The organism is Nocardiopsis sp. NPDC007018, from assembly GCF_040635075.1.
Classification (GTDB): domain Bacteria; phylum Actinomycetota; class Actinomycetes; order Streptosporangiales; family Streptosporangiaceae; genus Nocardiopsis.
In genome coordinates this window covers 1-54,828 of sequence record NZ_JBEYHA010000027.1, presented here as the reverse complement: position 1 = coordinate 54,828, position 54,828 = coordinate 1, and the positions used below count along the sequence as shown (strand labels likewise).

Sequence of the window (54,828 nt, the reverse complement as noted above, 5' to 3'; positions counted from 1 at the left end):
GGTGGGGCGCAGCATCGACGAACAGTACCCGCGTGAGCGCCCCGAACCCGGTGAGCCGCTGCTGCGGGTGCGCGGCCTGACCCGCCACGGCCGGTTCCGGGACGTGGACCTCGACGTACACGCGGGCGAGGTCGTCGGCCTCGCCGGGCTGGTGGGCGCGGGCCGCACCGAGGTGGCGCGTGCGGTGTTCGGCGCCGACCCCTACGACGCGGGCGAGGTCGAGGTGGTCGGCGTGCCCCTGCCCGGCGGCGACGTCAGCGCGGCCATGCGGGCCGGGCTGGGCCTGGTCCCCGAGGACCGCAAGGGCCAGGGCCTGGTCCTGGACGCCTCCGTGGAGGAGAACCTGGGCCTGGTCACCCTCGGCCCCACCAGCCGGGCCGGGTTCGTGGACCGTTCCGGGCAGCGGACCTCCGCCCGCCGAATCGCCGGCGAGCTGGGGGTGCGCATGTCCGGCATCGACCAGCACGTGCGCACCCTCTCCGGCGGCAACCAGCAGAAGGTCGTCATCGGCAAGTGGCTGCTGGCCGACTCCCGGGTGCTCATCCTCGACGAGCCCACGCGCGGTGTGGACGCGGGCGCCAAGGTCGAGATCTACCGCCTGGTCAACGAACTGACCGCCTCCGGTCACGCGGTGCTGATGATCTCCAGCGACCTGCCCGAGGTGCTGGGGATGAGTGACCGCGTGCTCGTCATGGCCCAGGGCCGCATCACCGGGGAACTGGCCGCCGAGGACGCCACGCAGGACGCCGTGATGTCCCTGGCGCTGGCCGCCGCCCCCCGAACCGACACGGAACAGAACGGAGTGGAGGGCCCCCATGGCCACTGACACTGAGAAGAGCGGCGGCGCCTGGCCCGCCGTGCGGCGTTTCCTGCTGGAGAACGGCGCGCTGACCGCCCTGGCCCTCCTGGTCGTGGTCATGTCACTGCTGTCCGGCGACTTCCTCACCGCACAGAACCTGCTGAACGTGGGTGTGCAGGCGGCCGTGATCGCGGTCCTGGCCTTCGGTGTGACCTTCGTGATCATCGCGGGCGGGATCGACCTGTCCGTGGGTTCGGTCGCGGCGCTGTCGGCGACGGTGCTGGCGTTCCTGGCCACGGTCGAGGGGGTGCCGGTCTGGCTGGCGCTGCCGCTGGCCGCCGCCACCGGCGCGGCCTGCGGTCTGGTCAACGGCGCGCTGGTGGCCTACGGCAAGCTCCCGCCGTTCATCGCCACGCTGGCCATGCTGTCGGTGGGGCGCGGGCTGTCGCTGGTGATCTCCGAGGGCAGCCCGATCGCGCTGCCGGACTCCGTGGCCGCCCTGGGCGGCTCGATCGGCGGATGGCTTCCGGTTCCGGTACTGATCATGGTCGTGATGGGCCTGATCACCGCCGTCATCCTGCGCCGGACCTTCACCGGGCGCGCGATGTACGCGATCGGCGGCAATGAGGAGGCGGCGCGGCTGTCGGGTATCCGGGTCCAGCGTCAAAAGCTCGGCATCTACGCACTGTCCGGCCTGTTCGCGGCCGTCGCGGGTGTCATCCTGGCCTCACGGCTGGCCTCCGCGCAGCCGCAGGCCGCGCAGGGGTACGAGCTGGACGCCATCGCGGCGGTCGTGATCGGTGGGGCCAGCCTGGCCGGTGGTGTGGGTACCGCCTTCGGCACGCTGATCGGCGCGCTCATCCTCGCTGTGCTGCGCAACGGGCTCAACCTGCTGTCGGTGTCCGCGTTCTGGCAGCAGGTCGTGATCGGTGTGGTGATCGCCCTCGCCGTCCTGTTCGACACCCTGCGCCGCCGTTCCGGGGGTGCGGGCGGTGGTGACACCGGGCCGGGAGCCGCCGTCAGCCGGGGTCGGCGCGGAGTCCAGCTCGTCATCGCGGCGGCCGCCACCGCCGTCGTGGTGGGGGCGCTGTCGTTCCTGCTGCCGAACTCCTCCTCGGACGGGCCGCGCGTGGGCATGTCGGTGTCCACGCTCAACAACCCGTTCTTCATCCAGATGAGGGACGGTGCCCAGGCCGAGGCCGACGAGGCCGGGGTGAACCTGGTGGTCACCGACGCCCAGGACGACGCCTCCCAGCAGGCCGACCAGGTCCAGAACTTCATCAGCACCGGTGTGGACGCGATGGTGATCAACCCGGTGGACTCCGACGCCGCCGGTCCCCCGGTGGTGGGTGCCAACAACGCCGAGATCCCGGTGGTCGCGGCCGACCGCGGGGTGACCGACGCCGAGGTGGCGACCCTGGTGGCCTCCGACAACGTCGAGGGCGGGCATCTGGCGGCGCGGGCGATGGCCGAGGCGCTGGGTGAGGAGGGCCGGATCGTGATTCTCCAGGGAACCCCGGGGACGTCGGCCAGCCGTGAGCGCGGGGCCGGTTTCGAGGAGGGCATCGCGGAGTTCCCGGACATCGAGGTGGTGACCAAGCAGAACGCCGACTTCGACCGCTCCAAGGGTCTCGACGTGATGACCAACCTGTCGCAGGCCCACGGTCACCTCGACGGCGTCTTCGCGGAGAACGACGAGATGGCCCTGGGTGCGGCGGCCGCGCTGTCCTCCCGTGGTGAGGAGACCGTGGTGATCGGCTTCGACGGCACCCCCGAGGGGTTGGAGGCGGTGGCCGACGGCGTGCTGCACGCGTCGATCGCCCAGCAGCCCGCCGAGCTGGGGCGGGTGGCGGTGCGCAACGCCATCGCCGCCGCGAACGGTGAGGCCCTGGAGGAGACCGTGATGGTGCCCGTGGAGGTCGTCACGGAGGAGAACGTCGAGGACTTCTCCTGACGAGGTGCGCATGACCGCGTGAAAGTGGGAGGGAGGGCCCGGGGTGGAGACGCCCCGGGCCCTCCGGCCTGCCGGGCGTCGCGATCAGCGGCAAGTGTTCGTACCGAGCACGACGCGGACCCACTCGGAACCAGAGGCCCAGAAGTCCCAGGACCGCACCCCGGGGCTCGGGGCTCGGGGCCCGGGGTGCGGGACCCCGATGAATCGCACCCCAGGTCCCAGCCGTCCCACCACGGGGGCGCCTGATCAGACACCCGTGCGATGGGACCGCTGGTTCAGGGGCCTGGCTCCCTCTCGATGGCCAGGGCGATCCTCTGGCGAAGATCCTCGGATCTGGGGCCGGTCAGGTCCGCGAGGGCTTCCAGCGCCTCGTGCCAGTGCTCGTGTGCGGCCTCTGGTTCACCGCTCCCGGACCGCACGGTGGCGAGGCGGTCCAGGCACACCGCCAGCTCCCAGTGGGCGTTGTGCCGCCGGTAGCCGCTCGCCGCCTGCCGATAGAACCCCGCCGCCTCTCCCGCTCGTCCGACCGCCTGATGGACCTGACCCGCGCCCTCGAAGGAGGCGGACTCGCGTACGTGATCACCGATCGAGCGGTACAGAACGGCCGCCTCATGGAAGCTCGCCAGGGCGTCGTCCGGACGGTTGAGCACCGCGTGCACCTGACCGAGTTCCAGGAGCGCGAACCCCTCCCGGGCCGGGTTCTCCAGTTCCCGGGCGGCGTCGAGAGCGTCCTGGACGTAGGACAGCGCGCGTTCGGTCGAGCCGAGTTCACGCCATGCCGCGCCCAGACAGGCCAGACCGGCGAACTCGCTCATCCTGTTCCCGGTCTCACGGTGGATCGTGACGGCTTCCTCGGCAAGGGCCACGGACTCATGGAGGTCTCCCGAGTCGAGTAGCGCGTCGGCGAGGTTGCCGAGTGCGATCCCCTCCCAGCGCCGTTCGCCCAGACGCCGGGCGATGTCGAGTGAGCGTTCGAAATCCTCGCGCGCTTCGTCGAGCCGGTGCTCGCGCAGATGCGCCAGTCCCAGCGCGTTGAACGACATGGCCTCCCCCAGCTCGTCGCCCAGGTCCCGGCGCAACCGCAGTGCGTTCCGGTGGTGGGCCTTGCCCTCCCTCATGCGGTGGGACTGCACGTATGCCATCCCCAGACTCTCCAGAAGGTCCGCTTCCGCCGCGTGCTCCCGCTCGCTCCGGGCGGCACCCAGTCCTATAAGGGTCGTGGTGATCCAGGCACTCATGGGAGTTCGGTACACGTAGACGTGTCTCAACACGACCGGCAGGCGCCAGGCGAGGGCGTCCATCCCGGCAGCGGCGGCGGCCTCGGTCATGGCGACCAGGTTCCCGCCCTCGGCCTCGAACCACCGAACCGCGTCCGTGTTGTCGGTGAACTCGGGAACGCCCCCTGATGGGTTCTCGCCCGGATACGAGCGCGGGTCGAGGTGCCGCAGAGGCGAGTCCACCACCCTGGCGGCGGCGTCGGCGGTGCGGAGATACCAGGTCACCAGACGGCCCAGGGCCTCCCGCCGTCGCTCGGGCGACTCCTCACGGCGTGCCTGGTCCAGTGCGTAGGAGCGCAGGAGGTCGTGGAAGCGGTACCGGTCCGGACCGATCTGTTCCACCAGGTGCGCGCCCACGAGCATGTCCAGGACGCGCCGTGCGCGCCGGACCGGCAGGTTGCCGAGGGCGGCCGCGGAGCCCGCGTCGAAGTCATGACCGGGATGCAGCCCGAGCAGCCGGAACAGACGTGCGGTCTCCTCCGGCAGCGCCCGATACGACCAGGCGAAGACGGTGCGGACCGCGTCGGCCTCCTCCTCGTCGTCGGTGGCGAGCGTGTCCCAGAGAGCGGACTCGTCGCGCAGGTCCTGGATCAGCTCCGCCAACGGCATGTGGGGGCGTCCGGCCGCGCGCTCGGCGGCGATGCGCAGGGCCAGGGGCAGCTGCCCGCACAGACGCGCCAGCTCGGCGACCTCCTGCGGCTCGTCCTTCGGCCGGTGGCGCTCAGTGACGTGTTCGAGGAGTTCCACCGCCTCGGCCGGGGCCAGTGTCCGCACGGTCAGACGTCGGGCGCTGTCCCTGGCGACCAGCCCGGACAGCCGGTCCCTGCTGGTGACCAGCACGACGCACGCCGAGGAGCCCGGCAGCAGCGGGCGTACCTGCGCCGCCGTCGCCGCGTTGTCGAGGAGCACCAGCACGCGGCGTTCGGCCAGGAGGGAGCGGTAGAGGGCGGAGCGGCTGTCCACGTCCGCGGGTACGGCGTCGGCGGGCACACCGAACGCGCGGACGAAGCGCTCCAGCGCCTGGTCGGGTTCGACCGGCGGGCCGGGACCGTATCCCCGCAGGTCCACGTAGAGCTGGCCGTCGGGAAAGCGCTCGCGCACCCGATGCGCCCAGTGCAGGGCGAGCGCGGTCTTGCCGACCCCGGCCGTGCCGGTGACGACGTGGATCGGTGCCTCCGGTCCGTTCCCGGAGTTCTCGGTGCTCAGGTGGCTGCTGAGCACCTCCAGTTCCCCCGCCCGGTTGACGAACCCGTACACGTCACCGGGGAGCTGTCTGGGCACGGGGTTCGGGGGTGCCGCCGGGCCCCGGCCGTGGAAGTGCACCCCGCCCCGGACGTCCCGTGCCTGCACCGCGCGTCCCGCGACCGGGCCCATCCGCGCGCTGTCCCTGTTCTGGGGCGGCTCGTCGTGCTCCTCACCGGACTGGTCGGGGCCGAGGTCAGTCACGGCGGAGCGCCGCCCCCTCGACCTCACGCGGGAAGTACCGTGTGAGGTCTTCACCCATCTCGTGCAGGGCGGTGACCTCGGCACGACAACGTGTGGTGAGCGCGTGGTCGGTGAACCGTACGCCGCCCTGGAGCACGCCCTGGTCGTCGTACAGGATCTTGTAGGTCACCTCGTCTCCGAGGCCGACGATCTCGGGTACCTGGGCCTGGTGTTCCCACTTCGCGAGTGGTTCCGGGGTGATGATCCGGATGTCCTCGCCGCACTGGGCCCGAAGGTGCAGGGAGTGCAGCTCCCACAGCAGGTACGTGGTGAAAGGTTTCTCCACGACCCGGACGCGACGCAGTGCGCATCCCGCGCGGGCGAGTTCGTCGAATTCCGCTCGGAGCGAGGAACGCTTTTTCTCGATCAGTTCGAGCGACTCGTCGTGGCGCCCCTCGCGGAACGCCAGCCAGCTGGCGCTTTCCGGCTGATGGAAATCCTGCTGCCGTTCGAGCTTCCAGATGTCGGTGTTCCTGAGCGACGACACACGCCCGTCGAAGTCGTCGAGATAGGGCGTGAGCTCCAGCCGATCACCGGAAAGGGAGTCGATGGTGTCAAGCATCAGGGATGTCCGCTTTCGCTGAGATCAGGGTGCTGCGGGGGATGATGACCAGACGCTCGTCCTGCGCCACGGTGGCGCCTGCTGGCAGACGCTCCGCGTAGGCCTCGGTCAGATCGCGCCCGATCACGGCGATGTCGCCGTTGTCCAGCTCCCAGATGTCGGGGCAACCAGTGGCCTTGTCGGTGTTGCCCAGTTCGGCCGGGGACCGGCCCAGCCTCTGTGCCAGCTCGGCTGTCGGGTCCGCTTCCCAGGGACGTGTCATGGTGGCCTTCCCACGCGCTCCTGGAATCGGGGGGTGAGCGCGTGCGAGAAGAATACCATGAGGACCCTTCTGAGCCAGGGTTGTCTTTCGTTTCCAGTGACTATTAAGACCTGACCCGGGAAGAGCACGGCAATGCGGGCCTGAATGATGATGCTATGTCAGTGAAGTATGCGGAAGTGGCATTTGTTGCCCGTGTTATGCGTAGGTAAGCACCGGGCGTGAGTGGCCATTTGTCTGGATACTTTCGGCGGCGCCAAGATTCCCACTCCGAGGAAATCGAGCGCAGGAGTCCTTGGTGGCCATCGGCGGCTCCACCAGCCCGGCGATCCGGGCCGTGAGCCTCCACCACCAGCGCACCGAAGCGAGGAAGGCGTCCCCGTGGACACGATCGAGCATGAGGCCAAGGTCCTGGACATCGACCTCGACGCCCCGGCCCCGGCTCATCCTGGACAAGGGCGGCGCGGACCTCGGGGAGGTGCTTCAGCGTGGGAATGTGTACGATGCCGAACCCGGTGACGCCTCCCGGTCGGTGCGCATGCGGGACGGCCGCTACGGCATCAATCTGTCGGCAGTCACCGGGTCGTGTCATGACGAGGAGTGAGCCCGGGCCGTGCTGGCTCGTTCTGTCGGGTCGGTCAGCACGGCTCGGGTCTCAGCCGAGGAGGTAGGTCACGGCGGGAACGGTCGCGTCACTAAGAGCGAGCGGAGCCGAGGAAGGCGGACCACTCGTCGGCCGGGAAAGGGAAGTGACCCTTGGCCGGGTTCTTCGAATCCCGAACAGCGGCCCCACAGGGCAGGTCAGCCACCTCGACGCACTCAGCACGATTGCCGCTGTAGCTGCTCTTGCGGAAGTCGGGGACGTGCGCGACCTCGACACAGTTCTGGCCCTGCCCGCTGTAGCTGCTCTTGCGCCACATCATCTGACTCCTCTAGCTCTCGCACCCGATGGCCGTGACAGGGGTTCACGGCCAGACAGTGAGGCTCGTCGGTATCAGCGACGAGCGGAGCCGAGGAAGGCGGACCACTCATCGGCTGGGAAGGGGAAGTGACCCTTGGCCGGGTTCTTCGAATCCCTGACAACAGCACCGCACGGCAGGCCAGCCACCTCAACACAGTTCTGGCCGTGCCCGCTGTGACTGCTCTTCCGGAAGTCCGTAGGGACGTGCGCGACCTCGACACAGTTCGGAGCCTGCCCGCTGTAGCTGCTCTTGTAGAAAACCAGCTCGTTGTCCATCAGTCGCTCTCTAGGGACATGAGCGCGTCGGCCATGAACCGGGCGCTCTGGGTGGTACTCAGTGCCGTGCCCTGGATATCGCCAAACGTCGCACTGTAGCGAGCAACATCCTTGGGCTGCTCGAAGAATACTGAATCAGTCACGGTATCCACGTGAACGATAGGTGGGGCCAGGTGCTCCGGGAACTCCAGGATGCTGAACGGTGCGACCAGGGCTGCATGTGAGCCTGCGGTGAACGGCAGTACCTGTACGTCCACGTTGGGCATCTTCGCCATGTCGAGAAGGTGCCCCAGCTGCTGGGACATGATCGACGCGTCACCCACCATCCGCCGCAGAGCTGCCTCATCCATGACGACTCGAAAGTGGACCGGGTTGATACGAGACAGGATCTCACGCCGAGTCATTCGAGCGTCTACACGGTGGGCAATGTCCTTCGCATCGGTGTAGCGCCCACCCTGGAACAGGGCTTCGGCGTACTCCGGTGTCTGAAGCAACCCAGGGATGACCAACCCCTCGAAGCTACGGATGGCCGAAGCCTCCGCCTCGAAATCCGGTAGAGCCTGCTCCCCAAAGACCTCCCGATACTTTGACCACCAGCCCCTCTCCTTGGCATCGCGTGCCAGAGCGTGCATAGCTAGTCGCTTTGAGGGGTCGCTGATCTCGTAGAGATCCATGAGCTTATCCAAGTCACCAGTGGTGATGCGACGCGTCTCCGTGGTCTCGATCTTGCTGATCTTGGATGCGGTCCACCCCAAGGCCTTGCCCGCCTGGGCAACCGTCAGCTTGGAGCGTTCGCGACCCTGCTTGAGCTCGGATACAAGCAGACGGAGCCTGAGGGTGGGGCTGTAAGGGATGCGCATGGGGCGAGCCTAGCGGAAAAACTCGACATTTTCCCGAATCGCTTGACTCTCGACAATGTCGAGTTGCATGATGGCTGTGTAGCCAGTGATCGGGGTCTCACAGACAGTCCACAGGATCTCTGGCACTCAGGCTACGTCGTGCCCCTTTCCCTCCGCAGGGAAAACGTGAAGGTCATCGGCCTTGCGGGCACTCCCTCGACCCACATGCAGCTTCCCCTGCGTCAGGAGTCCGTTCGTCATGCCCGTACTCGCCCCCGTACCCCCGATGGCCCAGGTGACCATCGCCCTCCACGAACTCGTGCCCCACTCCTACCGGCACTACTTCAACGGCCGCCCGGACCGCCCCTACTACCGGACCCGCCGCTACGACTTCGGCGCCTCCCCGCTCTTCCTCCCACTGGTGAGGGCCTTCCTGAACACCTGCGCCGCCGAACAGAACCCCGACTACCGCTACCTCTTCACCCTCATCGGCTCCGAACTCGCGGCAAACGCCCTCAAACACTCCCGCTCCGGCCTGCCCGGACGCTCCTACCGGCTCCTGTGCGAACGCCACCGCGACGGACTCCGCGTCATCTGCCGCGACGACGGAGTGGCCACCGACCGCAGGATCGACTACAGGGAACGCCACCACCTCACCACCGACCCCGGCGGCCTGGACCCCACCAGCGACTCCGGACGCGGACTGGCCATGATCGACGCCCTGGCCACCGACTGGGGCGACAACGGCCGCCCAGGCCACCGCGAAGTCTGGGGCTTCCTCGCCTACGACCTCCACGGCAGCGCCTGGCCCCACCTGACCCACTAGACCCACGAACGCAGGCACGAAAAAGGGCCCAGGAAAGCGTTGCAGCGCTTCCCGGGCCCCCACACAACCCCGAATTCCACACTGCGACATGTAAGAAAGCAGGATCAGTGACGCATCCTATCCCCGCACCCCGACAGTCCGACGCTCCGCTCCACCGCACCCTCCATGACCGGACCGGCCTGCGCCTCCTGCGCACACCGCTCCTGCCGTGACCGCCGCGCCGAACGCCTGCCCCGCCTGGGCGACCACCTGGCCGAGTACCGCACCGAGCACGACCTCGCCGCCACCCTCCAGGCCCGCAACCCCCACCTGATCATCTGGTACGGCGAGCGCACCGGCTCCTACTGGATCGCCTCCCCCACCGGCCTCACCGAAGTCCCCGACGCCCCCACCCTCACCCGGCTCCTGCCGCCCCTCGTCGAACTCTGGTAGCCGCGTCGGTCGAGCACGGTGGTGGCCGTCCACCCCGGGCGGCCACCGTGCCTCATGCCTCGGCTCCGAACTGCTGCCTGACCCGCGAAGGCCCGGGGAACTCCTCCGGGACGGCGTCCATGTGGATCTCGTTGACGCGACGCCCCAGCCACTTGTTGGAGTTGCGCCGTACCCCTTGGCGGCGGAAGCCCGCGCGCTCGTAGGCGGTAGCCGCCCCCACATTGGGTTCCAAGACAGTCAGGTAGACACACTCCAACCCGGTGACGTGAAAGGCGTAGTCCAGCACCAGAAGGGTTGCTTCGGTCCCTACTCCTCTCCCCCGAGCCTCGGGAGCTCCAATGGCCACGGTGTACTCAGCGACATCCAGACCGAGGTCGAGTAGGAGCATCGCCGTTCCCACGGGGACCGGTTCAGGACCGTCCACTGCGTAGATGGTGAACTTGATCTGCCGTTCGGAGGAGGACTCGTAAGCACTGGTGTAGATATCCCGCGTGGTCGCGAGCTGCTGGGGAGTCTGGCGGTTGTACCCGACGATGGTGGGAATGCGCTGCTCCCAGCGCCAGTAGTCCTCCACCAGGTCGGATCGGATAGGTCCGATACCCGCCCTATCACCACGCAGCCAGAGTTCAGAGTCGTTCATGGGCGTTCCTCTTCTGCTCTCAGGCATGGGCCGGAAGGGACAGCAGCGCTTGGAAACGCCGAGTGGAGAGGGGTTCATCACAAGATTCCCATCGCTCATACGTAGCCAAGCGTGAAACTCGACAGGATAGGCGGAGACTCCGTGGCACCAGATGGCAAGCTGTCCGAGCAGAGCCAGTACGAGCATCGTGGCCACTGACTCTTCCAGGCACGCGACCCTCATAGGCAGAATCAACCCGATCCATCGCACCGCGCCGTGAGCCCTCTCAGCACTGGGTCAGGGCGCGGAGGCGACCAGGTGGGACTCCTCGTCCAGCCAGACCCGTTGGTGATCGGCCGACACCGTGAGACCGAACCGGGAGTGCTCGGGGCGGCCCTGCGCCAGCCACCACCGGTAGGCGGCCTCCAGTTCGGTGAACAACTCACGCGGACCGTGCTGGCGGACCTCGTAGCCCGGCCCCCGCTGGCCGGGGTCGATGTGCCAGGACGCCCATGAACCGGTGTCCGGATCGACCAGGTGGACCGTGAACTGTCGCCCGTCAGTCTCCGCGAACTCGACCCGGTTCAGCACGGTAGGCATGTGCAGCCCGATGGCGAAGCTCGCGCCGAAGTCGCTGATCGGCTCGTACGGGTGCAGGTCCGTACGGGTGGTCTCGAAGCCCTGCTCCTCGGGGTGGACGTAGGTCTCGACCACTCTTCCTCGGCACGCGCTGGTCACGCACCCACATGAACGCCACATCGCCCCCGAACCGCCCCCGCGCGGTGCCGTCCGGGCCGACCCGGAGTTCGGCCAACACCCCGTTGTGGAACGCGTTCCCCCAGGGGGTGAGGATGCGCCCGTCCGGCCGCGTCTGGGCGACCCAGTGGTAGGGCACCCGCTGGACGGCGGCGGTGCTGATCACCCGGTCGTAGGGGGCGCGCGCGGGCCAGCCCTGCATCCCGTCGCCGGTGACCACCAGGGGCGTGAACCCGGCTGACATCAGCCGAACCCGGGCGGTCTCGGCCAGCTCGGCGTCCACTTCGACGCTGGTCACCTCGTCGTCTCCGAGCAGGTGCGAGAGGAGGGCCGCGTTGTATCCGGTGCCGGTTCCGACCTCCAGCACGCGCATGCCGGGGAAGACGTCCAGGCGGCGGAGCATGTCCGCGACAATCGACGGTTGCGAGGCGGAGCTGGTGGGGTACCCGGAGCCGCCCTCGGCTCCGTCGTCCCTCTGGGTGACGATCGGGACGTCGGCGTAGGCCAGTTCGAGCCACCGAGCCTCGTGTCGGCCGCGGTCCACGTTCACCCCGTCCGGGTCGGTGATCCGGTCCGGGAGGAAATGGTGCCGCTCGACCCCCTCGAACGCGGTACGCCAACGCGGGGACAGGTCGCCCGCCTGCACGAGGCGGGCGACCAGCTTTTCATGTGGGGGAAGCACTACTTGTCGTCCCTCTCGTGCTTACCGCCGCCGGAGCCCCCGTCGTTGGGGGTGGGCGGCGGGATCGGCCGATCGGGCTTGTGCCCGTCGGAGGTGGAGTTGTCGTCGTGCTTGCCGTACACGGCAATACCGGGAACCCGCATGGGCTGCTCCTTGAGGGGAGTCCACGATGGCGCTTCTGCCAACTATTCCATTTGTAGTGGAATTATCCGCGTGCGGCAAGGGGGTGACTCAGGGAAGTATTCCTTCCATGATGGAATCACCTCGACCCCCTGGAGGACCCATGAAGTTGACCCATCGCCGGTGAGTGCCCCGACGAGATCACGTGTCCGACCGTGTACGAGACGGACCGTGGCACCATCGTCGTGCAGGGCTACGTCATCGATCCCGACGACTTGAAGCAGATTTCGCTCCCTGATGGAGAGTCAGCCGTGGAGATCCCCCTCTCACTGCTCCAGAAGGTTGCTCATGCTCACACTCGATGAACTGGTCCGCTTCTTCGACGAGAGGATGACCGCCTCGGCCTTCCGGCTGGAGACACTGCCGGAGTACTCCGTGGGCTCCGACGGAAACGACTTCGACCGGCACAAGGCAGGTGCGCCCGATCCGGACTGGGAGAGGAAGAACCCCTGGTTGGAGAAACTACGGGCGGAGAAGAAGGCAGGGTTCAGGAGATACCGGGTGCGGGTGCTCAGAACCCCACTCAACGACTACCTGCGATTCGCTTGCGAGTGGGGCTACGCGCTCAACTCCAAGGCTGGCGAGGAGATCAACGTCCTGGATCTGACCGAGCGCGAACTGCCTGCCGAAGTCGTTGACCACGACTTCTGGCTGCTGGACGACAGGTACCCCATCCGCATGCACTACAGCGAGAGCGGCGAGTTCGTGGGAGGAGAGCTCATGGATAACCTGGGGCATTACATGAAAGCCAGGGACGCGGCTCTCGCCGCCGCTGAACCGTTCGAGCAGTGGTGGGCACGCCATCCCGAGGAATGGAGAGCAAACCGGACTGTATGACAGGTCCCCAGAGAGCTTCGACCGACCGTGGGCCACAAGCCCGCGATCGGCTCGCCCGTGCCCTGAGGGAGGCTCGCGCACGCGCTGGTCTCAGCGGTGTTCGAGCTGGTCAGTCCGCTGGCATGTCGCAGTCCAAGATCTCCAAGATCGAACGTTCGCTCCTGTTGCCCTCCGTGAACGACGTGGCCGAGCTGTGCCGGGTCTACGAGATCCCTGAGCCCGAACGCGCTGAGCTGCTGGCTCTAGCCGAATCCCTGCGTGAGGAGGCCTCGGCACGGGTGATCATGGCCCGTGGTGTTTCCGGGTTCCAGCGCAAGATGACCAAGCTGGCAGCATCGACTTCAGTGGCCCGTACCTTCCACCCCGTGGTGGTCCCTGGAGTCCTCCAGACCCGCGAATACACGAGGTGCATCTTTGAAGACCCACGGAAAAAGGTCTCCCCGGAGGAAGCGGAAGCCTCCATCGAGGCTCGTCAGGAGCGCCGTCAGGGGATGTTCCATGGGACTACGCAGCACCGCTTGATCGTGCCGGAAGGTGCGCTCCGGTGGCAGGCGGGCTCTCCTGAGCTGATGGCCGAGCAGGTCGAGGACATCGCCCGCGTCACCGCCGAGGCGCCCAACGCGGTGGTGGGCGTCATCCCCTGGACACGGCCCGCGCACGTCTTTCCTGGGCACGGCTTCAACATCTACGACGAGGACGCCGTGATGGTCGGGACCGAGACCGCGACTGCGACCCTCACCGGAGCCGCCGACATCGCGACCTACGTCGAACTCTTCGGTGAGCTGGAGAAGCTGGCCTGTTTCGGGGACGAGGCCATCGACCACCTGGAACGCATCGCGCAGGAGTACCGCCAGCTCGCCCGCAAGTGAGGTCCCTGGATCATGTGGCGGTTCGTTCGCCACCCCTGGACTCGGGATCGTACTCGCGGTGAGGAATCGCGTAGTGCCAGGCGATGTCACGCCACTGGCAGTGCTGGGCGACAGTCGCCGGATCGTCGATGACCTCGTACGCGTGAGGGACGTCGTCCTCGTCGAAGTGCAGGACGCAGACCCATCGGCTGTCGAAGAGCCAGAAGTCACGCCGGGGCAGTTGTTCGACCGCCGGGTGATGCCGGGGAAGCCAGCGGATGTCCTCTCCGGCCTCCTCGTTGAACTGGGTCGCGGCATGCTCCCAACGGATGTAGTCACTCAGTGGTTCGCTGACCACACGGACCCGTTGCCAGGACTTCCCCGCCTCGCGGGCCGCACGGACATTGCGGTGCCAGCTGGAGGCTCTGGCGTGCTTCTCTTCAAGCGAGGTGTCACCGGTGCGCAACCAGTACTCGAACTCGTCCTGTTCGCTGGAGACGTTGTACCGGTCCCGGGTCTCCAGCTTCCAGGTGGTGTGTTCGAAGTCGAGGAACTGCTGCGCGAATTCCTCTCTGGTCAGGTTCACATCAACCCTTTCGACGATTCGGAGACTCAGGGCACGAGCGCTCGACGACCATTGGAACGTGTCGCAGACATATCCATCAAGGGTTGGCGTCCCTGATCCGTTTGGCGACGTCGGCAAGCCAGGAGTCGTCGGCGCGGTGGTGGTCGTGGGACGACAGATACCCCTGGTACCTGTCGAAGTAGCCGTCGATGGGGGAGGCCACCTCACGCCAGTCCTCCCCCGCGTTGCCCACGGTCCCGTGCATCGGGAAGAGCTTCGCGTGCGCGTGGTCGACTCCGTAGCCCTCGTACATGATCCCGGTGCGCGCCACGTCGGGGAAGGCCGCGTCCAGGCGCCGGGCCACCTCACGGGCCGCTATGTGCAGGGCCGTGTACTCCTGCGGCTCCAGGTCCACCACGTAGCTGGTGCGGTGGGCCTTGGGGATGACCACGGAGAACCCTTCGGTGTTGGGGAAGATCGACAGGAACGCCAGGTGGGTCTCGTCCTCCCAGATCCGGTGTGCGGGCGCCTCACCCGCCACGATCTTGCAGAAAACACACTCAGGGACAGATGGCGTCGAGTTCACCGTGCTCCTTGGGATTGAGGTGTGGCAGGCGGAGGCTCCAGGCCTACCCGCTAAGGACCCGCCGTGTACGTCCGGGCCCGGGGCGCCCGGACGCGCCGGAGCGTGCGGACGCGCCGGAGCGTGCGACACGAGCGTAGACGCGACACGTACGGCGCAGGGGCGGATTGCTCGACATCGCTGGCGATTGCTCGCACCTGTGACCAAAAGGCCTGGCCGGTGTTCGCAACCCTGGAAAGACTGGACTTCTTCGGCGGCCGGAGTCGGGCGAATCCGGGGAGCATCCAAGAACTCCGATGAGCCCACGTCACACCGACACCCGCGTTCACGGCACACGGGTCCACCGTGTCGGGCCGGGCGAGAGCGCGTCACGTGAGCAGGTGAACGCGGGCACGACCGACGGGAGCAGCCGAACAGGGCGGGGCCTCGACGCGCCTTGACGCGCGTCGGTCTACGCCTGCCCCCGTCGCCTCAGGTGCCGAGTCAGCCGGTCGGGTGGGGGACGGCCGGGACGCGCAGAGGGCCGTTGATGAAGAAGGACGGAATCCGGTCCGGCTCCCGGCCGTCCTCGGTGAGGGCGAGGTCGGGCAGGGCCCCGAACAGCTCCTCCAGCGCCACCCGGGCCTCCATGCGGCCCAGGTGCGCGCCCACGCAGTAGTGCGCCCCGTGGCCGAAGGCCAGGTGTTCCTTGGTCTCCCGGTCCGGGTCGAAGGCATCCGGACGCTCCGGGTGCAGGTCCGGGTCCCGGCCGGGGGCTCCGAAGGCGACCAGGATGGGCTCCCCCTTGCGGATCAGGACTTCGCCGAGGTCGATGTCCTCCACCGCGTAGCGCAGCGGTACGTACTTGGCGGGCGGGTCGAGGCGCAACGACTCCTCCACCACCTCCTCGGCCGCCAGCGATCCCTCGGTCAGACGGTCCCGGTACTCGGGGTTCGTGAGCAGTGAGTGCACCGCGTTGGCGATGAGGTTGACCGTCGTCTCGTACCCCGCGCCGATCATGAGCAGGAGCGTGCCGATGAGGTCCGCGTGGGGCAGCGGCTCACCGTCGCTCGGAAGGAGCAGGTCGCCGGTGAGGTCCTCGGCGGGGTGGGCGCGCTTGTGCTCCGCGAGCAGCTCCAGGCAGGTCAGCAGCTCCATCTGCTGGGCCAGGACCACCTCCGGCTCGACCGTCGTGTCGACCACCGCGTCCATCGCAGTGCCGAGCCGCTCCCGCAGGTCCTCGGGGACTCCGAAGAGTTCGCAGATCACCCCCATGGTGAGCGGGCGGGCCAGGGCCGCGCGCAGGTCGACCTCCTGCCCCGGGTCGGCCGCCGCGATGTCGGCGACCAGCGAGCGGGCCCGCTCGCGGACGGTGTCCTCCATCCGGCGGATGCGCCCGGGTGTGAAGGCGGGGGTGACCTTGCGGCGCAACCGGCGGTGTTCCTCCCCGTACCGGTTGAGGAAGCTCTCCAGGAACACCAGGGCGGCCAGGGGCCAGTCGTGTCCGACCCGGTCGTGGTCGGGCCAGTGCGCCCGGAAGTCCCGGGAGACCCTCGGGTCGCTCAGCAGGTCGCGGATGAGGTCGTGGCGGGTGATCGCCCAGGCGACCAGGTTGCCTGGCAGCTCCACACGAACGGCGGGTTCGCGCTGACGCAGTTCGGCGACCTCCTCGTGGAAGGCCGTGCCGTCGGGGCGCAGTCGGTACGGACAGCCGGAGCCGGTGGGGGGTGTGATGGCGACCTCCTGAGGGCAAGGGGCGGCCCGGCCGCCGGGCGCGGCCGGTCTCACACCTTGGTTCTACGTCGCCGGGGTCGCCCTGGCAATGGTCGCCGGTTCCCAGGCCCGCTCGACGACGCGCACCAGCCCCCGGTCGGTGATCTTCACGCTCGGGGACACCGCCAGGGTGAGGGTGGACAGGCTCATGAACGCGTTGCGGTTGTCCCAGCCCCAGGCCGCCAGCTCCGCGCGGAGCCGGCGGGAGGCCTCGGCCACCTCGTCGGCGGGCCGCTCCGACATCACCCCGCCGATGGGCAGGGACAGCCCGGCGCCGGTGCCGTCCTCGCGGACCAGCCTCATTCCGCCTCCCCAGGCCACCACGTCGGCGGCGGCGGCGAGCAGCGCCTCCTCGGTGGTGGCGACGACGGTGAGGTTGTGGCTGTCGTGGGCGTAGGTGGTGGCGAAGGCCCCGGCGCCGAGGTCGTGGCCGACGACCGGCGCGAAGGTCACCCCTCCCCTGCCGGTGTGGCGCTCGAAGACCGCCACCACGGCGGTGCGCCCCTGCCAGTCCACCTCCCCGTCGCGGACCGGGAGCACCACCTCGTCGGGTTCGGTGTAGGTGTCCACGCCGTTGACCCGCATGGCGCGGAAGGCGTGGTCGCCGTCGGGCAGGTCCACCCGCCAGCGCGCGGTACCGGCCTCGGGCGCGCCGATCCGCACCGTGTCGCCGAACGGGTGCTCGGGGGCGGCGCCGGGGCCCTCGACGGGGGCGCCGTCACGGCCGACCACGCCACCGCCCGCGATGGTCACGACGGGGGTGAGTTCGGTGAGGGAGCGCAGCAGCACCAGGTCGGCGCGCTTGCCGGGGGTGACGGTCCCCCGGTCGTCCAGGCCGAGCCTGCGGGCGGGCTGGAGCGTGAGCGCGCGGAGCACCGCGAGCGGCGGCAGACCGCGTTCCAGCGCCACCGAACCCACCCGGTCCAGGTGGCCGGTGGTCACGATGGCGTCCACGACGATGTCGTCGGTGACCAGGCAGAAGTCGGGCAGGTGGGGCAGGTCGAGGAGCGCCTGGACGACCTCGGGGGTCAGGCACTTCTCCTGGAGCATGAGGAGCATGCCCAGGCTGGCCTTCTCCACGGCGACCTCGGCGGTGTTCTTGCAGTGGTCGGAGTCGATCCCTGCCCACAGGTACTCGCCGAGTTCGGCCCCGGACAGGTTGGGGCAGTGCCCGTCCAGGCGCACGCCCCGGCGCCGGGCGGCGTCGATGATGGCGTGCATGCGCGGGTCGCCGTCGACCACCGCCCGGTAGTCCATGACCTCACCGAGGGTGGTGACGCCCTCCCACTCCAGCATCTGGGCGATGTCGGTGTCGTCGAGCCGCGCTCCCGCCGTCTCGAACCCGTCCAGCGCGGGCACGCAGGAGGGCACCGCCCAGCGCATGGACTGCGCGGTGTCCCGGCCCTGCTCGATCATCCAGGCCTGCCCGTCGCGACCGGCGACGTTGACGATCTCGTGGGCGTCCGCGAGCACGGTCGTGGTGCCGCGCGCGAGCGTGACACGGGCGAACTCGGCCGGCGCGAGCAGGGAGCTCTCGATGTGCATGTGGGCGTCCACGTAGCCGGGGGCGATCACGAGCCCGGTGGCGTCCAGGGTGCGCTCGGCCCGCACCGGGGTCCCCGGCGGCAGCACGGCGCGCACGCGGTCGCCGGTCACGGCGACGTCGGCCCGCCACACCTGGCCGGTGTGCACGGAGACGACCTCCCCGCCGTGGATGAGCAGGTCGGCGCTGAGCTGGGCGTGGGGCATCGGTGTCGGGTTCCCTTCGGGTGGGCGGGTGCGGGGCCTGGTTCAGGGGGCGGGGCCTGGTTCAGGGGGCGGGGTGCGCGTGGCGGGCGATGCCCTCGGTGAGGAGGGCGGAGAACGCGTCGGCGTCGACGGTACGGCCCACGCGTACGTGGCGCGTGCGGTCGGGGGTGCGCAGGTCCGCGACGAGGGCGCCCCGGGTGAGGTCGCCGGAGCACTCCACGGAGGCGCTTCCCTCCTCCCAGCCGATCAGGTCCGGGTGGCTGACGGCGGCCACGGCCAGGGCGTCGTGCACGGGGACGGCGGGCACGCCGAACCGGTCCAGGTAGCGCTGGGCGTAGGCGCGCAGGAGCTCACCGGCGGTCCCGGCGGTGCCGGGCAGGGTGGCCAGGTACTCGGCCTCGGTGAGCGGGTACAGCGCGGCGCGGGTGACGTCCAGTCCGACGATCCGCACCGGCAGACCGGACTCCAGCACGTAGCGTGCGGCCTCGGGGTCGGCGTGGAAGTTGAACTCCGCCGCCGGGGTGACGTTGCCCTGGGCGAAGGCGGCCCCGCCCATGACGACGATCTCCCGGAACGCGGGCCCGGCGTCGGGGTGGCGGGCGAGCATGGCGGCGACGTTGGACAGCGGTCCGATCGCCACCAGGGTGAGTTCGCCCGGGGACTCCAGGGCTCGTTCGGCCAGCCAGTCCACGGCGTGGCCGGGGGTCAGGGGCCGGGGCGGGGAGCCCGGGACGAGTCCGCCGAGGCCCCCGGCGCCGTGCATGGGCTCGTCGCGCAGCCGTGTGGTGCGCGCGATCGGCCCGGCGAGCCCGGGGACCAACGGGAGGTCGGCGGGCGCTCCGGCCAGGTCCAGCACGTGGGCGGCGTTGCGGTTCACGTCGGTGAGCGAGACGTTGCCCGCCACGGTGGTCACCCCGCGCACCTCCAGCAGGGGCGAGGCCAGGGCGAGCAGCAGGGCGACGGCGTCGTCGACGCCGGGGTCGCAGTCGATGACGACGGGTGTGGGCACGGTTCCTCCGTCGGGGTTCACTTGGCGACCTCCTCGGTGAAGCGGTCCAGCCAGGCCGAGCGCTCGTCGGCGAGGAGCGCGAGGTCGCCCTGGTGGTAGCCGTTGGCGACGGGGTCGGTGGCGGCCTCGCGGGAGACCTCTTCCATGAGTGCCGTGGGCCGGGCGCCGAGCGCGACGGGCTTGTCGTACAGCGCCTCGGCCATGCCCTCCTGGATCTCGGGGCGCAGCAGGAAGTCGGTGAAGGCGAGCGCCCCGGCCGGGTTGGGCGCGCCCGCCACCACCTGGACGGTGTTGGCCGTCATCACCCTTCCCTCGTCGGGCACGGCGAAGCCGACGGGCTGGTCGGCCTCCACCGAGCCCATGGCGAAGTTGTCGAGTCCGGGCGCCATGGCGATCTCGCCGCGTTCGAGCAGGCTGGTGAGCTCGGTGGAGCCGGTGTAGAACTGGAGCGCGTCGGGGCCGATCTCCGCCAGCGCCTCGAACCCGGCGTCGGCGTCGGTGGGGCCGGACCCGAAGTGCTCCCCTGCGGCGAGGACGAACATGGGGCCGGCCGACACGGAGATGTCGGGCAGCGCGTAGCCGCCCCCGGGCTGTTCCCAGAGGTCGTCCCAGGACTCGGGCGCCTCGTCCACCAGGTCGGTCCGGTACATCAGGCCGAGGAGCTGGAAGGTGTAGGCGGGGCCGTAGCCGTCGGGGTCCACGGCCCAGGGCTGGATGGCGTCGAGGTTGGGCACGTCGTCGGCGCTGACGGGGGCGAACAGCCCCATGTCCCGGCCGATGCGCGCGTAGTAGTCGGAGATCAGCACGACGTCGGTGTCGGGCTGCTCGGCGTTGATCCGCAGCTTGGTGAGCCGCCCGGCGTTGTTGCCGGTGTCCAGGACCACCCGGATGCCGGTCTCGGCCTCGAAGGGTTCGGCGACCACGCGGGTGAACTCCTCGGTGGCGAACGAGAAGGTGCTCACCACCAGGGTGTCGGGGTCGTCCTCGCGCACGGGCGCGCAGGACGCGGTGACGAAGGTCAGTGCCAGGGCGCCAGCGAGAACGGCGGTGACCCGGCCGGGCGCGGGGAGCCTCATCCGGTCGTCACCTCGTCGGCGGGCAGCTCCACCAGGTGGCGGTGGGGCAGGGCGATGCGGACGGGGTCGCCGGGGCGCAGGTCGTCGCCGGGGTGCAGGACCCGCAGCACCGATCCCGGCCCCTCGCCCCCGTTGATGGCCGTCTCGACCAGGCAGTTACTGCCCTGGAAGGTGACCGCGGCGACGGTGCCGTCGAGACCGGCCTCCCCGGCGTCCTCGCGGGCGTCGCCGGAGAGCAGCCGCACGTGTTCGGGCCGGACGGTGACCGGCCCGTGCCCGGGGACCTCCGGGAAGTTGTCGTAGCCGAGGAACTCGGCCACGAAGCGGTTGGCGGGACGGGGGAAGACGTCCCGGGGCGATCCCTGCTGTTCCAGGCGCCCGTTGTTGAGGATCACCATCGTGTCGGACAGCTCCAGCGCCTCGTCCTGGTCGTGGGTGACCAGGACTGCGGTCAGCCCGGTCTCGCGCTGGACCCGTAGGAGCTCGCGCCGCATCTGCACCCGGAGCTGGGCGTCGAGGTTGGACAGCGGCTCGTCCAGGAGCAGGACCGAGGGACGGATGGCCACGGCGCGGGCCAGGGCCACGCGCTGCTGCTGGCCGCCGGACAGCTCGGCGGGCTTGCGGTCGGCCAGGTGGGCGAGGCCGACCAGGTCGAGCGCCTCCTCCGCGCGCCGCCTCGTCTCGGCGGAGGCCACCTTGCGGGTGCGCAGGCCGTAGCCGACGTTGTCGCGCAGGGTCATGTGCGGGAAGAGCGCGTACGACTGGAAGACCATGCCGATGTTGCGCTTCTCCGGCGGGGTGCGGGTGGCGTCCACGCCCTCCAGGAGGATGCGCCCGGAGGTGGGCTGGAGGAACCCGGCGATCATCCGCAGGGTGGTGGTCTTGCCGCAGCCGCTGGGCCCGAGCAGGGTGGTGAACTCCCCCGGGCGCACGGTCAGGTCCAGGTCGGCGACGGCGGTGGTGCCGCCCTTTCCGCCCCGCGCCCCGAAGAGGTGGCTGACGCGGTCGAGTTCGACGACGGGTGTCATCTGGGTGTCTCCTTCTTCCCGGAGGGCGGGCTTCCCGGTCATCGGCCGAAGACCTTCGTGAAACCGACCAGGCGTTCGGTGGTGAACGCGACCACGACGCTGAGCGCCAGGAGCAGCACGCTGACCGCCGCGACCACCGGGTCGAACGAGGACTGGACGTAGTTGAGCATCTCCACCGGCAGGGTGGCCACGCCCGGGCCGGTGAGCAGGAGGGACAGCGGAACGTTGTTGAGGGAGGTGATGAAGGCGAGGATGGTGGCCGAGAGAATGCCCGGCGCCATCACCGGCAGGGTGACCGTGAGGAAGGTGCGGACCGGACCCGCGCCCAGTCCGCGTGCGGCCTCCTCCAGGCGCGCGTCGGCCAGCGCCAGTGACGCCCCGACCACCCGCACGGTGTACGGGAGCAGCAGGACAGTGTGGCCGATGATCAGCGCGCCGAGCGCTGTCACCCGCATACCGACCATGACCTGCTGGAACAGGGCCAGGCCCAGGACCAGCTCGGGGACCACGATCGGCGCGAAGAACAGGTTCTCCATGATCCGGCGCCCGCGCGGGTTGCCCCGGTGCAGCGCCAGGGTCGCGGGGACGCCCAGGGCCAGCGCGGTCACGGTCGAGAACGCCGCGACGATCACGCTGGTGCCGAAGGAGTCGACGAAGGGGCCGTACTCCAGCGCGGCGGAGAACCAGCGCAGGGAGAGGCCCTCCGGCGGAAAGGCGAGGGTGCTTCCGGCGGTGAAGGCGACCCCGACCAGGATCACCACGGGGCCGAGCATCAGCACGAAGGCGGCCGCCGCGAGCAGGGAGAGGAACGGGCGTCTCAGGATCATGAGGTGGTGCTCCCGATCTTGCCGAGCCGACCGGACAGCGCGCCGACCACCAGCACCAGGGCGGTCATCACCAGGGCGATGGCGCTGGCGGAGGGCCAGTCGAGACTGACGTTGACCCGGCTGTAGAGCAGGGTGGACAGGAGCCGCTCGCGGGGTCCGCCGAGCAGCTGGGGTGTGGTGAAGGCGGTGACCGCGCCCGCGAAGACCAGCGTGCAGCCGACCAGGGCGCCGGGCAGGGCCAGGGGGAAGACCACGTCGCGGAACGCGCGGCCGGGTGAGGCGCCCAGGCCGCGGGCCGCCTCCTCCAGACGGTGGTCCTGCTGGGAGAGGCTGGAGTAGGCGGACAGGATCATCAGGGGCAGGAACAACTGGACGAGGCCGAGCACGATCGCGGTCTCGGTGTAGAGCAGCTGGACCCGGCCCAGGCCCAGGGCCTCGCTGACCCTGCTGATCAGACCGTTGCCGCCGAGCACCACGATCCAGCCGTAGGTGCGTACGACGGTGTTGAGCAGGAGCGGGAAGATCGCCAGGGCCAGGAGCCGTCCGGGCCAGGGGCCGGGGGCGCGCGAGATGAGGTAGGCCACCGGGAAGCCCATGAGCAGGCACAGGGCGGTGGTCAGGACCGCGACGCGGACGGTGCGGGCGATCACCGGAAGCAGGTAGGGGTCGGTGATCAGGCTCCCGGTCTCGCGGGCGACGGTGGCGGGGTCGCCGTCCGGCGGCCAGGCCAGGGTGGCCACGACGGGGTAGCAGAAGGCGAAGAGCATCACGGCCAGCCCGGGGACGAGCAGGATCGTGACGGGGGGACGCGGAAGGAGACGGCGGCGCGAAGCGACTCGGGCGGCCTCTGCGGTGGGTGACGGGCGGGGCAATTCCACTCCCGGTCGCTGGCGGCGGGTGTTTCGGAGTTTGTTGCAGTGCCTCATCTGCGAAGACCTCTGCAAGCGCTTCTGCAAGCGCTTGCAACAACGTAACCTTTCCGTGGGCGTCGAGCCAACCCCCCGGCCACGAGTGTGACCGGGGGCACCGTGACCTGCGAGGAGTCGGAATGGCGAGCTTGGATGACGTGGCCAGGGAGGCGGGGGTGTCCGCCTCCACCGTGTCGCGGGCGCTGTCGCGGCCGTCCATGGTCGCCGAGTCCACCCTGGTGCGGGTCCGCGCCGCCGTCGAACGGCTCGGGTTCCGCGCCAACCCGGCCGCCCGGGCGCTGACCACCGGACGCAGCGGCTTCTTCGCCGTCCTCGTACCCGACCTGGACAACCCCTTCTACTCCACCACCGCCACCGCCGCGCAGGACCAGGCGGGCCGCAGCGGCAGACGGGTACTCATCGCGGTCACCGGCGGCGACCCCGACCGCGAGGCGGAGGCGCTGGGCGAGCTGGAGGGCCAGGTCGACGGGTTCGCCGTCCAGTCCCCGGTGAGCTCGGCCGCGGCGCTCAAGGAGGTGCACGCCCGCAAGCCGGTGGTGGCCATCAACCGCCGGGTGCCCGGGCTGACCTCGTTCACGGTCGACACCCCCGGAGGTCTGGGCCAGGTGTACGACCGCCTGGTGGAGCTGGGCCACCGCGACGTCGCCTACCTGGCCGGGCCGCCCAGTTCGTGGATGGACCGGCACCGCCGGGCGGAGCTGGTCGAGCACGCCGCGCGGTCGGGCCTGCGGGTGCGGGTCCACGGCCCGGTGCGTCCCGCGTTCGCGGAGGGGGCCGCCGCCGCGCGGGAGATCGCCGACTCCGGGTGCACGGCGGTGCTCGTCTACAACAGCCTGCTCCTGCTGGGCGTGATGTTCGAGTTCGGGCGTCTGGGCGTGCGGGTGCCCGAGGACATCAGCGTCGCCGCGGCCGACGACATCGCCCTGGTCGACCTGCCGGGGCCGCCGATCACGGCCGTGCGCACCCCCGCCGACGAACTGGGGCGCGCGGCGGTCCTGGCTCTGACCACGCTGGTGGACGGCGAGGGGGGCGACCGGCCGCGCGGGCGACGCCTGCCCACCACCGTCCGGATCACGGACTCGCTGGCGCCGCCGCGCACCGCGTGACCGTCCGGGGGATTCCGACCTGACCCAAAAGGCGGGCCCACACCGGCGTTCCTCCTCGTGCATTTGGGGAGGAGTCCTGACATGGGCCCACCGGATCAGCGCCGTGTCCGCACGAGCACGCCGAACCCGCTTGCCCTTCGCAGGTCCGTGACGCACTCTGATGGACACCGCCGGACCGCTCCGGGAGGCCCCACCACGGCCCCTGAACAGCACGGACCCCCTTCACCAGGGGTGGACTCACCCGGGACCCTGACTCCCGTCCGGCTCCGTCTCCCGCACTCCCTTCCCGAGGTATCCCATGAAGACGAGCAGGTTGCCCGCCTCCCCGGCGGCCCCGACGACGGCGTTCGCCCTCCTCGGCCCCCGAGACGGCTCCGTCACCTGCTGAGAAACGCCCCGGCTCCCGCCTCGCGCCAGGCCGGGAGCCGGGGTCGGGCGGCGGCGGTAGGGTTGCCCCTGCCGCGCACCCGTGTGGGGTGCGCGGGGGTCGGCGAACACGCCGGGGACTGTACGCGACCCTGTCGTCTCCCCCGCCCGAGAGGAAGTGTCGTGCCGAGGCCGCTGCTCGCCGACGAGATCGCCCGGACCCTCCTGGACCGCATCGTCGACGGTGACCTGCCCTCCGGGGGCCGGATGCCCTCCGAGAACGAGCTGGGCCAGGAGTTCGACGTCAGCCGCCTGACCGTGCGCGAGGCCATCCGCACGCTCCAGGCGCAGAACGTGGTCGAGGTGGTGCGGGGGCGCGGCACCCTGGTGCGCCCGGTGGAGGAGTGGACCGGGCTGGAGGCGGTACTGCGCGCCACGGTGCGCGGCGGTGACGACCTGACCGCCTCGCTCCAGCTCATCCAGGTGCGGCGGATGATCGAGACCGGGGCCGCCGCTCTGGCCGCCGAGCACCGGAGCGAGTCCCACCTGGCCGCGCTGGAGAAGGCCCTGGAGGGCATGCGCGAGGCGCACGCGCGCGGTGACCTGGCGGGGTTCGTGGAGCACGACATCCACTTCCACGACGTGATCCTGTCGGCGACCGGCAACGTGTTCGTGGCGGTGATGTTCGAGCCGCTGTCGAGGGTGATGCGGGAGAAGCGCACGCAGACCTCGTCGGTACCGGCCATCCAGACGCACGCGATCGACGAGCACTCCCGTGTGCTGGAGGCGATCCGTTCCGGCGATCCGGAGCGGGCGCGCCTGGCCATGGAGAGCCACATGACGCAGACCGCCCGTGATCTGCGCCAGCACGTCTTCGGCCTGCCCGACTAAGCCCCCGAGCCCTTCCGGCTCCCGCTTGCGGTCCCCTTCGGCCCGGGCGCGATGACACCGCGCTCGGGCCGATCCATGCTCCGACCTGGTAATCCCTGTGACGTGACTGTTGACGGCCACGCGATTTAACATAAGATGTCTGATGTCTTACAAGGGAGTTTTCATGGTCGATCCCCACGAAGTCCTCACCGTGGCCGGGGCACCGAGCCCCGTCTCCGCGTCCGCCGTGGCGCATGAGGCCAGCGCAGCCGGTTCGCTCGTCGTCGTCCTCGACGACGACCCGACCGGCACCCAGTCCGTGCACGGTCTGCCCGTGCTCACCCGCTGGTCCGTCGACGACCTGCGGTGGGCGTTCACGCAGGACACGCTCGCCGTCTACGTCCTCACCAACACCCGGAGCCTGGACCCGGACGAGGCCGCGGCCCGCAACGCCGAGGTGGTACGCAACGCCCGCGCCGCCGCCGGGGACCGTCCCCTGGTCTTCGCCAGCCGCGGGGACTCCACCCTGCGCGGACACTTCCCGCTCGAACCCCGGGTCATCGACGCCACCCTCCAGGAGTTGGGCGCCCCCGGCGTCGACGGCGTCGTCATCGTCCCCGCCTTCCCCGACGCCGGGCGCGTCACCATCGGCGGCGTCCACTACACGCGATCGGGCACGGAGTACACGCCGGTCGCGGAGACCGAGTTCGCCCGCGACGCCACCTTCGGCTACCGCAGCTCCGACCTGCGCGCCTGGGTGGAGGAGAAGACCGGCGGCGAGATCCCCGCCGACCGGGTCGCCCTCATCGACCTGCCCCTCCTGCGCGGCGGCGACACCGACGCCGTGACCGAGCGCCTGCTGGGACTGCGCGGCGCCGCGCCGGTCGTGGTCGACGCCGAGACCGAGGAGGACCTGCGGGTCCTCTCCCTGGCCCTCATCGCCGCCGAACGCCGGGGACGCTCGTTCGTCTACCGGGTCGGCCCGCCCTTCGTGCGCGCTCGCATCGGCATGGCGGCCCGCACGCCCCTGGGCACGGACGAGATCGGCACCGGCACCGACGCCCCCGGCGGACTCGTGGTGGTCGGCTCCCACGTCGCGCTCACCACCCACCAGCTCGCGGCGCTCGTCGACACCCACCCCCGGGCCCGCGTGATCGAACTCGACGTCGACGACGTCCTCGACCCCGCCGCCCGCGAGGCGGCGCTGGCCCGTACCGTCGACGCCGTCGTCGAGGGCCTGGCCGACCACGACGTCGTCCTGCACACCTCGCGCCTGCTTCGCCAGAGCGACGACCCGGCCGCCAGCCTGGCCATCGCCCGAGAGGTCTCCGCCGCCCTCGTACGCTGCGTGTCCGACACCCTCGCCCGCCGGGCTCCGCGCTTCGTCGTGGCCAAGGGCGGGATCACCTCCAGCGACGTGGCCTCGCTGGGACTGGGCATTCACCGCGCCCTCGTGCGCGGCCCGATGCTGCCCGGCCTGGTCTCCCTGTGGGAGCCCGTCGGCGGCCCGGCCGCCGGTATCCCCTACGTCGTCTTCGCGGGCAACGTCGGCGCCGACGACTCGCTGGCCGAGGTCGTCGACCGCCTCAGCACCCTGACCACCAGCTCCACCGCGGACGGCGCCCCCGTCACCGGTGCCCCGAACACAGGAGTCCACCCATGACCACCAGCCCCGTCACGAGCGTCGCCGTCATCGGCCTCGGCGCCATGGGCCTGCCGATGGCCACCCGCCTGGCCGGGACCATGACGGTCCACGGCTGCGACATCGCCGCCGCCCGCCGCGACCTGGCCGCCGAAGCCGGGGTGGTGACCTTCGAGCGCGCCGTCGACGCGGTCGCCGGAGTCGGCGCCGTGGTGCTGGTGGTACGCGACGGCGGCCAGCTGCGCGACGTGCTCTTCGGAGAACACGGCATCGTCGAGGCCCTCGAACCCGGCACCGTCCTGCTCCTGACCAGTACGGTCGGGGTGGAGACGGTCACCGCGACCGCCGAGGAGCTCGCCCCGCGCGGCCTCCTCCTGGTGGACGCCCCGCTCAGCGGCGGCCCCGTCCGTGCCGGGGAGGGCGACCTGCTGATCGTGGTCGGTGCCACCCCCGAGGCGCGGGAGGCCGCCGACCCGGTGCTGCGGCGGCTGGCCTCCACCCTGAGCGTGATCGGCGACCGCCCCGGCGACGGCCAGGCGTTCAAGACCGTCAACCAACTGCTGTGCGGGGTGCACATCGCGGCCGCCGCCGAGGCCCTGGCCCTGGCCCGGTCGCTCGGCCTGGACCCCGAGACCACCCTGGAGACCCTGGGCGCGGGCGCCGCCGGCTCGTTCATGCTGGGCAACCGGGGCCCGCGCATGCTCCAGGCCTACGAGGAGGAGGGCGCCGAGGTGCTCAGCCGACTCGACATCTTCGTGAAGGACATGGGCATCGTGACCTCCGCGAGCCGCTCCGTCGGGCTGGCGACCCCGCTGGCGGCCACCGCCGAGCAGCTGTACCTGCTGGGGCTGGGGCAGGGGCTGGGCTCCGCCGACGACTCCGCCGTGATCCGCGTCGTGGCACCCGAACCCACAGGCAAGGAGTAGGGTCGATGAGCGCCCTCACCCTTCTGGGCATCGCGGCGGGCGGTATCGCCCTCCTGCTGGTGCTGATCATCCGCTTCAAGGTCCACGCGTTCGTGGCCCTGCTCCTGGTGAGCATCCTCGTCGGCCTGGCCTCCGGCATGCCGCTGGTCACCGTCCCGGCCACCGCCGACGCTCCCGAACAGCTCGGCGTCATCGCCTCCATCACCGCCGGGGTGGGCGGCACCCTGGGATCGGTCGCCGTGCTGGTCGCCCTGGGCGCGATGCTCGGCCGCATGATCGAGGTGTCCGGTGGTGCCGAGAGCCTGGCCGGGCGCTTCACCGGCTGGCTCGGCCCCAGGCGGGTCGCCGCGGCGCTCACCGGCGCCGCGCTGGTGCTCGCCATCCCCGTCTTCTTCGACGTCGGCTTCATCATCCTGGTGCCGATCATCTACGGGTTCTCGCGGGCGGCCGGGGTCGACCCGGTCAAGTTCGGCCTGCCGGTCGCCGGAATCATGCTGGCGGTGCACGTGTCCGTGCCGCCCCACCCGGGCATCGTCGGAGGAGCCGCGCTGCTCGAGGGCGACGTCGGCTGGATTCTCATCCTGGGTCTGATCGTGTGCGCGCCGCTGGCCTTCGTCGCCCACTACGTGTCCAAGCGCCTCAACCGGCGCGACATCCCGATGCTGCCCGCCACCCGCGCGCAGTTCGAGGCCTTCGGGTCCGCGGACGGAGCCTCCGGCCCGACGGGCACCGGCGGCACCGGAACGCTGAGCCGGACCGAGACCCCGCCCAGCGTGTGGACGGTGCTCGGGCTCATCCTCACACCGCTGGCGTTCATCATGGTCGGCACGACCTCGGCGACGGTCCTGCCCGAGGACCACCCGCTGCTCCCCGTGCTGTCGTTCGTCGGCTCCCCGGTCTTCGCACTGCTCGTCGCCCTGGTCCTCGCCTACTTCCTGCTGGGGGTGCGGCGCGGGTGGTCCACCGCCCACATCGGCGAGGTCATGGAGGCCGCCCTGCCGCCGGTCGCCGTGGTCGTGCTGGTCACCGGGGCGGGCGGGGCGTTCGCCCGCGTGCTCACCGAGAGCGGCGTGGGCGAGGCGCTCGCCGACACCCTCGCCGGGACCGGACTGCCGATCCTGCTCCTCGGGTTCGTGCTCTCCCTGGCGCTGCGCGCCTCCCAGGGGTCGGCGACCGTCGCGATCCTCACTTCGTCGGGCCTGCTCGCCGACATGGTGCTGGGCGGGGACTACTCCCCGGCCCAGGTCGCGCTCGTCGCGCTGGCCATCGCCTTCGGTGCGCTCGGGCTCTCCCACGTCAACGACTCCGGGTTCTGGGTGGTGACCCGCTACCTGGGGTTGTCGGTGGCCGACGGGCTGCGCACGTGGACCGTGCTGACCACGGTGCTGGGCGTGTCGGGGTTCCTGATCGTCAGCCTGTTGTGGCTGGTCCTCAGCTGACCCTGGCGACACACCCCGGACGGGGCGGACCCGGTCCGCCCCGTCCTTCTACTGTGTTCCCATGCGCATCGATCTTTCCGGCACCACCGCACTGGTCACCGGTTCGACCCAGGGGATCGGGATGGCCGTCGCGGCCGTGCTCGCGGACGCGGGCGCCCGGGTCGCGGTGAACGGACGCCGCCCGGAGCGGGTGGCGGAGGCGATCGACACCCTGACCGGTCGGGCCCCGGACCGGGACCTGGTCCCCGCCCCCGGCGACGTCACCACCGAGCAGGGCGCGGACGCGGTGCTCTCCGCCGTTCCCGAGGTGGACGTCCTGGTCAACAGCCTGGGGGTGTTCGGAAGTGCCCCGGCGCCGGAGATCAGCGACGAGGAGTGGCGGCGCTACTTCGAGACCAACGTGCTCTCCGCCGTACGGCTGATCCGCGCCACCCTGCCGGGGATGACGGAGCGCGGCTGGGGACGTGTGCTCAGCATCGCCAGCGACTCGGCGCTCGCGATCCCCGCGGAGATGATCCACTACGGGGCCTCGAAGACCGCGCTGCTCGCCGTCACCCGGGGCTTCGCCAAGCAGGCGGCGGGTACCGGGGTGACCGTCAACTCGGTGATCGCCGGGCCCACCCACACCCGCGGGGTGGAGGACTTCGTGTACGAGCTGGTCGACCGTGACCTGCCCTGGGATGAGGCCCAGCGCGAGTTCATGGTCCGGCACCGTCCGATGTCGCTGCTCCAGCGGTTGATCGAGCCCGAGGAGATCGCCAACATGGTGGCCTACCTGAGCTCCCCGCTGGCCTCCGCCACGACCGGCGCCGCCGTCCGGGTGGACGGCGGCTACGTCGACTCGATCGTGCCCTGAGCGGGCCGGGTCCGCCCGCCCCCGCTCACTCCCCGGTGAAGACGGGGGCGGTGCGGTCGAGGGAGGCGGCGACCCCCGCCCGGTGGTCCTTGGTACCGAGCAGCAGGGTCTGTTCGATGATCTCCCGTTCCAGGGCGGAGGGCAGTTCGGCGAACAGGCCCGCGCGGACGGTGGCCTTCATGGAGCGCACCGCCAGCGGCGCGGACCCCGCGATGTCGCGGGCCAGCCGCAGTGCCTCCTCCCGGAGCCGCTCCTCGTCCACGAGGTGGTCGGCCAGACCGATCTCGTGGGCCTCGGTGCCGGTGACCCGGCGGGCGGTGTACAGCATGTCGGCGGCCCTCTGCCCACCCACGATCCGCGGCAGGGACGCGCTCAGTCCGAACCCCTGGTGGAGTCCGAGCAGACCGAAGTTGGCGTGGAAGCGCGAGGAGGGCGCGGCCACCCGGAAGTCGGCGGAGCAGGCCAGGCCGAGCCCACCGCCCACGGCCGCTCCCTGGACCGCGGCGACCACGGGGACCGGCAGCGAGTACAGGCGCAGCCCCTGTCCGTAGATGGCGCTGAGCGTACGGACCGGGTCGTCACCGACTCCACCGGAGGCGAAGTCCACCCCGGCGCAGAAGTTCCTGCCCTCGGAGCACAGCACCAGCGCCCGGCAGCCCTCCGCGGCCAGCCGCTCGGCGGTGTCCGCGAGCTCCGTGAGGACGTCGAGGTCGAAGTGGTTGTTCGGTGGGCGGTGGATCTCCAGGACACCGACGTGACCGTCGATGCGTACGGACAACTCCTCGCTCATGGAGTGCCTTCCAGGTAGTGCGGGCCCCGGACACGGGACGTTGCCGGGGCGACCGGCGACGAGGGTATCGGGCCGCCCCCGGTCGGCGCCCACCGGGCGCGCGTTGCTCACGACCGGAGGGCGTCGCGGTGGTTAGCGTGACGACATGAGCAACGAGATCGACCCGACCACGCCGCCCAGCGGCACCGGATGCCAGGAGTGCCTCGACCGGAACGGGTGGTGGGTGCACCTGCGCCGCTGCGCCGCCTGCGGGCACGTGGGCTGCTGTGACAGCTCACCCTCCCAGCACGGCAGCCGCCACTTCGAGGCCACCGGCCACCCGATCATGCAGAGCTTCGAGCCCGGCGAGGAGTGGTTCTACGACTTCCGCACCCAGGAGGTCGGTTCCGGGCCGGAGTTGGCGCCGCCGACCTCGCACCCGCTGGACCAGCCGGTGCCCGCACCCGCCGACCGGGTGCCGAAGGACTGGCAGAGGCTGGTCAACTAGTTCGGGCCGCCGCCGGTCCCCCGGGCCCGGCGGCGTTCGAGGATCACCAGCGTGGCGGCTCCCCAGCGCAGGTTCTCCCGCTCGTGCGACCGGCCGCGCTGGAGGGTCAGGTAGGGGCCGACCCGGTCGGCCTCGCGCAGGTAGCGCTCCTCGTCGCGCCCGTCGAGCATGCGGGCCGCGATGCGGTCGTAGCGTTCGAGCTTGGCGCGGCTGAGTTCCATACGCTCCTCGAGGGCGCCGATCACCGCGTCCACGTCGGTCTCGTCCACGGCCTGGAGCCGGACCAGCAGGTCGTCGCGGATCGCGGTGGGCCGGACGGGCCGTCGGTTGAGGGAGCGCAACGCCTCGCGTCCCGCGTCGGTGACGGTGAACAGGCGCTTGTCCGGGCGACGCTCCTGCCGCACGACCCGCGCGCTGAGCAGGCCCTCGCCCTCCAGGCGGTCGAGTTCCCGGTAGAGCTGCTGCGGGGTCGCCGACCAGAAGTTCGCGACCCCGGCGTCGAACCGTTTGGCCAGGTCGTAGCCGGAGGCCTCGCCCTCCAGCAGCGCGGCCAGAACCGCCTCTCCCAGTGCCATTCCGACAAATTATCACCCCGACCCCCAAAACGGAGTGGAGGCGACCGCGCCCCGACCCCACCCGAGATGCGCTCCGGAGTATTCCCCCCTTCGCGGACATCCGAATCTCCCCCTACGGGCGCCCCAGAGACCTCACAAAAGCGGACCTATCGCCTTTTTCGCCGGGAAATCGCACCACTGCGGGGTGAGGGCTGGAACGCGCCGACACCCCTCCCTACTGTGAGGACACCTCCAACCCTCGCCACCGTTGGGAGCGTGACCCTTGACCAGCGCACACGACATCCCCGACCTGCTCTCCCCCGAGTTCGCCCGCGACCCCTACCCCGCCTACGCCCTGCTGCGCGCACACGACCCCCTGCACTGGCACGCCCCCACCTCCAGCTACGTCCTCTCCCGGTACGAGGACGTGCGCCGGGTCTTCCAGGACCGCGAGGGCGCCTTCTCCACCGACAACTACGGCTGGCAACTCGAACCCGTGCACGGGCGGACCATCCTCCAGCTGGACGGCCGCGAGCACGCGACCCGCCGCGCCCTGGTCGCGCCCGCCTTCCGAGGCCGCGAGCTCCAGGAACGCTTCATGCCGGTGATCGAACACAACAGCGCGGCCCTCGTCGACGCCTTCCGGGACCGGGGACGGGTCGACCTGGTCTCGGAGTACGCGACCCGGTTCCCGATCAACGTCATCGTGGACATGCTCGGCCTGGACCAGGCGCACCACGACCGCTTCCACGACTGGTACACCGCCATCATCGCCTTCCTGGGCAACCTCTCCCAGGACCCGGAGGTCGCCGAGGCCGGGCTGCGCACAAGGGAGGAGTTCGCCGCCTACCTGCTCCCGATCATCGCCGCACGCCGGGAGCGGCCCGGAGACGACCTGCTGTCCCGGCTGTGCCAGGCCGAGGTCGACGGGACCCGGATGACCGACGAGGAGGTCAAGGCGTTCTGTAGCCTCCTGCTGGCAGCGGGCGGGGAGACCACGGACAAGGCCCTGGCCAGCCTCTTCGCCAACCTCGTCACCCACCCGGAACAGCTGGCCGCGGTCCGCGCCGACCGCTCCCTGATCCCCCGCGCCTTCGTGGAGTCGCTACGGCTCACCCCGCCCGTGCAGATGATCATGCGCCAGGCCAGCCGCGACGTGGAGGTCGGCGGCGCCACGGTGCCCGCCGGGTCCACCGTCACCTGCCTGATCGGCGCGGCCAACCGCGACCCCGACCGCTTCACGGACCCGGACCGCTACGACCTCCACCGGCCGGAGCTGTCCGGGACCACGTCCTTCTCCGCCGCCGCCGAACACCTCGCCTTCGCCCTCGGCCGTCACTTCTGCGTGGGGGCGCTGCTCGCCGAGGCCGAGGTACGGGTGGCGGTCAACGACCTGCTCGACGCCATGCCCGACCTGCGCCTGGCCCAGGACGCCGTCCTGGAGGAGCAGGGCCTGTTCACCCGGGGCCTGCGGGAACTGCCTCTGGAGTTCACCCCGGTGTCCGGGCCCGACGGCTCCCGCTGACAGGCCCGCCGAGGCTACCGCGCACCGCCGCGCCGACGACCGATGTTCGGGGTGTAGCGCGCGGGGAGTTCGTAGAGCCCGCGCATCCACACCGAGGGCCGCCACCGCAGCTGGTCCGGCGGCACCCCCATCCGCACGTCCGGCAGCCGGTCCAGGAGGGTCTCCACCGCGGTGCGGGCGATGACCTCGGCCACCTCGGGCGCGGGGAACGGGCAACCGTGCTCCCCGTGCCCGAACGACATCTGCGCCCTGTTGCTCCCGAAGATTCCCAGATCACCGGTGTTGAGCCGGGGGTCGGCGTTGGCCGCGGCCATGCCCAACACCAGCAGGTCACCCCGCCTGATCCGGCGTCCCCCCAGCTCACAGGCCTGCACGGCCCACCGGCCGATGAAGTTCTGCGTGGGGGTGTTCTTCCACAGCACCTCGTTGAGCGCCTCCCCCGAACTACCGCGCCCGCCCTGGAGGGTGAGGGAGAAGTGGTCGTCCAGCAGCATGAGCCGCAACGTGTTGCCGATCCAGTTGCCGGTGGGCGCCTGCGCCGCCGACATGATCACCAACAGGTCGATGACCACCTCTTCGTCGGTGAGCGCCGCCGGGTGCGCGAGCAACCGCGACGGGATGTCGTCGCGTGGATGCGCGCGCCGCTCACCCACGATCCGCCGCATGCGTTCCTGGACCCGGTGGTGGGCCGCACCGGCCTCTGCGGTGACGTCGAGGGACACCAGGATGTCGCGGACCAGGTCGGGGACCTCCGCCGACGGCAGGCCGTACAGCCGGGCGATCACCCCCGCCGGGATGTGGTGGGCGTACTGGCTGACGAGGTCGGCCTCGCCGTCGCCCGCGAAGTGGTCGATGAGGTCGTCGGAGACCTGCTCGCACAGGGTCCGCAGGTCGGCGCGGTCCGTGGCGTCCAGGGCGTCGCCGATCGCCCCGGCCCGCCGCTGGTGCTCGGCCCCCTCGGCGAACATCACCGAGGGGGTCCACATGACGTAGGGCAGCAGCGGCCAGGCGTCGTCGACGTGGTCCCACATGTTCCACCGGCGGCAGTCCCGGGCGAACCACTCCGGCCGGTCGGACACGTGGTGCAGCTCCCGGTAGCCCAGCACGAACCAGGCGGGGATGTCGCCGTCCAGCAGGATGGGGGCGACCGGCCCGTAGTGGCGGCGCATCTCCTCGTAGAGCGCCACCGGGTCGCAGGCGATGTCCGGCCCGTAGAAGCGCATGGCGTTCACGTGGTCGGGGGACAGGGGCGCGGGCCCCCGGGTCGGGGGGACGAGCGTCCCCGGGACTCCGAGGTTGTCGTTCACGATGACCTCTCCGGTGCGGGCGCGGGCGGACGGTACCGGGACAGATGGCGGACGAGGGTGACCAGGACGTCGCGGCTGGACTCGCGGCGGCGGGCGTCGCACTCCAGCAGGGGGACGTCGTTGGACAGGTCCAGGGCGTTGCGCACGTCGTGCAGGTTCGGTCCGGGCGCGAACCGGTTGACCGCGACGACGAACGGGGTGTGGTGGTGTTCGAGCCGGTCGATGGCGTACCAGGAGTCCTCGACCCGGGCCGTGTCGACGAGGACCACCGCGCCGAGGCTGCCCGTGAAGATCTGCTCCCAGAGGAACCAGAACCGCTTCTGGCCGGGGGCACCGAAGAGGTAGAGCACCCGGGTGGCGTCGATGGTGATCCGGCCGAAGTCGAAGGCGGCCGTGGTGGTGCGCTTGTCGCGCACCGCTCTGAGGTCGTCGACCCCGTCGCTGGCCTGGGTCATGACCTCCTCGGTGCTCAGCGGGCGCATCTCGCTGACCGAACCGACCAGGGTCGTCTTGCCCACACCGAACCCGCCGACGACGACGATCTTCAGCGCCTGGCTCGCGGTACTGGCCAACGGCGGGCGTGCCGGGGCGGGGGGCGCGTGCTCCGGCGGTGCGGTGGTCGTCCGTCCGTGGACGTCAGAGTCGTTGGAGGGCAAGGAGCACCTGCTTCAGGGTCTCGGGGTCGTGCCTGGGCCCTCCCCGCGAGGGGAGCGACCGTACGGGTACGGGGTGCCGCGCGGCCACGGCTCCGGTGTCCAACAGGTCGGTGAGGAGCACCTTCACGACGCTGACCGGCACCCTGAGTTCGGCCGACAGCTCCACCACCGCGGTGGGACGGGTGCACAGCCGCAGGATGCTGGCGTGTTCGGACTGCATGTCGGGCGCGGGACCGGACTCGGCGACGACGAGGGTGACCGCGTCCATCGCGGGGTCGTCGGCGTCCGCGCGCCCCGAGGTGACCGTGTAGAACCGGTCCGGTGCCTCGGCGCCGACCGGCGCGCTCTGGGCGGCGTTGCCGCGAGGGGATGCCGTGTTCATCGCGACGGGTCCACCTCGTGGGGCCTGCGCCGGGGACCGGCGGTGACGGTGCCGCTGATCTGGTCGACCACCTGGTTCATGTGGCGGGCGACCACCGCCACCTTGGCCTCGAATCCGGCGATGACGGCCAGGTGGGCACCCTCGCCGGCACCGATGATGAGCAGGAGTCCGCCGCCGTACTCCAGCATGGCCTGACCCGACCCGCTCCCGTCGCCGAACTCGGCGGAGGCGCTCAGGGACAGGCTCTGGACCCCGGCGGAGATGGCGGCGAGCTGGTCGGCGCGGTCCACGTCCAGCTCGCGCGTGTGGCACAGCTTGAGCCCGTCCCTGGACAGCACCAGGACGTGCCGGATGCCCGGTGTCCGGTGGCGTAGGTCCTCAAGCAGCCAGTCGAGACTGGCGTCCGTGGTCGTCATGGGATCGCGGGGCGGTCGTCCGGCCGTGGTGCCACCGGGCGCCCCTCCCTCCGTTCCTGTGCGTTCGGTGTGTGGTTCCGCGAGGTGGGGGCGGCGCTCACCGGTCATCGCCCCAGAGGGTGGCGGGGCCGTCCTGCGGGTCGTCGCCGTCGTCGTCGCGGAAGGCGGCCAGACGGTCGGGAAGCTCCCTGCGCGCCTGGACGTCGACGTCGCGGCGGGCGGAGGGGAAGAGCTGTTCGGGGTTCTCCCGGACCGCCTGGGCCAGGGTGAGGCCCCGGTAGCGCCGCGGCATGTCGAGCGCGGGTTCGGGGGCGCCGTCCCCGTCGGGGCCGGTGTCGGTCGAGGTGGCGCCCGGCACGGGGACGGACGCCGGTGAGGGCCCCTCGGCGGGCTCGGCCGTGACCGGGAGGTGCTCGGGGGTGGTCGCGGGGTGGGCCGCCAGCTCGCTGACGATGTCGCCGACGGGGTCGAACGCGCCGGTGCGGCGTCCGCCGTCGCGGCGCGCGAGCGGCGGTCGGTCAGGGGTCGGCTCCGACACGGCACGGTAGGCCGCGGGGCGGGGCTCCGGGGCGGCCGCGGGGACGGCATCGCGCGCGGGGGCGCCGACCGCTGGCCCGGACACGCCGTTCCTCGCGGCCGTCCCCGCCGACTCGATCCCGCGCACGATGCCGGTGTCCCGCGCGAGTTCGGCCTCCCTCGCCAGCTCCTCCTCCCGCTCCTTCTGGAGCCGGGGCGGCAGCGGCATCTCGTAGGCGGTGACCAGGTGCGGCGGGATCAGGACGACCACCCCGGTGCCGCCCCGGGCCGAGGGGCGAAAGCTCACCTGGAGGTCGTACTTGTCGGCGAGCGCGCCCACCACCGCCAGCCCCATGCGCAGGCCGGGAAGCGTGGCCAGGGTGCGGGGCTCCTCGATGTAGTTCTCCGCCGCCCGGCGCTCCCGCTGGCGCAGCCCCCTGCCGCTGTCCTCGACGGTGACGGTGACCCCGCTGTCCTCTTCCTGCGCGTAGACGTTCACGTCCGTACCGTTGGCGGAGAAGTTGGCGGCGTTGTCCATGAGTTCGGCGAGCACCTGGATGACGCCCTCCGCGGCGTGCCCGACCACCGCCGAACGGTGGGTGTAGTGCAGGCGCACCCGCCGGTAGGCGGTGATGCGGCCCTGGGCGCCGCGCAGGATGCTCTCCATGCCGATGGGCCGGTTCCAACGGCGCCCGGATCGCCCCCGGGCGAGGGTGACGAACGCGTCCGCGAGGCGTCCGGTGCGGGAGACGTTGTGGTCCACCGCCAGGAGGTCGTTGAAGACGTCGGTGCGGTCGCCGTAGCGGAACTCCAGATCGCGGAGCTGGGCGAGCAGGGTGGTGAGGTGGGCCTGGACGCGCCCGCCGATGTTGGCCGCCGAGATCAGGGCGGTGGCGCTGCGGCGTTCGGCGACCACCAGCTCCTCGATCACGCGTGTGCGCAGCCGGGCCACGGCCGGGTGGACCTCACGGAGTTCCCGGGCGAGCCGTTCCTCGGCGATGGTGCGGTCCTCGCGGACCCGGCCCACGATGAACGCCAGGGTGGCGTCGGACAGGTCGCGGACCTCGTCCTCGATCTCGGTGCGGGCCGTGCGGGCCTCGGTGGCGCGCAGCTCGGCGTCGGCCAGCTGGGTGGTGAGGGCGTGGGCGAGCCGGTCGACCGTGGGGTGGGTGGGGCGAGGGTGGTCGCGGAGCACGCGCTGTAGGGGTCTGCCCTCGCGGGCGGCGTGTGTCAGGGCGGGCAGGAGGGCGTCGACGACCCGCCCCGTCTCCTCCTCCAGAGTGCGTGCCCCCGCGCTCAGCCTGGCGCCGTGGGCCAGGGCGGCGCGCGCCACGGCCGCGTGGTGGACGGCGGTGGCCACCGCCGCGCACAGCAGCAGGGCTGCGGCGCCGACAACCAGCGCGACGGCCGACCGTGCCTGTTCGGGGCTCTCGATCACTGTCCAGGACCACGCCGGGGCGGCCAGGGCCGACGTGGCCAGGAACGCGACGAGGGCCTGCTGGCCGGGGCGCGGGAGGGGGCGTTTCCGGTCGGACAGGTGTACGGCCATGAATGGGTTCCTCGCGGCTTCCCGTGCGGATGGCGGGTCAGTCGCCGTTTCACCCGCCCGTGTCACGTGTGCTGGATGGCACTCCGGGCGTCCCGAGGGGGGGGAACACTCCGGGGTGGATGGATTTCACGTTAGACCAACCCCGGGAAGCGCGGGGAGTTTTCCACAAGCAGGCCCACCTGCCAGCACAAAGACCCTCGAAAGGGTCACCCCATCACGCGTCTTCTGCGGATATTACTTATGTGCACAATATTGCCGCGTTAGAGAAATTCAGGACCTTGGCCCCTCCGTTCCGCTCGGAGAATCCGGCGGTGACTCCGGAACCGGACCGTGCCTCCACCGCAGGTGGTGCCACCGGGACGCCCCGGCCCCCAGCGCGACCGCGACCAGGCCAGTGTTGACCCACCACAGGGCGACGGGCAGGTGCAGCCACGCCACCGCCCACAGGGCGTAGGCGGCGACCAGGACCACGCCGCCGCACCGGCGGAGCACCGCCCAACGGCCGCGGAAGGCGCGCGGACCCTCGTCCGCGCGCGCGGACCGCACCGCCTCCCAGGCCTGGGAGGCGGAGATCAGCGTCAGCACCGTCCACACGGCGAGCGCCACCAGGGCGTCGTTCACGGCGTCTCCAACAGGAGTTCGAGCGCGGCGTCCTCGACGCCGACGGGACTGTCGGCCAGGACGACCACGGCCCGGCCGCCCTCGCGGTCCAGGGCGACCATCGCCGCGAAGCCGCCGGTCATGCCGTTGTGCCAGGTGACGTCGGTGCCGTCGTGGTCGGTGACGAACCACCCGAGGCCCACACCGTCTCCCTCGCCGTCGTCCCAGCGGGGGTCCAGGGCCAGCACGCCGGGCGCCTGCCCCGCCACCAGCGCGCGGGCGAGCAGCCCCATGTCACCGCCGGTGGAGTGCACTCCGCCTATGGGTGCCCAGGTGGCGTCGGCCGAGGGAGCGTACGGACGCCCGTTCCTGCCGTGGCCGACCGCCGCCGTGGAGGGGACGTCCTCGGGGTGGGCGGGGACGACCGTCCGGTCCATCGCGAGGGGTTCGAGGACGCGCTCGCGCAGCAGGGTCTCGTAGTCGGTCCCGGCGGCCTCGGCCAGGGACTGCCCGAGCAGGGCGGGGCCGAGGTTGGAGTAGGCGAACGCGCCCCGGTCCGTGAGGTCGGCCCTGGCGGCGCCCGCCACCAGGGAGTCGAGGTCCCCGGTGTAGGGGTCGCGGTTGCGCAGGGAGTCCAGGAACATGGTGAGCGCGGTCGACACCCCCGGCGGGTTCCTGGGCAGACCGGACCGGTGGGAGGCGAGCTCGGCGAGGGTGACCCGGGCGGCGGGAGCCTCACCCAGGTCCAGCAGCGTTCCCAGCCGGGTGTCCGCCTCCACTTCACCGCGTGCGATCGCCTCGGCCAGCAGCAGCCCGGTCAGCGCCTTGGTGACGGAGCCGACCTCGTACAGGGTCGTCCCGTCGGCACCGAAGTAGGCCTCCCTGACTCGGTCGCCGTCGACCTCGACGACGGCCGCGGTCCGCCGGGGCCCCGCCTGCAGCAGGGGGCGGGCGCGCTCGGCCAGTTCGGCGTCCCCCGACGCCCGGGCGGACAGCTCCATGGGCGCGGGCGCCACGGCGAGTCCGGCCGCCACGACGACGGCGGCCACGAGCGCCGCCGTGAACCGGCCCCGTACGCCGACGGGCGTGCGCCTCGGCCTCTCCTCAGCCACGGGCTGCGGTGAGGACGACCAGCAGGGGCACCAGCCGCTCCGGCGGGATGACGTAGCGGCCCCGTCTGAGCGTGACCAGCCATCCGGCCGCGACCAACAGGTTCACGTGGTGGTAGATCTGGCCGCTGGTGCCGAACTCGGCGCGCTCCTTCAGTTCGGCGACGGTGGACACGCCCGAGTGGACCGCGTGCAGGATGCTGAGCCGCACGGGGTGCCCGAGGGCGTCGAGGTTTCCGGCCAGGGTGGACCAGTCGAGGTGTTCGACGGCCTCGACGGCGCTTCCGTACTGCCACTGGACCGGTTCGGCCGCGCCCTCGACCGGGACGACGCCCGCGAAGACGACCTCCCCGCCGTCGAGGGCGCGCTCCTTGAGGGCCTCCAGCGCGAAGAAGCGTTCCGTGTAGGTGGTCTCGGCGGGATCGGCGTCGGCCCGGGAGGGTTGCGCCCGGGCCGACCGCTCCAGATCGCGGACGCGGGCCTCGATGGCGTCGAGGCGCTCCTCGACGCTGGAACGGGGGGTGGGTTCGGTGGGTTCTGGCACCCGGCCACGGTACACGATTATACGTTGTTACGTAGAACCAGATTTACCGTGCGGCCCTGTCGCACTTGCCCGTTTTTGCCTGATCCGAAGGAGGAGGTGCCGTCCCGCTGACGCCCCGTACCCGATGATGAGGGGGCGGAGACGGTATCCGCCCTGCTCGTAGTACCCGACAGGTCGCCCCCGTCAGTCTCCTGGGCGACCGGGAGAGGAGCACCCATGCGGACGCAGGCCAACGGTTGGCAGTACTTCGTCGCCACACTGCTCATCGTCACCGGAGCCATCAACGTCATCCAGGGGCTCGCGGCGATGTTCACCCCGGGATTCTTCGTCGCCACCGAGACCCAGATGCTCCTCCTGGAGTACGGGGCGTGGGGCGTCCTCCTCGGCCTCTGGGGCGTGGTGCTGGTCGTCGCCGGTCTGGCGGTCCTGTCCGGCAGCACCTGGGCCCGGGCCTTCTCCATCGTCCTGGCCGCCCTGAACGCCATCGCCCAGCTGGCCTTCCTGATCGCGATGCCCCTGTGGTCGGTGGTGGTCATCGCCATCGACATCCTGGTGATCTACGGTCTCACCGCGGGCTGGCCCGTCGCGGTCGGAGACGACACGAACGAACGATCCGAGGACGCCGGCTACCGCGCCGGGTACCGGGCCGCCCACGAACGCCCGCACGCGGCGCCTCGGCCGACCTCGTCTCCGGAACAGGGCCAACAGCGCTCCAACAGCTGAGCGCCGTCGCCGCCCCCGATCCGCGCTGCCGGGTCGGGGGCGGTTCCCCGCCAGCCACCCGGCCCACGGCAAACCTACGATGAGAGGTATGCGCACCCCCCACCCGAACACGTCGCCGGTCCGTGTGTCCGCCGCCGTGATGACCCACCCCCGCCGATCCCGCGACGCCGAGAGAGTGGCCTCGCACACCGGCCTGTCCCCCACCGAACTGGCGCCCGACCCCGAGCCCGACGGTCCGCCCACCGCGCTGCGCGCCGCCCGGGTCGCCTTCGCGGCGGCCGAGCGCCACGACACCACCCACCACCTGGTCCTCCAGGACGACGTCCGTCTGGCCGGGGACTTCGCAGCTACCGTGCGGCACTACCTGGACGCGCACCCGGACGCCGCCGTGTCGTTCTTCGTCGAGTGGGGGTCGCGCACGGCCACCCTGGCACGGTGGGCGGTGTTCACCGGGGCCGGAGCGGTTCCGGTGGTCAACCCCTACGTACCCACGGTCGCCCTGGCGCTTCCCCGAACCGTGTCCGCCGGGCTCGCCCGGTTCCTGGCGGAGGAGGGCCGACCGGACCAGCCCGACGACCGCGAGGTACTGCGCCACGTCCACCGCACCGGCACCCGCGCCCTGGTGGCGGTACCCAACCCCGTGGAACACGACGAGCTGCCCAGCCTGGTCGGAAACGCCGGTCACGGTGCCCGCCGCTCCGTGTGCTTCTCCGACACGGCGGCGCCGTCTCCCGCGACGTCCCTCCTGGAGCCGCCGCGCGCGCTCCCCCACCTGAACTGGACCACCGGCGAGACCGGCCTCATCGACCTGGAACACGACGTTCCCGAGGCCCACGTCCCCCTGGAACAGGCCCTGGCGCGCTGGGGCGCCGACGCCGATCGGACGGCGCACGCGCTGTCGGCCAGTGCCGGCAGCGCGCTGGCCCGGCTCGTGCCGCGACCGCGCCTGGACGCCGTCTGGCGGACCGCGGCGGCCAACGGCGCGGTGCTGGAGGGCCGCTGGCCCGGAGTGGTCGGCGGGCTCCGGCGCAGGCTGGACGAGGCCCCCGTGGAGCGCGCGCTCGCCACCCTGGTGCCGGGTGCGCTGCGCGCCCTGGTCGACGTCTGCGCGCTGGAGGAGCACCGGTCGGAGGTGGTCCGGCTGACCCTGGACGCCCTGGAGTTCGGAGCCGAACACTGCCCCGCCCCGAAGGAGGCCCTGTGACCACCGCCGTACGGATCTCCTGCGCCGTGATGACCCACCCGCGCCGGGCCGGAGCCGCCCGCGCGCTGGCCGCGTCCCTGCCGGAACTCTCACCGACCGTCGTCACGGACCCCGCCCCCGAGGGGGCGCCCTCCACCCTGCGGACCTCCCTCGCGGCGTGGGCGGCCGTACCGGACCGGGCCACCCACCACCTGGTCCTCCAGGACGACGCCGAACCCCGGCCCGGGATGATCGGGGCGCTGACCGCCCTAGTCACCGCCCACCCGCGGGAACCGCTGAGCCTGTTCTGCGAGTGGGGGTCGGCGACCGCGACCACCGCCCGCTGGGCGGCCCTGGGCGGCCACGGTCTGGCCGAGTGCGTCGACCAGTACGTGCCCACGGTCGGTCTCCTGCTACCCGCCCCCGTGGCCCGGGAACTGGTGGCGACCGTCGCACCTCAGGGGCGCGAGGAGGAACCCGACGACGAGGCCCTGGCCCGGTTCCTGGAGCGCACCGGCCGAACGGCCCTGGTCACCGTGCCCAACCTGGTCGAGCATGACGGCGACCTGAGCCTGGTCGGCAACGGCCACCGGATGGGCGTGCGCCGGTCGGTCCTGCTCCGGGAGGCCGGGGACCCCGCGCCCGACCCCCGCGTGCTGCGTGCCCCCTCGATGGTGCCCTTCGTGAGCTGGCGCCGCGCCCGGGCGGCCGCCGCCCTGTGGGACACCACCGGCCCGGGCCGCCACGCCGGGCACCGCGCACACCTGCGCGCGGCCCTGGCCGAGGACGGGCTCCCCCACGCCGAACTGGTACGGGAGCTGGACACCTGGCTGGCCACGGAGCCGGGACGGCGACTGGAGGGCATGCTCGGATTCGGTCTGCCGCACGAGTTGTGGCTGGCGGCCACCGCCGTGGCCGCGTGGGCACCGCTGCCCGCGCGGGACCTCGCCGCCCCGGGCGCGGTGGCGCGACGTGCGCTGGCCACCCTGGCGCCCGGGGGCCTGCGCACGGTGGTGCCCCAGGTGCTCGACGACGAGGTCGCCCTGGCGGACCTGTCCGCGCTGGTACTGGCCGCCTTCGCCGTCGGCGCACGGGCCCGCGCCACCGGCGCCGTTCCCCGCCGGGAACCCGCTCCGGCGGGGAACGGCCGGGAGGCCTAACGCTTCCTGGGGTGCAGCTGGCTCGTCACCGCGAGCCGGTTGTAGAGGTTGATCATGGCGATGGCGGACATCAGGGCCGCGAGCTCGGTCTCGTCGAAGTGCTCGGCGGCCGACTCGTAGGCCTCGTCCGACACCCCGGTGCCACCGAGCTCGGTCATCTCGTCGGTGAGTGCCAGGGCGGCCCGCTCGCGCTCGGTGAAGCGCTCCCCGGCTTCGTACCAGGTCGAGACCAGGAAGAGCCGCTGCTGGGACTCACCCTCCTCGAGTGCCTTGTGGGTGTGCAGGTCCACGCAGAAGGCGCAGCCGTTGAGCACCGAGGCCCGGAGCTTGATCAGTTCGAGCAGTCCGACGTCCAGGTGGCCGGCGACGACCTGGTCGATCTCGTCGAGCTTCTTGTAGACCTCCGGAAGCTTCTTCGCCCACACCACGCGCTTTTCGGCCATGAGGACCGTCCCCTCGTCATCGAACAGCTGTCGCGCCAGATGCTACGGCCCCGAGCCCCCGCGCCACCACCAGACCCCGATATGTCCCCCCGGGTCGCCTCCTCGCCGTCGGCTCCGTCGTACGGCCCCGGGTCCCACGGCCCCGGGGTCGAGCGGGGGTGGGTGACGGGACGGCGGGTTCAGCCCTGCGGGTCGCGGGCGTCGTGCGTGAGCAGTGCCAGTTGGATGCGACCCGACAGGTCCAGCTTGGTCAGGGCACTCGACACGTGCGCCTTCACGGTGCCCATCGACATGTGCAGCCGCTCCCCGATCTCCGCGTTGGACAGGCCCTCGGTCACCGCCTCGGCCACGTCCCGCTCCCGGTCGGTGAGCAGCGCCATGCGCGCGCGGGCGCGATCGCGGCGGGTGGGCGCCGCGGAGCGCTCGGCCGGGTCGGTCCCGGCCACCCGGTCCATCAGCGCACGGGCCACGCTCGGCGACAGCACCGGTTCGCCCAGGGCGGCACGGCGCACCGCCTCGGCGATCCGCGCCGGGTCGGTGTGCTTGAGCAGGTATCCGGCGGCACCGGCCCGCAGGGCCTCCACCACGGTGGCATCGGCGTCGAAGGTGGTGAGGACCAGCACCTGCGGTCCCGGCGCTCGGCCCGCCCCGGCCTCCGGCCCCGACCTCAGCCGGGCGGTCGCGGTGATGCCGTCGACGCCCGGCATGCGTACGTCCATGAGCACCACGTCCGGGCGGTGTTCGGCCACGGCGGCGGCCACCTGGTGGCCGTCGTCGGCCTCACCCACCACCTCGATGTCCCCGCCGCCGGAGAGCATCAGCCGCAGACCCGCGCGTACCAGGGCGTCGTCGTCCACGAGCAGGACCCGGACCGGGGCCTTCACGGTCTCCACTACGGAACCCTTCCTCTGTCGGCCCCGTGGGGCTCCGCGTACGGCCGCGCCCGCCAGGGCAGTACGGCGGTCAGGCTGAACCGGCCCTGGGAGGGGCCGTGCCTCAACCGGCCCCCGTCGAGCCGTACCCGTTCGGCCAGGCCCGCCAGCCCGGCACCCGCTCCGGGGATCTCGCTGTCGGCCCTGCCGATCGGCAGTACGTTGCTGACCACGACCACCAGGTCGCGGCCGGGGGCGCCGGTGAGTGTGACCGTGACCTTCGCTCCGGGCGCGTGTTTGCGGGAGTTGGTCAGGCCCTCCTGCACCACCCGGTAGGCGGTGTGGCGCACCTGGTCACCGGGCTCGGCCCCCTCGGGCAGGTCGGCGGTGTACGAGACCTTCTCCCCCGCCTCCGCGGCCTCGGCCACCAGACGGGCGACCTCGGCGAGCCGGGGCGGCCGGGTGTCCTCGTCGTCCCCGGTCAGGTCGCCCGAGCGCAGAACGGTGAGGATGGCGCTCAGTTCGTCCAGCACGCGGTGCGCGTTGTCCCGGATCACCCGGACCGCGGCACCCACCTCGGTGGCCTTCAGCGGGGCGGCCTCCCCCGACTCGGCCCGGTCGGTCCGGTAGGCCAGCGCCCCGGCGTGCACGGAGAGCAGGGACATGCGGTGGGCGACCACGTCGTGCATCTCGCGGGCGATCCTGCGGCGTTCGTCTACCCGCGCCGCGGTCAGGCGCTCCTCGCGTAGTTCGCGCTCGCGCCGTACGTCCTCCCTCAGCCGCTCGACCAGGCTCCGGCGGGAGCGGACCGCCGCGCCCCAGGCCACGTAGGCGCTGATGAGGATGACGATGACCAGACCGGTCACGATCGAGTCGCTGGTGGAGTCGGGCACGAGCGCCACCCAGGGCAGCCCGAGGACCACCGTCAGCGCGGCGGTGAGGACCGCCTGGGTCAGGGGGCGGTAGACGGCCAGCCCGACCAGGGCCACCGTGAGCGCGCCGAACACCGCCGTGGAGAGCGACGACATCAGGACGATGACCAGGGCGACCACCAGCGGGCTGTCGCGGCGCCACCACAGGGCCAGGCAGGCCGGCGGGAGGCAGGCGAGGTCCAACCACAGGAGCCAGAGCGGGACCCGGTCGGTGGGATGCAGGTCCGCCGCGTACCCGACGAAGGACAACAGGCCGAGGGCGACCACGAAGACCAGGAGGAGGACGTCCACCACGAGGTCGCGTCGGCTGCGGCCCCTCGGCTCCATACGCCCCTCCACTCCGTCGTGCTCGTGCCCGGGTTCCAGCCTAGAACGGCGCGGCCGCCCGGCGCCTCGGCCACCAGGCCAGCGGAGGGCGTCCCGCCCTGGCCACCCGGCCAGGGCCTCTGTCCGGTCGGCCGATGCGGGCGGGGCCGTGATCCCGGAAGATGGATGGCATGACAAGCGCCGACGTTCCGGCTCTGGAGCTGGACGGACTCACCAAGACCTTCAACGAGACGCGCGCCGCCGACGGCGTGAGCCTGGCCGTGCCCCGTGGTGCCACGATGGGCCTGGTCGGCCCCAACGGCGCGGGCAAGACCACCTCGTTGTCGATGGCGGTGGGCCTACTGCGCCCGGACGCGGGAACCGCCCGGGTCCTGGGCGTGGACGTGTGGCGGGAGCCGGTCGAGGCCAAGCGTCGGCTGGGGGTGCTTCCGGACGGCCTGTCGCTGCCCGAGCGCCTCACCGGGGGCGAGCTGCTCGACTACTGGGGGCGGCTGCGCGGCCTGGGCCGCGACGTCACCCTGACCCGGGCCCGGGAGCTGCTCCAGGTCCTCGAACTGGACGGCGCCGAGCGCGACGGAGTGCTGGTGGCGGAGTACTCCACCGGTATGCGCAAGAAGATCGGTCTGGCCACGGCCCTGCTGCACGCTCCCGAGGTGCTGGTCCTGGACGAGCCGTACGAGGCGGTGGACCCGGTGTCGGCGCGGGTGCTCACCGCGATCCTGCGCCGGTTCACGGACGGCGGCGGCACCGTGGTGATCTCCAGTCACGTCATGGCCCTGGTGGAGCAGCTCACCGACCGGGTCGCGATCATCGCGCGCGGTCGGGTGCTGGCGGACGGCACGCTCGGGCAGGTTCGGGGGGCGGACGCCACGCTGGAGGACACCTTCGTCCGGCTGGTCGGAGCCCGTGAGGTCGGGGAGGGGGATCTGGCGTGGTTGAACTCCTGATCCGGCTCAAGTTCACCCTGGGGCGCCACAGCGGCCTGCGGATCGTCTCCCTGCTGGCGATCGTCCTGGGGACCGGACTCACCTGGTACTGGGCGGTGGTGGCCACGAGCGACCAGGTGAGGTCGGGCCTGCTGATGCTGGCGCTGGCGGTCTGGTGCGGGGGCTGGGTGCTCGGCCCGACCATCACCAACGGCGTGGGGGTACTGCGCTCCCAGTACTTCAGCCTGCTTCCGCTGGACCGCGGCCGCGTGGGCGCCGGACTGCTGGTGTCAGCGTTCGTCGGCGCCGGCCCGCTGCTCACCCTGGTGGCCACGGCCGCGGTGGCCTGGCACGCGTGGCTCTCCGACCCGGCCACGCTGTTCCTGGGCCTCCTGGGCATGCTGGCGCTGTTGGTGTTCATGGTCTCCCTGTCACGTCTGGTGTTCCGGGCCCTCGGTGTGGCCATGCACAGCCGGATCGGGATGGAGATCGCCTCCCTCCAGTGGGGGCTGATCGTGGCCGGTCTCTTCTTCGGGTGGCTGGCGATCCAGCCCGCGCTGTCGGCGATGTCGGCGCTGACGCGGGAGGGACTCCAGGGGACGGCCCTGGGCGTGCTGTCGGTGCTGCCGACCTCCTGGCCGGTGCTGGCGGTGGACGCGGCGGCCACAGGCGCCTGGGGGACCGCCTTCGGTTGGCTCGGCGCACTCGGCCTGCTCACGCTGGCGACGGTGCTGGTCACCGTCCGGCTGCTGGCGCCGAGCGTGGCCGCCCGTGGTGTGCGCAGACGGGCGCGCCCCCTGGGTTCGCGGGTGCTGGACGGTGGGCGCTCCCTCCTGCCGGACACCCCGCTGGGCGCGGTGGTCGGCAAGGAGCTGCGCCAGTGGTGGCGTGACCCGTGGCGTGGGCTGGAACTGCGCGCGGCACTGTGGACGGGTCTCATCATGGCGGTGTTCGGGCTGGTCGCCCAGCTACCACAGATCCCGCCCTTCGCGGGTGTGATCGCCCTGTTGGTGATGGGGATGGGCGGTTCCAACATGTACGGGCACGACGGCACCGCGCTGTGGCTGACCGTGGTGGGGCAGGGCGCGGACACGGTCCGCGCCGAGGTGCGGGGCAGACAGATCGCGCTGGCCCTGCTCATCGGCCCGGCGTCGGCCCTGCTGAGCGTGGTCGCCGTGGTGGTCTCCGGCGCGTACTGGGCGACGCCGTACGTGGTGTCGAGCCTGGTGGTCTTCCTGGGGGTGAGCACCGGACTGTCGATCCTGTTGTCGGTGGTGGCCGTGACCCCGGGGGTCGATCCGCATCTGCGGGTGGACGCCAACGACGCCGGTGACAACCAGCTCCAGGTGTGGGTCACCCTGGCGGCCCTTCCGTTGCTGTCGGCCCCCACGTTCGGCGTCCTGGTGTGGGCGGGTCTCGTGGGAGTCCCCTGGCTGGCCGTGCCCGTGGCGCTCGCCAACGGGGCGCTGGCCGCCTGGCTGCTGGGCGGAGCCGCCCACCGACGCCTGGAGGGACGTCTGCCGGAGACCTTCACCCGTATCCGTTACGGCAGGGAGATCGCGGCCCGGGGACTGCCCCGTGACGGCGGAGGACCGCTGGACCGGTTGGAGCGGGGCGCTCTGACGACCAACGCGGACACCCGGCCCACGGGTTCGTGACCCCGGGGCCACGCCACCGGCTCGCGCCGCGTCACGGGGGTCACACTCCCCGTGCGACGCCCGCCCCCGGACCGGCCCGGCGGTTCGGCCGTCTCCGGAGTCGCGCGGTGTGCCCCTGACGGGCACCGTGTGAACCGATCAGACCACTCATGGAAGAGCGGCGCCGGTGGTGGCCCCGGGCCACCACCGGCGTACTTCCCGCACGCGCCGACTCGCGATCCGGAACCCGTGCCCAGCCCGGCCGGGGACGCCTTCCCCGGACCCACTGCCAGAGCCGTTCCCACGCCCATCGCGTCACCTGGACCCACCACCCTCCGCACGACCGTTCTCCTTCGATACTGCGGGAGCGCGCGAGCCCCCACAAGCCCACGCGTCCGGCCTGTGGACAACGCCCGTCCCGCCGATGCCCTCCCCCGTTGTTGAGGTCTTACGGCCGGGACGGTCACCCCGGCTCCTGTGCCAGAGTGGGGCCCGGGTGGACCAGCAGGAGGTTGCAGATGGCTCGGAAGGCCGACCCCGCGAGGCGACGCGAGGTCCTGGACGCCGTGATCGAACAACTCGCGGAGACCGGGATCAGCGGGTTCACGCTGCGCGGCCTCGCCCAGGGGCTGGGGCAGAGCACCCGCGTGCTCACCCACCACTTCGCCGACCGCGAGGACCTGCTCTCGGCGGTACTGTCGCGGCTCGACGAACGACAGCACGCGGCACTGGTGGCCACGAAGGGCTGGGCGGACCCGTCGGTCCCGGTCGGCGACATCGTCCGCGACTCCTGGGAGCGCAACCTCGGGCCGGAACTGCCCATGACACGGCTCGTCCGGGAGATCGAGGGGCTGGCCTCGGCGGGACGCCTGCCCGCCTCCAGCGCGGGGTTCCTGCGCGGGCGCGCGGAGTTCGTCGCCTCCTGCCTGGTGCTGCGCGGCGCCCCCGCCGACCGCGCGCTGAGTCTGGCCACCCTGCTCAACGCGGGCTTCGCCGGGCTGGAGTCCGACTACCTGTCGACCGGTGACCTCGGGCGCGCCGAGGCGGGGCTGGACCTGCTGTGCGCGTGGATCGACACGGCGGCGCCGACCGGCTGACCCCCGCGCCCCCGACCGACGATCCCTCCCGGCTGCCCCCGTGTTCGCCTCCCGTGGCCGGACGGTTTCGCCGGCCTCCGGGCCGGCTGACGCACGCGCCGGAGCTCAGCCCTCGGTCCGCACCCGCACCCGCTCGTAGACCGGGGTCAGGCCGTCGAGGAAGGCCAGGAGCGCCAGCTCGAAGCTGTCCTCGTCGATCTCGGCGGCGACCTCGGCCAGCCGGTGGGCCTGTGACAGGTTCGGATACCGGTCCTGGTACACCCACACGTCGTCGTCGAAGCCGCCCGCGAAGGAGTGGGTGGCCGCCCCCACGACCAGGTACTTGGTGGAGGCACCGATCATCGTGGCGTACCGGGGCGGCCAGCCCGCGCCCACGAGCCCGCCGTGCACGGCGTCGGCGCGGCGCAGGGCCTCCTCGCGGCGGCCCGGCCCGGCGGCGATCACGGGCAGCAGGTTGGGGTGCCGGGCGAGGGCGGCACGGTAGGAGCGGGCCCACACGGCCAGGCCCTCCCGCCAGTCTCCGCCACCGAAGGCGGAGACGTCGATGTGCGTGGTGGCCTCCTCCGCGACCTCGCTGAGCAGCTCCTCCTTGGTGCGGTAGTGGCTGTACAGCGAGGCGGCCCGCACGTCGAGCTCCTGGGCGAGCCTGCGCATGGACAGCTTCTCCAGCCCGTCCCGGTCGATGAGCGCGAGCGCGGCCTCGCGGATGGCCGGTCTGCTCAGGAGCGGTGTCTTGGGTCGGGCCACGGCGGGGCTCCCCTTCCGCGCTGTTCGTCACGTGCCGGACCGTCCGGCGTCAGCGCTGATCATCGCACGAGGGCGCGCGGTCTCGCCGCCGCACGCGGGCCGGGCCGTGTCCCGAGCGCGGGTTCCTCCCCCTTGCGCGGGCCGCGCGAGGGCACGTACTCTCAACTAACCGAACAGCGTTAGGTTAGTGGGGTTAGCCGTGATCGATTTCTCACTGAGCGAAGAGCAAAAGGCCATTAGGAGCTGGGTACGGACCTTCGTCCAGCGGGAACTGATGCCGCTGGAGAACGACGTGCTGCGCCGCGAGCGCGAGGGCCACCCTCCCGGCCTGACGCACGAGGAGAGGAACCGGCTGCGCGCGCTCGCCCGCGAGTCCGGCTTCTGGGGCGTGGCCACTCCGGAGGAGTTCGGCGGCATGGGCCTGGACGCCGTCACCGAAGCCCTCATCGAGACCGAACTCGGGCGCACCTTCCTCACCTTCAAGTTCGGCGGCGAGGCGGACAACATCCTCTACCACGCCAACGAGTGGCAGCGGCGCTCCTACCTGGTCCCCACCATCGAGGGCGAGCGCTCGTCGTGCTTCGCCATCACCGAGCCCGGCGCTGGTTCGGACGCCAAGGCCATCCGCACCCGGGCCGTGCGCGACGGCGACACCTGGGTACTCAACGGCGAGAAGACCTTCATCACCGGCGGCATGGAGGCCGACTTCGCGCTGGTCTTCGCGGTCACCGATCCCGAGAGGGGGGCCGACGGGGGCGTGACCTGCTTCCTCGTCGACCGCGACATGGGGTGGACCTCCGAGCCCATCGACACCATGGGCGAGCGCCGCCCGGCGTCCCTGGTCTTCCAGGACGTGCGCGTCCCGCACGAGAACGTCCTCGGCGAGGAGGGGAGGGGCTTCGAGCTCGCCATGCAGTGGATCGGCCGGGGCCGCTACCTGCTGCCGGCACGGGCGCTGGGAGGGTGCGAGCGGCTGCTCGACATGGGTCTCGAGCACGCGAGGACCCGTGAGACCTTCGGCGCCCCGCTCGCGGACCGGCAGGCCATCCAGTGGATGATCGCCGACTCCCAGACCGAGATCGAGGCGCTGCGGCTCCTGGTGCTCCACGCGGCGTGGCGGGTCGCGAGCGGGCGGGACTCACGGCACGCCCAGGCGATCGCCAAGCTGTTCGGCGGGGTGAAGGCCAACGAGATCGTCGACCGCGTCATGCAGATTCACGGCGGCATGGGGTACACGCGGGAGCTGCCCGTGGAGCGGTTCTACCGCGACCTCCGGCTGCTGCGCATCTTCGAGGGCACCGACGAGATCCAGCGCCGCACCATCGCCCGCGACCTGATCAGGGGGCACGTGAAGGTCGGCGCCACCCTCGTGTAGCCGTCCGCGCTCCCGCCGCCCGGTGCGGGCGGTCCCGGACCGGGCGGCGGGAGGGGTCGGGCGCGCCGACCTAGGCGACGTCGACCAGGTCGACGACGAACACCAGGGTCTCCCCCGGCTTGATGAGGGCACCGGCGCCACGGTCGCCGTAGGCCAGGTTCGGCGGGATGACCAGCTGACGGCGGCCGCCGACGCGCATGCCCAGGACGCCCTGGTCCCAGCCGGAGATGACCTGACGGGCGCCGAGCTTGAAGCGCAGCGGCTCGCCGCGGTTCCAGCTGGCGTCGAACTCCTCGCCGGTGGAGTGCGAGACACCGACGTACTGGACGCTGACGGTGCTGCCGTGCCCGGCCTGGGCGCCCTCACCGACGGTGAGGTCGGTGATCTGGAGGTCCGCGGGCGGCGGGCCCTCGATGAAGTCGATCTCGGGACGCTCAAGCGCCATGGTGGATCTCCTCGGTTGAAGACGTGAACAGAGGGACCCAGGCTATCGGTGGTGACCGAGGGGGCTGGACGGAGCGCCAGGGGCGGCACACGGCGGTCAGGCGCCCGAGGCCGCCCGGTCGGAATCGCCGCGCAGGACGCAGAACTCGTTGCCCTCGGGGTCGGCGAGGACCACCCAACCGGAGCCGTCCGGCCTGCGGTGGTCGCCGACGAACGTGGCGCCCACCCCCAGCAGCCGCTCCACCTCCCGTTCCCGCGAGGTCTCGGGGCGCAGGCACAGGTGCAACCGGTTCTTGTCCTGCTTGACCTCGGGTACCTGGTTGAAGTGCAGCACCGGGCCCTGCGCCGACAGGACCTGGGTCTCGGGGTCTCCGGGCTCGGACTCCGGGTGGCCCGGGCGCCCGGTCACCTCGCTCCAGAACCGGGCCAGGGCGTAGGCGTCCGTGCAGTCGATCGCGATGTTGAGCACCGTGGAAGTCATGGCCGCCAGTATGGGCGGCCCCGTCTCCCGCGCGCCAGGGGTTATCGGCCCCGGGCGGACCCGGGCCTCACACCCTGGCGGGCTCGTGGTCGCCCACGGTGGCGGCGACGACGTGTCCGTGGCCCTCCAGTTTGATCGGGCCGCTGTCGGCCTGGACGAACACCGACTCCCCCCGCCCCAGGGTGACGCCCTCGCCGACCTCCGCGACCAGGTCCACCGTCCCGCGCAGCGCCAGGACCACGGTGGGCCCGTCGCCCGGCAGGTGGGCGGCGATCCGGCCCGGGCCGATCTCGTGGAGCGCGAACTCCGGCGCCGCCGGGCGGAACTCCCGTCGGCCGTCGAGGAACCCGGGTTGGGCGTACGGGATGGGCAGGACCGAGAAGTCCACCACGTCCAGGAGTTCGGGGGCGTCGACGTGTTTGGCGGTCAGGCCCGCACGCAGAACGTTGTCGGAGCTGGCCATCACCTCCACGGCGGTGCCCTGGAGGTAGGCGTGCAGGTTGCCCGCGGGCAGGAAGAGCGCCTGCCCAGGCCAGAGCGTGACCTTGTTGAGCAGCAGCGACGCCACGGCCCCCGGGTCTCCCGGGTAGCGTTCGGCCAGGTCGGTGACGGTCTGCGCGTGGGCTCCGCGCCCGCCGCTGCCCGACCACTCCCGGACGAAGTCGCCGATCATCCGGTGGCGGTCGGCGAGCGGCAGTGTCAGCAGGCGGGTGAGCGCCGCGCGCAGAGCCGTCCGGGTGTCGGCGTGGGACAGGTCCTCGCGGAGCACGTCGGCCAGGTCGTTGTCCAGCCCGGAGAGGTCGGCGGCGGTGGCGGCCGGTTCGCGGAATCCGCACAGGGCCTCGAACGGCTCCAGGGCGAGGAGGAGCTCGGGCTTGTGGTGCGGGTCGCGGTAGTTGCGGTGGGGGGCGTCCAACGGGATGCCCGCGCGCTCCTCGGCCTCGAAGCCGGAGCGGGCCCGGGCGGCGTCGGGGTGGACCTGGAGGGAGAGCGGCGCCTCGGCGGCGAGGTACTTCAGGAGGTAGGGCAGGCGGCCGCCGAAGCGTTCGGCGGTACCGCTGCCCAGGACGCGGTGCGGGTCCTCGCAGATGAGCTCGGGCAGGGGTCTGTCGCCGTCGTCGCAGTGCGCGGTGCTGGGGGCGCCGTGGTGGGCGCCCAGCCACAGTTCGGCCTGGGGGGTGCCGTCGGGTTCGGTGCCCAGCAGGCGGGGGATGGCGGCGCGCGCTCCCCAGGCGTACGGACGTACCCTGTTGGTGAGCCTGTGCATCCGCTCCCCGCTTTCCCGTCGGCGTGTTCTCACCCCGTGGACGCTCCGGTGAGGTGTGAACAGTCTTGCCAAGAGACGCCTCCCGGTCGACACGGCACGCCCCACATCTCGCGGTAGTGCACACTTCACCTCGCCAGTTGGGCAGGCACCCGGTTCGCCCGGCGCCCGGTGACGGCAACGAAGTTACTGGGAAGTAAACCACGTTCGCGGACACGTGAACAGCACCACACTGTCACCTTCCAGAGACAACTGACGGTGCCCTCCAGGGTGATTCATGATGCCATCCGCGTGACGAGAAGGCCGGTTCCGAACGCGCCGTTCCCGGGATCGGACTCCGAGAATCGGGATGCCGTCCGCGCCCCCGGTCCTCTAGATGAGTGATTCCAAGGGGTCAGTGATCGTAAGCGGTCAATGAGCGTAGGACCGGCTGGCCGGTGCGGTCGTTGTGCCAGACCACGGCGGTC

At 71.5% G+C, this 54,828-nt stretch carries 55 protein-coding genes and 2 pseudogenes (1 of these 57 only partly in view); 21 read left to right on the top strand and 36 right to left on the bottom strand.

Annotation, left to right across the window (positions count from 1 at the left end; all coding sequences use genetic code 11):
- Nucleotides 1-826, top strand: the 3' portion of a protein-coding gene (locus ABZ635_RS16620; RefSeq protein WP_357765414.1) for a sugar ABC transporter ATP-binding protein. Its footprint begins 713 nt before the window's first position; only the last 826 of its 1,539 coding nucleotides appear in the window; its start codon lies beyond the left edge, outside the window; it ends in the stop codon at nt 824-826.
- Nucleotides 816-2,753 carry a substrate-binding domain-containing protein gene (locus tag ABZ635_RS16615; protein ID WP_357765412.1) on the top strand — a complete coding sequence of 646 codons (1,938 nt, stop codon included), beginning with the start codon at nt 816-818 and terminating at the stop codon, nt 2,751-2,753. Before ABZ635_RS16620 ends, ABZ635_RS16615 begins: the two co-directional genes overlap by 11 nt.
- Before the next feature lie 275 nt (nt 2,754-3,028).
- Here the strand turns inward: ABZ635_RS16615 and ABZ635_RS16610 are convergent, their stop codons facing one another.
- From ABZ635_RS16610 to ABZ635_RS16585, 6 genes are all read right to left on the bottom strand, one after another.
- Entirely contained in the window at nt 3,029-5,404 is a 2,376-nt protein-coding gene (locus ABZ635_RS16610) for a tetratricopeptide repeat protein (protein WP_357765467.1), read from the bottom strand.
- A 64-nt stretch (nt 5,405-5,468) separates the two neighbouring features.
- Nucleotides 5,469-6,077, bottom strand: a complete 609-nt coding sequence (locus ABZ635_RS16605; RefSeq protein ID WP_357765409.1) for a DUF6879 family protein — start codon at nt 6,075-6,077, stop codon at nt 5,469-5,471.
- Nucleotides 6,070-6,339 (bottom strand): hypothetical protein, encoded by a 270-nt coding sequence (locus ABZ635_RS16600; RefSeq protein WP_357765406.1) that lies wholly within the window; start codon nt 6,337-6,339, stop codon nt 6,070-6,072. Before ABZ635_RS16600 ends, ABZ635_RS16605 begins: the two co-directional genes overlap by 8 nt.
- Before the next feature lie 692 nt (nt 6,340-7,031).
- Complete coding sequence (locus ABZ635_RS16595) at nt 7,032-7,259, bottom strand: DUF397 domain-containing protein (RefSeq protein ID WP_357765403.1); 228 nt, start codon at nt 7,257-7,259, stop codon at nt 7,032-7,034.
- Between the two features lie 71 nt (nt 7,260-7,330).
- Nucleotides 7,331-7,573, bottom strand: a complete 243-nt coding sequence (locus ABZ635_RS16590) for a DUF397 domain-containing protein (RefSeq protein WP_357765400.1) — start codon at nt 7,571-7,573, stop codon at nt 7,331-7,333.
- Nucleotides 7,573-8,433, bottom strand: coding sequence for a helix-turn-helix transcriptional regulator (locus ABZ635_RS16585; protein WP_357765398.1), 861 nt, complete (start codon nt 8,431-8,433; stop codon nt 7,573-7,575). The genes ABZ635_RS16590 and ABZ635_RS16585 overlap by 1 nt, the downstream gene beginning before the upstream one ends.
- Before the next feature lie 238 nt (nt 8,434-8,671).
- Between ABZ635_RS16585 and ABZ635_RS16580 the strand changes: the two genes are divergently transcribed.
- Both ABZ635_RS16580 and ABZ635_RS16575 read left to right on the top strand, forming a co-directional pair.
- On the top strand, nt 8,672-9,238 hold the full coding sequence (locus ABZ635_RS16580) for an ATP-binding protein (RefSeq protein WP_357765395.1): 567 nt from the start codon (nt 8,672-8,674) through the stop codon (nt 9,236-9,238).
- A 165-nt stretch (nt 9,239-9,403) separates the two neighbouring features.
- Nucleotides 9,404-9,670, top strand: coding sequence for a hypothetical protein (locus tag ABZ635_RS16575; protein WP_357765392.1), 267 nt, complete (start codon nt 9,404-9,406; stop codon nt 9,668-9,670).
- A 52-nt stretch (nt 9,671-9,722) separates the two neighbouring features.
- Here ABZ635_RS16575 and ABZ635_RS16570 read toward each other — a convergent pair whose 3' ends face one another.
- The 4 genes and pseudogenes from ABZ635_RS16570 to ABZ635_RS16555 all read right to left on the bottom strand — a co-directional run bounded on the left by ABZ635_RS16570 (nt 9,723) and on the right by ABZ635_RS16555 (nt 11,870).
- Nucleotides 9,723-10,310, bottom strand: a complete 588-nt coding sequence (locus ABZ635_RS16570; protein WP_357765389.1) for a GNAT family N-acetyltransferase — start codon at nt 10,308-10,310, stop codon at nt 9,723-9,725.
- A gap of 75 nt (nt 10,311-10,385) precedes the next feature.
- Nucleotides 10,386-10,571 (bottom strand): annotated as a pseudogene (locus ABZ635_RS16565) (lasso peptide biosynthesis B2 protein); the annotation flags it as partial.
- Between the two features lie 15 nt (nt 10,572-10,586).
- A pseudogene (locus ABZ635_RS16560) lies at nt 10,587-11,727 on the bottom strand (methyltransferase domain-containing protein).
- Nucleotides 11,727-11,870, bottom strand: coding sequence for a hypothetical protein (locus ABZ635_RS16555; protein ID WP_357765386.1), 144 nt, complete (start codon nt 11,868-11,870; stop codon nt 11,727-11,729). Before ABZ635_RS16555 ends, ABZ635_RS16560 begins: the two are co-directional and overlap by 1 nt.
- 325 nt (nt 11,871-12,195) lie before the next feature.
- Here ABZ635_RS16555 and ABZ635_RS16550 point away from each other — a divergent pair, with 325 nt between their 5' ends.
- Both ABZ635_RS16550 and ABZ635_RS16545 read left to right on the top strand, forming a co-directional pair.
- The gene (locus ABZ635_RS16550) at nt 12,196-12,744 is read left to right on the top strand and encodes a DUF6879 family protein (protein ID WP_357765383.1); all 549 of its coding nucleotides are present in this window, start codon (nt 12,196-12,198) and stop codon (nt 12,742-12,744) included.
- Nucleotides 12,720-13,613: a helix-turn-helix transcriptional regulator gene (locus tag ABZ635_RS16545; protein ID WP_357765380.1), complete on the top strand. Its 894-nt coding sequence runs from the start codon at nt 12,720-12,722 to the stop codon at nt 13,611-13,613. The genes ABZ635_RS16550 and ABZ635_RS16545 overlap by 25 nt, the downstream gene beginning before the upstream one ends.
- A gap of 10 nt (nt 13,614-13,623) precedes the next feature.
- Here ABZ635_RS16545 and ABZ635_RS16540 read toward each other — a convergent pair whose 3' ends face one another.
- The 9 genes from ABZ635_RS16540 to ABZ635_RS16500 all read right to left on the bottom strand — a co-directional run bounded on the left by ABZ635_RS16540 (nt 13,624) and on the right by ABZ635_RS16500 (nt 23,059).
- A complete protein-coding gene (locus ABZ635_RS16540) occupies nt 13,624-14,178 on the bottom strand; it encodes a DUF6879 family protein (RefSeq protein WP_357765377.1) in 555 nt (184 codons plus the stop codon).
- Nucleotides 14,179-14,254: 76 nt separating this feature from the next.
- Complete coding sequence (locus tag ABZ635_RS16535; protein ID WP_357765375.1) at nt 14,255-14,743, bottom strand: HIT family protein; 489 nt, start codon at nt 14,741-14,743, stop codon at nt 14,255-14,257.
- A 480-nt stretch (nt 14,744-15,223) separates the two neighbouring features.
- Nucleotides 15,224-16,507 carry a cytochrome P450 gene (locus tag ABZ635_RS16530; RefSeq protein ID WP_357765372.1) on the bottom strand — a complete coding sequence of 428 codons (1,284 nt, stop codon included), beginning with the start codon at nt 16,505-16,507 and terminating at the stop codon, nt 15,224-15,226.
- Between the two features lie 9 nt (nt 16,508-16,516).
- On the bottom strand, nt 16,517-18,241 hold the full coding sequence (locus tag ABZ635_RS16525; RefSeq protein ID WP_357765369.1) for an adenine deaminase C-terminal domain-containing protein: 1,725 nt from the start codon (nt 18,239-18,241) through the stop codon (nt 16,517-16,519).
- Nucleotides 18,242-18,302: 61 nt separating this feature from the next.
- Nucleotides 18,303-19,250: a nucleoside hydrolase gene (locus tag ABZ635_RS16520; RefSeq protein ID WP_357765464.1), complete on the bottom strand. Its 948-nt coding sequence runs from the start codon at nt 19,248-19,250 to the stop codon at nt 18,303-18,305.
- 17 nt (nt 19,251-19,267) lie between these two features.
- Nucleotides 19,268-20,326 carry an ABC transporter substrate-binding protein gene (locus tag ABZ635_RS16515; RefSeq protein ID WP_357765366.1) on the bottom strand — a complete coding sequence of 353 codons (1,059 nt, stop codon included), beginning with the start codon at nt 20,324-20,326 and terminating at the stop codon, nt 19,268-19,270.
- Nucleotides 20,323-21,354, bottom strand: a complete 1,032-nt coding sequence (locus ABZ635_RS16510) for an ABC transporter ATP-binding protein (protein WP_357765363.1) — start codon at nt 21,352-21,354, stop codon at nt 20,323-20,325. Before ABZ635_RS16510 ends, ABZ635_RS16515 begins: the two co-directional genes overlap by 4 nt.
- Nucleotides 21,355-21,392: 38 nt before the next feature.
- Nucleotides 21,393-22,181: an ABC transporter permease gene (locus ABZ635_RS16505; RefSeq protein ID WP_357765360.1), complete on the bottom strand. Its 789-nt coding sequence runs from the start codon at nt 22,179-22,181 to the stop codon at nt 21,393-21,395.
- Complete coding sequence (locus ABZ635_RS16500) at nt 22,178-23,059, bottom strand: ABC transporter permease (RefSeq protein WP_357765357.1); 882 nt, start codon at nt 23,057-23,059, stop codon at nt 22,178-22,180. Before ABZ635_RS16500 ends, ABZ635_RS16505 begins: the two co-directional genes overlap by 4 nt.
- Before the next feature lie 170 nt (nt 23,060-23,229).
- Between ABZ635_RS16500 and ABZ635_RS16495 the strand changes: the two genes are divergently transcribed.
- The 6 genes from ABZ635_RS16495 (at nt 23,230) to ABZ635_RS16470 (ending at nt 30,315) form a co-directional block, all read left to right on the top strand.
- On the top strand, nt 23,230-24,216 hold the full coding sequence (locus tag ABZ635_RS16495) for a LacI family DNA-binding transcriptional regulator (protein WP_357765354.1): 987 nt from the start codon (nt 23,230-23,232) through the stop codon (nt 24,214-24,216).
- A gap of 549 nt (nt 24,217-24,765) precedes the next feature.
- Nucleotides 24,766-25,473 (top strand): FadR/GntR family transcriptional regulator, encoded by a 708-nt coding sequence (locus ABZ635_RS16490; protein WP_357765351.1) that lies wholly within the window; start codon nt 24,766-24,768, stop codon nt 25,471-25,473.
- A gap of 163 nt (nt 25,474-25,636) precedes the next feature.
- Entirely contained in the window at nt 25,637-27,115 is a 1,479-nt protein-coding gene (locus ABZ635_RS16485; protein ID WP_357765348.1) for a four-carbon acid sugar kinase family protein, read from the top strand.
- Nucleotides 27,112-28,020: an NAD(P)-dependent oxidoreductase gene (locus tag ABZ635_RS16480; protein WP_357765345.1), complete on the top strand. Its 909-nt coding sequence runs from the start codon at nt 27,112-27,114 to the stop codon at nt 28,018-28,020. Before ABZ635_RS16485 ends, ABZ635_RS16480 begins: the two co-directional genes overlap by 4 nt.
- Before the next feature lie 5 nt (nt 28,021-28,025).
- Complete coding sequence (locus tag ABZ635_RS16475; protein WP_357765342.1) at nt 28,026-29,459, top strand: GntP family transporter; 1,434 nt, start codon at nt 28,026-28,028, stop codon at nt 29,457-29,459.
- A 61-nt stretch (nt 29,460-29,520) separates the two neighbouring features.
- Entirely contained in the window at nt 29,521-30,315 is a 795-nt protein-coding gene (locus ABZ635_RS16470; RefSeq protein ID WP_357765339.1) for an SDR family oxidoreductase, read from the top strand.
- Between the two features lie 25 nt (nt 30,316-30,340).
- On the opposite strand, the gene ABZ635_RS16465 is transcribed toward ABZ635_RS16470, so the two are convergent.
- The gene (locus tag ABZ635_RS16465) at nt 30,341-31,105 is read right to left on the bottom strand and encodes an enoyl-CoA hydratase/isomerase family protein (protein ID WP_357765336.1); all 765 of its coding nucleotides are present in this window, start codon (nt 31,103-31,105) and stop codon (nt 30,341-30,343) included.
- Nucleotides 31,106-31,250: 145 nt separating this feature from the next.
- On the opposite strand from ABZ635_RS16465, the gene ABZ635_RS16460 reads away from it, so the two are divergent.
- Nucleotides 31,251-31,592, top strand: a complete 342-nt coding sequence (locus ABZ635_RS16460; RefSeq protein WP_357765333.1) for a UBP-type zinc finger domain-containing protein — start codon at nt 31,251-31,253, stop codon at nt 31,590-31,592.
- Here ABZ635_RS16460 and ABZ635_RS16455 read toward each other — a convergent pair.
- Complete coding sequence (locus ABZ635_RS16455; RefSeq protein WP_357765330.1) at nt 31,589-32,167, bottom strand: PadR family transcriptional regulator; 579 nt, start codon at nt 32,165-32,167, stop codon at nt 31,589-31,591. The genes ABZ635_RS16460 and ABZ635_RS16455 overlap by 4 nt on opposite strands.
- Nucleotides 32,168-32,429: 262 nt before the next feature.
- On the opposite strand from ABZ635_RS16455, the gene ABZ635_RS16450 reads away from it, so the two are divergent.
- The gene (locus ABZ635_RS16450) at nt 32,430-33,671 is read left to right on the top strand and encodes a cytochrome P450 (RefSeq protein WP_357765328.1); all 1,242 of its coding nucleotides are present in this window, start codon (nt 32,430-32,432) and stop codon (nt 33,669-33,671) included.
- 14 nt (nt 33,672-33,685) lie between these two features.
- On the opposite strand, the gene ABZ635_RS16445 is transcribed toward ABZ635_RS16450, so the two are convergent.
- The 8 genes from ABZ635_RS16445 to ABZ635_RS16410 all read right to left on the bottom strand — a co-directional run bounded on the left by ABZ635_RS16445 (nt 33,686) and on the right by ABZ635_RS16410 (nt 40,765).
- Nucleotides 33,686-34,978 (bottom strand): cytochrome P450, encoded by a 1,293-nt coding sequence (locus ABZ635_RS16445; RefSeq protein WP_357765325.1) that lies wholly within the window; start codon nt 34,976-34,978, stop codon nt 33,686-33,688.
- The gene (locus ABZ635_RS16440; protein ID WP_357765461.1) at nt 34,975-35,550 is read right to left on the bottom strand and encodes an ATP/GTP-binding protein; all 576 of its coding nucleotides are present in this window, start codon (nt 35,548-35,550) and stop codon (nt 34,975-34,977) included. Before ABZ635_RS16440 ends, ABZ635_RS16445 begins: the two co-directional genes overlap by 4 nt.
- A gap of 64 nt (nt 35,551-35,614) precedes the next feature.
- Entirely contained in the window at nt 35,615-36,016 is a 402-nt protein-coding gene (locus ABZ635_RS16435) for a DUF742 domain-containing protein (protein ID WP_357765322.1), read from the bottom strand.
- Nucleotides 36,013-36,432 carry a roadblock/LC7 domain-containing protein gene (locus ABZ635_RS16430; RefSeq protein WP_357765319.1) on the bottom strand — a complete coding sequence of 140 codons (420 nt, stop codon included), beginning with the start codon at nt 36,430-36,432 and terminating at the stop codon, nt 36,013-36,015. The genes ABZ635_RS16435 and ABZ635_RS16430 overlap by 4 nt, the downstream gene beginning before the upstream one ends.
- Before the next feature lie 97 nt (nt 36,433-36,529).
- Complete coding sequence (locus ABZ635_RS16425; RefSeq protein ID WP_357765316.1) at nt 36,530-38,497, bottom strand: ATP-binding protein; 1,968 nt, start codon at nt 38,495-38,497, stop codon at nt 36,530-36,532.
- A 270-nt stretch (nt 38,498-38,767) separates the two neighbouring features.
- Nucleotides 38,768-39,118 carry a hypothetical protein gene (locus tag ABZ635_RS16420; RefSeq protein WP_357765313.1) on the bottom strand — a complete coding sequence of 117 codons (351 nt, stop codon included), beginning with the start codon at nt 39,116-39,118 and terminating at the stop codon, nt 38,768-38,770.
- Entirely contained in the window at nt 39,115-40,209 is a 1,095-nt protein-coding gene (locus tag ABZ635_RS16415) for a serine hydrolase domain-containing protein (protein ID WP_357765310.1), read from the bottom strand. Before ABZ635_RS16415 ends, ABZ635_RS16420 begins: the two co-directional genes overlap by 4 nt.
- Nucleotides 40,202-40,765, bottom strand: coding sequence for a helix-turn-helix domain-containing protein (locus ABZ635_RS16410; RefSeq protein WP_357765307.1), 564 nt, complete (start codon nt 40,763-40,765; stop codon nt 40,202-40,204). Before ABZ635_RS16410 ends, ABZ635_RS16415 begins: the two co-directional genes overlap by 8 nt.
- Nucleotides 40,766-40,966: 201 nt before the next feature.
- Between ABZ635_RS16410 and ABZ635_RS16405 the strand changes: the two genes are divergently transcribed.
- The 3 genes from ABZ635_RS16405 (at nt 40,967) to ABZ635_RS16395 (ending at nt 43,816) form a co-directional block, all read left to right on the top strand.
- The gene (locus tag ABZ635_RS16405; protein ID WP_357765306.1) at nt 40,967-41,473 is read left to right on the top strand and encodes a hypothetical protein; all 507 of its coding nucleotides are present in this window, start codon (nt 40,967-40,969) and stop codon (nt 41,471-41,473) included.
- 88 nt (nt 41,474-41,561) lie between these two features.
- A complete protein-coding gene (locus ABZ635_RS16400) occupies nt 41,562-42,677 on the top strand; it encodes a hypothetical protein (protein WP_357765303.1) in 1,116 nt (371 codons plus the stop codon).
- On the top strand, nt 42,674-43,816 hold the full coding sequence (locus ABZ635_RS16395; RefSeq protein ID WP_357765300.1) for a hypothetical protein: 1,143 nt from the start codon (nt 42,674-42,676) through the stop codon (nt 43,814-43,816). The genes ABZ635_RS16400 and ABZ635_RS16395 overlap by 4 nt, the downstream gene beginning before the upstream one ends.
- On the opposite strand, the gene ABZ635_RS16390 is transcribed toward ABZ635_RS16395, so the two are convergent.
- From ABZ635_RS16390 to ABZ635_RS16380, 3 genes are all read right to left on the bottom strand, one after another.
- Entirely contained in the window at nt 43,813-44,259 is a 447-nt protein-coding gene (locus ABZ635_RS16390; protein ID WP_357765297.1) for a carboxymuconolactone decarboxylase family protein, read from the bottom strand. The two genes, ABZ635_RS16395 and ABZ635_RS16390, sit on opposite strands and share 4 nt — an antisense overlap.
- Nucleotides 44,260-44,438: 179 nt before the next feature.
- Nucleotides 44,439-45,152 carry a response regulator transcription factor gene (locus ABZ635_RS16385; protein ID WP_357765294.1) on the bottom strand — a complete coding sequence of 238 codons (714 nt, stop codon included), beginning with the start codon at nt 45,150-45,152 and terminating at the stop codon, nt 44,439-44,441.
- Complete coding sequence (locus tag ABZ635_RS16380) at nt 45,152-46,390, bottom strand: histidine kinase (protein ID WP_357765291.1); 1,239 nt, start codon at nt 46,388-46,390, stop codon at nt 45,152-45,154. Before ABZ635_RS16380 ends, ABZ635_RS16385 begins: the two co-directional genes overlap by 1 nt.
- Nucleotides 46,391-46,560: 170 nt before the next feature.
- Between ABZ635_RS16380 and ABZ635_RS16375 the strand changes: the two genes are divergently transcribed.
- The 3 genes from ABZ635_RS16375 (at nt 46,561) to ABZ635_RS16365 (ending at nt 50,050) form a co-directional block, all read left to right on the top strand.
- Complete coding sequence (locus ABZ635_RS16375) at nt 46,561-47,337, top strand: ABC transporter ATP-binding protein (protein ID WP_357765288.1); 777 nt, start codon at nt 46,561-46,563, stop codon at nt 47,335-47,337.
- Nucleotides 47,322-48,974, top strand: a complete 1,653-nt coding sequence (locus tag ABZ635_RS16370) for a hypothetical protein (protein WP_357765285.1) — start codon at nt 47,322-47,324, stop codon at nt 48,972-48,974. Before ABZ635_RS16375 ends, ABZ635_RS16370 begins: the two co-directional genes overlap by 16 nt.
- A 497-nt stretch (nt 48,975-49,471) precedes the next feature.
- On the top strand, nt 49,472-50,050 hold the full coding sequence (locus tag ABZ635_RS16365) for a TetR/AcrR family transcriptional regulator (protein ID WP_357765282.1): 579 nt from the start codon (nt 49,472-49,474) through the stop codon (nt 50,048-50,050).
- Between the two features lie 105 nt (nt 50,051-50,155).
- Here the strand turns inward: ABZ635_RS16365 and ABZ635_RS16360 are convergent, their stop codons facing one another.
- Nucleotides 50,156-50,797, bottom strand: a complete 642-nt coding sequence (locus ABZ635_RS16360; protein ID WP_357765279.1) for a TetR/AcrR family transcriptional regulator C-terminal domain-containing protein — start codon at nt 50,795-50,797, stop codon at nt 50,156-50,158.
- A 199-nt stretch (nt 50,798-50,996) separates the two neighbouring features.
- Between ABZ635_RS16360 and ABZ635_RS16355 the strand changes: the two genes are divergently transcribed.
- Nucleotides 50,997-52,172 (top strand): acyl-CoA dehydrogenase family protein, encoded by a 1,176-nt coding sequence (locus ABZ635_RS16355; protein ID WP_357765276.1) that lies wholly within the window; start codon nt 50,997-50,999, stop codon nt 52,170-52,172.
- Between the two features lie 70 nt (nt 52,173-52,242).
- Here the strand turns inward: ABZ635_RS16355 and ABZ635_RS16350 are convergent, their stop codons facing one another.
- The 3 genes from ABZ635_RS16350 to manA form a co-directional block, all read right to left on the bottom strand.
- On the bottom strand, nt 52,243-52,617 hold the full coding sequence (locus ABZ635_RS16350) for an FKBP-type peptidyl-prolyl cis-trans isomerase (RefSeq protein WP_357765273.1): 375 nt from the start codon (nt 52,615-52,617) through the stop codon (nt 52,243-52,245).
- 96 nt (nt 52,618-52,713) lie between these two features.
- Nucleotides 52,714-53,097 carry a VOC family protein gene (locus ABZ635_RS16345; RefSeq protein WP_357765270.1) on the bottom strand — a complete coding sequence of 128 codons (384 nt, stop codon included), beginning with the start codon at nt 53,095-53,097 and terminating at the stop codon, nt 52,714-52,716.
- 67 nt (nt 53,098-53,164) lie between these two features.
- Nucleotides 53,165-54,364 (bottom strand): mannose-6-phosphate isomerase, class I, encoded by a 1,200-nt coding sequence (gene manA, locus ABZ635_RS16340; protein WP_357765267.1) that lies wholly within the window; start codon nt 54,362-54,364, stop codon nt 53,165-53,167.
- Nucleotides 54,365-54,828: the final 464 nt, after the last annotated feature.

Excerpts from the sequence above, each read along its gene's own strand:
- ABZ635_RS16505 (WP_357765360.1), bottom strand. The coding sequence starts at position 22,181 with ATGATCCTGAGACGCCCGTTCCTCTCCCTGCTCGCGGCGGCCGCCTTC.
- ABZ635_RS16380 (WP_357765291.1), bottom strand. The coding sequence starts at position 46,390 with ATGGAGCCGAGGGGCCGCAGCCGACGCGACCTCGTGGTGGACGTCCTC.
- ABZ635_RS16545 (WP_357765380.1), top strand. The coding sequence starts at position 12,720 with ATGGAGAGCAAACCGGACTGTATGACAGGTCCCCAGAGAGCTTCGACC.
- ABZ635_RS16610 (WP_357765467.1), bottom strand. The coding sequence starts at position 5,404 with ATGGGCCCGGTCGCGGGACGCGCGGTGCAGGCACGGGACGTCCGGGGC.
- ABZ635_RS16510 (WP_357765363.1), bottom strand. The coding sequence starts at position 21,354 with ATGACACCCGTCGTCGAACTCGACCGCGTCAGCCACCTCTTCGGGGCG.
- ABZ635_RS16575 (WP_357765392.1), top strand. The coding sequence starts at position 9,404 with ATGACCGGACCGGCCTGCGCCTCCTGCGCACACCGCTCCTGCCGTGAC.
- ABZ635_RS16485 (WP_357765348.1), top strand. The coding sequence starts at position 25,637 with ATGGTCGATCCCCACGAAGTCCTCACCGTGGCCGGGGCACCGAGCCCC.
- ABZ635_RS16515 (WP_357765366.1), bottom strand. The coding sequence starts at position 20,326 with ATGAGGCTCCCCGCGCCCGGCCGGGTCACCGCCGTTCTCGCTGGCGCC.
- ABZ635_RS16465 (WP_357765336.1), bottom strand. The coding sequence starts at position 31,105 with ATGAGCGAGGAGTTGTCCGTACGCATCGACGGTCACGTCGGTGTCCTG.
- ABZ635_RS16350 (WP_357765273.1), bottom strand. The coding sequence starts at position 52,617 with ATGGCGCTTGAGCGTCCCGAGATCGACTTCATCGAGGGCCCGCCGCCC.
- ABZ635_RS16400 (WP_357765303.1), top strand. The coding sequence starts at position 41,562 with ATGCGCACCCCCCACCCGAACACGTCGCCGGTCCGTGTGTCCGCCGCC.
- ABZ635_RS16430 (WP_357765319.1), bottom strand. The coding sequence starts at position 36,432 with ATGACGACCACGGACGCCAGTCTCGACTGGCTGCTTGAGGACCTACGC.
- ABZ635_RS16580 (WP_357765395.1), top strand. The coding sequence starts at position 8,672 with ATGCCCGTACTCGCCCCCGTACCCCCGATGGCCCAGGTGACCATCGCC.
- ABZ635_RS16365 (WP_357765282.1), top strand. The coding sequence starts at position 49,472 with ATGGCTCGGAAGGCCGACCCCGCGAGGCGACGCGAGGTCCTGGACGCC.
- ABZ635_RS16480 (WP_357765345.1), top strand. The coding sequence starts at position 27,112 with ATGACCACCAGCCCCGTCACGAGCGTCGCCGTCATCGGCCTCGGCGCC.
- ABZ635_RS16470 (WP_357765339.1), top strand. The coding sequence starts at position 29,521 with ATGCGCATCGATCTTTCCGGCACCACCGCACTGGTCACCGGTTCGACC.
- ABZ635_RS16455 (WP_357765330.1), bottom strand. The coding sequence starts at position 32,167 with ATGGCACTGGGAGAGGCGGTTCTGGCCGCGCTGCTGGAGGGCGAGGCC.
- ABZ635_RS16570 (WP_357765389.1), bottom strand. The coding sequence starts at position 10,310 with ATGAACGACTCTGAACTCTGGCTGCGTGGTGATAGGGCGGGTATCGGA.
- ABZ635_RS16375 (WP_357765288.1), top strand. The coding sequence starts at position 46,561 with ATGACAAGCGCCGACGTTCCGGCTCTGGAGCTGGACGGACTCACCAAG.
- ABZ635_RS16495 (WP_357765354.1), top strand. The coding sequence starts at position 23,230 with ATGGCGAGCTTGGATGACGTGGCCAGGGAGGCGGGGGTGTCCGCCTCC.
- ABZ635_RS16550 (WP_357765383.1), top strand. The coding sequence starts at position 12,196 with ATGCTCACACTCGATGAACTGGTCCGCTTCTTCGACGAGAGGATGACC.
- ABZ635_RS16405 (WP_357765306.1), top strand. The coding sequence starts at position 40,967 with ATGCGGACGCAGGCCAACGGTTGGCAGTACTTCGTCGCCACACTGCTC.
- ABZ635_RS16390 (WP_357765297.1), bottom strand. The coding sequence starts at position 44,259 with ATGGCCGAAAAGCGCGTGGTGTGGGCGAAGAAGCTTCCGGAGGTCTAC.
- ABZ635_RS16590 (WP_357765400.1), bottom strand. The coding sequence starts at position 7,573 with ATGGACAACGAGCTGGTTTTCTACAAGAGCAGCTACAGCGGGCAGGCT.
- manA (WP_357765267.1), bottom strand. The coding sequence starts at position 54,364 with ATGCACAGGCTCACCAACAGGGTACGTCCGTACGCCTGGGGAGCGCGC.
- ABZ635_RS16595 (WP_357765403.1), bottom strand. The coding sequence starts at position 7,259 with ATGATGTGGCGCAAGAGCAGCTACAGCGGGCAGGGCCAGAACTGTGTC.
- ABZ635_RS16600 (WP_357765406.1), bottom strand. The coding sequence starts at position 6,339 with ATGACACGTCCCTGGGAAGCGGACCCGACAGCCGAGCTGGCACAGAGG.
- ABZ635_RS16585 (WP_357765398.1), bottom strand. The coding sequence starts at position 8,433 with ATGCGCATCCCTTACAGCCCCACCCTCAGGCTCCGTCTGCTTGTATCC.
- ABZ635_RS16555 (WP_357765386.1), bottom strand. The coding sequence starts at position 11,870 with ATGCGGGTTCCCGGTATTGCCGTGTACGGCAAGCACGACGACAACTCC.
- ABZ635_RS16435 (WP_357765322.1), bottom strand. The coding sequence starts at position 36,016 with ATGAACACGGCATCCCCTCGCGGCAACGCCGCCCAGAGCGCGCCGGTC.
- ABZ635_RS16460 (WP_357765333.1), top strand. The coding sequence starts at position 31,251 with ATGAGCAACGAGATCGACCCGACCACGCCGCCCAGCGGCACCGGATGC.
- ABZ635_RS16605 (WP_357765409.1), bottom strand. The coding sequence starts at position 6,077 with ATGCTTGACACCATCGACTCCCTTTCCGGTGATCGGCTGGAGCTCACG.
- ABZ635_RS16425 (WP_357765316.1), bottom strand. The coding sequence starts at position 38,497 with ATGGCCGTACACCTGTCCGACCGGAAACGCCCCCTCCCGCGCCCCGGC.
- ABZ635_RS16615 (WP_357765412.1), top strand. The coding sequence starts at position 816 with ATGGCCACTGACACTGAGAAGAGCGGCGGCGCCTGGCCCGCCGTGCGG.
- ABZ635_RS16525 (WP_357765369.1), bottom strand. The coding sequence starts at position 18,241 with ATGCCCCACGCCCAGCTCAGCGCCGACCTGCTCATCCACGGCGGGGAG.
- ABZ635_RS16475 (WP_357765342.1), top strand. The coding sequence starts at position 28,026 with ATGAGCGCCCTCACCCTTCTGGGCATCGCGGCGGGCGGTATCGCCCTC.
- ABZ635_RS16345 (WP_357765270.1), bottom strand. The coding sequence starts at position 53,097 with ATGACTTCCACGGTGCTCAACATCGCGATCGACTGCACGGACGCCTAC.